The following is a 56,862-nucleotide window of genomic DNA, read 5'->3' on the forward strand; positions in this document are numbered from 1 at the left end:
GGATCCACCGCTCGACCTGGTTCAGCGGCAGGTAGACGCGCCAGTCCCGGCCCTCGCCGAGCGCGCGCCACTCACCGGCCACGAAGGTGCGGGCCGGCAGCCGCTCCTCCAGCGCCGCGATCACCGCGAACTTGCCCCGGTTGAGCTGGTTGTAGGAGCGGACGGTGAACCACCAGGCGGCACACATGCCCAGCAGCACCAGCAGGGCCGCGAGGCCGAGGGCGACGGGCACGTCACGGTGGGGCCCCTGGGTCATCCAGGCGCCGAGGAAGGCGAGCAGAGCGGTGTGGAGGGTCAGGAAGAAGGTGTTGGCGAGGATGCGCCGGGCGCTGACCCGGTCGGCCATCTCCACGCACAGCTTGTACTGCTCGAAGACCGCGGCTCGGTACGTGGCCTTCGCCTCGCCGTACTCCTCCACGCCGATGGCGTCGTTCCACAGCGAGTCACCGATCTCGGCCATGGCGGCATCCCCCCGTAGTCGTCACACGCACCCGAACATACTGAAAAGATTACGTGCGTTGACCGGACGGCAGGGCATAACGCCCTTTGACGGAAGGTGAGTTGCTTGTCTGGGAGCGAACTGCCCGCGGACGACGTGGAGGCCATGCTGTCGGTCCCGCCGGAGAAGTTACGGAGGCATCCCCGGCTGCTGTACGCGCGGCGCGCGAGCGAGGCGGCCGCCAAGGCGCTGGCGTACGCGCGGGGCGGCGGCGCGCGGACGTACGACGACATGGCCTACCGCTACCTGTGCGCCTGCCCGCAGGTCCCGTTCCTCGGCGTGGAGACCCTGGCGGGCCACGCGGTGCGTGAGCGGCGGCGGCAGCGGGTCGGACTGCCCGACGATCTGGCCCGGCTCTCCGGGCAGCACGACTTCCTGGCCCACCGGCACCTCGTCGTTCCCGACGGGAAGGTCCGGGTCGGCATCGGACGGGGGCTGCTGTACGCCATGGCCGAACCCGGCGGCGAGGTCATCGGCAGGTTTCCGCTGGCCGTCCCCCACCGCATCCTGGACGAGGTCGCCGAGCCGCAGGACATACCTCGCCAGCCCACGATGTCGCTCTGGCGGAACCTGACCGAGTCGCGCTGGCTGCCCCTGGACGCGCTCATCGCGTACGGGCGCTTCCCCCTGATGCGCGAGGCGGCGTCCAGGCTGGCGCGCGGAGTCTTCCCCGGCCGGCATCACGTGTTCGTCTCGCACCGCTGGCTGGACGTCGATCAGCCCGACCCGGACGGCACGCAGGCGCGACTGGTCGCGTGGCACCTGTTCGCCTCGCTGTGCGAAGCGGTGCGCGTCGCCCACCGGCGTGGGCTGCACACCCCTCGCCGGGTGGCCTACGCCGCGATGAACATGCCGGTGGGCATGGCCGGTTCGGACCTGGCGGAGTGCCTGCTGGTCGGGGTCCTGAGGGAGACGCTGGACGAGACGTCACTGGTTCCCGTGGCCCAGGAGGTGGACCGGGTCGGCGTGGACCCGGTCGAGACGGGCGCCGCCCAGGCGTCCGACGACATCGGGCTGCGGCGCCTGAGGGCCATGCTCGACGACCTGCCCTCGCTGCGGCCGCTGCTGGAGCGGATCCACCTCTGGTACGACTACACCTGCGTACCGCAGGCCCCGCGCACCCCCGAGGAACAGGCGCTGTTCCGGCGGACCCTCGAATCGCTGGCCCTGCTGCAGTTCGCCGGCCGCACCCTGGTGCTACTGGACGACGTCGCCGACTACCTGGGGCGTGCCTGGTGCAGCCTGGAGGCGGTGACGTCGCTGGTCTCCACGGTGGGCGGGCCCCCCGACGTGCTGCTCACCGGCGGATCGGCACGGCCGTCGGGCCCGACCACGGAGGCCGAGTCGCTGCGCGGCCTGGTGCACGACCGCCAGCTCGTCATCTGGCGCGGGCTGCTGGACACGGAGCTGTTCCGGTCGCAGACCCGCGAGGAGTGCATGAGCCGGCTCGGGCTCTTCATGACGGAGCCGGGCGATCTCCCCTACCTCTACGACCGCATGCTCTCCTTCGCCGTACCGAACGGCCGCACGAGCCGTCAGGCCCTCGTCACGGGCGTGGTTCCGCTGCCCGACATGGGAGAGGGCAAGGTCCTGATTCCGGCGCCGGACTACGAGGGGTCCCAACCCGTCCGGGGCGAGCGGCCGGTCCGGGTGATCGGCTCCCTCGACGGGTGGGGCGGCCTGAACCTCCGGGGTTACGTCGAGGAGGGACACGCCGACGCCGGGCCTCCCGACGTCACGCCGTACTGGGACGTCCCGGCCGCCCCGGGAGCGGCCGCCGCCGGCACCACGCCGACCTGCCATGTGGCGGTCGTCGGCGAGTGCGAGGGAGAGGCCGTGCTCGTCGCGTCCTGGGTGCGACGGCACCACGCGGAGCTGGAGCAACTGCTCGGGGTCACCGTCGTCTCGGGGAGCTGGACCGCGGTGGACCCCGTCCCCGTGGGTCACCTGCCGCACGGCCGCCTGCGGGCGCGGCCCGTCCGGGCGGACGTGTGGGTGGTGGTGGGGAAGTCCGGCCTGGTGGCGAACGACGTGGGACAGGCGCTGTGCCGCGTGGTGTACGAGGCGCGCCTCCCGGCGATCACCGTGTCCCTGGACCTCTCCGCCGAGAACGTGAAGCAGGTCGTCGGTGATGTGGCGCCCGGCGCACCGCACAGCGCCCTGCTGTCCGGGTGGGGCGCCGGGTACGAGCACCCGGCGGGGCTGCTGTACATGCACCTGTACCGCCACCTGCTGCAATGGGGGGCTCCGGTCCGATGAGGGTGCCGCATGTGGGGGAGTTCATCGGAGGCGAGCTGGGACGCGTACTGCGCGCCCTCAGCGTGGCCTACCGGGAGGGGGACCACGCCGCCTTCAGCGCGCTGTGCCGCGAGCACGCCGCCGAGCTCGACGCCCGCCGGGACGAGTGGCTGCGGGTTCCGGAAGAACTGCGGGAGGGCTTCCGCCGGAACATGAACGCCCTCCGGGCCTATCCGCTGACGCTGCAACGGCTCGCGCGGGAGCTCGACTCGCTGGGACGTCCCGCCGCGCTGCGCCAACTGTCGGGCGCCGACCGGCCGGGAAACGCCCTGGAGAAGCTCCACGAGGCGGAGATCCTGGCCGAGGACGGGGAGTTCGAGGCCGCTGACGCACTGCTCCGCGAAGAGCTCGGCGAGGGGCGGGCCGACGACCACTGGGTGGCGGTCATCCACTCCCGCCTGGCCACGCACGCGGCCATGCGGGACGACCTCGACACCGCCATCGAGCACGCCCGCCGCTCGCACGAGCTGGCGGCACGCACGGGGAACCAGGGTGTGGCGAAGGCCGCCGCGGTCCTCGACGACCTGCTCACCGCCCGCGAGCTGCGGCGCGGCACGCCCGAGGGCCGTAGCGTGGGCGCCTGCCGGGACACCCTGACGCACGCGCAACAGCTCAGCGACCGGGCACTGTTCAAGGAGAGCAACCAGGTGCTGCTGGGGCTCCTCGACGAGCTGGACCCCCTCCCCGACGAGGCGCCCGCCCGCCGTCACCTGGGGAAGCTCTGCGGCTTGATGGGCCTGAACCACTTCCACACGGGCGAAACCGGCGAGGCCCGCGCCTGGACGCGCAAGGCCCTCCGGGAGTGCCGCCGACGCGGCGACCGGGTGGGCGAGGACGTCTACGCGGCCAACATGAAGGAGATCGACCGGACGACGTGACACGGCAGGCGCGGGTGCCACGGGCGTCCCGGGTGACGCGGCAGGCGCGGCGCCCGCCTGCCCCCGGCCGCCCCGGCCGCCCCGGGCGCCGGTCCCAGCGCCTGACCGCGGCCATGGTGAGACGCGCCGGGCGCGCACGGACCCGCCCATCTCGCCGGGTGGCGAGCCGGGACGCGCGCGCCGCCGACGGCTCAGGGCTTCGGTCCGCGTGCCACGGCCAGGTCGGTGAGCAGTGCTCCCCCGGGGTCGATCTCCAGCCAGGGCCCCTGCCTGACGAGGACGGCGATCCCGGCCGTGGGGAACTTCTCCCGGACCCGTTCCAGGGCGTCACCGAGCGCCTCCGCGGCCAGCAGCAGGATGAGCTCCTGAACGGCCGGGTTGTGGCCGACCAGCAGCAGCGTCCCCGCGTCGTCGGCGGTCTCGCGTATCACGGTGAGGAGGTCGGCGGCGTGGGCTCCGTAGAGCCGGCGGTCATGGCGTACGGGAGGCTGGGCGGGGAGCCGAGCGGCGGCGAGGTCCCAGGTGTGGCGCGCCCGGGTGGCGGTCGAGCAGAGGACCAGGTCCGGGGCGTAACCGGAGTCCCGCAGCCACTCCCCCGCGGCGGGTGCGTCGCGCAGGCCGCGCTCGGCCAGCGGCCGGTCGTGGTCGTCCACGCCCTGCGGCCGGGCGGACTTCGCATGCCGCAGGACGACCAGTCGGCGCAGTCCCGCCACGGCGCCTCCAGCCCGCGAGCAGTTGTCCCGTTGTTGCCAGCTTCCCACCCTCTACCGGTGCTGGCCAGGCACAATGCACGGGATCCACCTGGAGGCGCACAATTGACCCAGATGTGGCCCACGTCATACGTGAACGCACGGAGGTGGTCATGCATCCCGCAGCCCTCGTCGGTGCCGCCGCCGGCCGCCTCGCCCACCACGCCGTGTCCGGCATCGTCGGCGGTGTGCTCCTCCGGGGCGCCGCCAAGGCCGCTCCCAGGGCGAAGCCCGCCGCCCGCAAGGCGCTGGTCGGCGGCCTCGCGGGCGGGATCGTGGCCGGCCGGTGGCTGGGGTCGGCGGCGGAGGAGGCACGGCTCAAGGCCGGGGACATGCTCGCGGAGGCCCGCTCCTCGCTCGGTGAGGAGGCTCCGCCACCGTCCGCCGTCGACATCGGTGGCCACGAGCACGATCACGATCACGAGCACTGATCATGTCCGGCGTACTGGTGCGTTCGGTCGCCGCCGGGCGTGTGCGGCTGACCATTCCGTGGCTGCGGGCGCGGCCGGGGTGCGCGGGGCTGGTCGACGAGCGGCTCGCGGACCAGCCGGGGTTCCGCGCGCTGCGGATCTTCCCCCGCACCGGGAGCGTCGTCATCTGGGCCGAGCCCGATCGCCTCGACGTCGACCGGCTGGTGGCCGCGCTCGACGAGGCTCCGCCGCCGTCCGTGCCGGCCAAGCGGAGCCGGTCGGTGCCCGACTCGTCCACCGGGGAGCTCGCCCGGCTGGTCGTGGGCGGAGCGGTACTCGCCGTGGTGGCCGTGCACCGGCTGGTGCTGCGCCGGCCACCGTGGGTCAGCGGGGGCCGGTCCGGTTTCCTGGGCGCGGTGACGGTCTTCAGCGGCCTGCCCTTCTTCCGTGGGGCGCTGCGCACCATGACGGGACGGCAGCATCCGGGCACCGACACGCTGGTCACCGCCGCGACGTTCATCTCGCTGCTGCTGCGCGAGAACGTGGTGGCGCTCACCGTGCTGTGGCTGCTGAACATCGGCGAGTTCCTCCAGACGATCACCCTGCGCCGCACCCGCCGCGCCATCGAAGAGCTCCTCAGCATCGGGGAGGAGCGGGTGTGGCTGATGCGCGAAGGCGTCGAGGTGGAGGTGGCCCTGGAGGACGTGGAGGCCGGTGACGTCGTCGCCGTCTACGAGCACCACAAGATCCCGGTGGACGGCGTGGTGACCGGCGGCGAGGCGCTGGTCGACCAGGCCGCCATCACGGGCGAGGCCCTGCCCGTCTACGCCCGCGAGGGTTCCGAGGTGTACGCGGGCACCGTCGTCACCTCCGGCTCCCTGGCGATCCGGGCGGTGTCCGTGGGCAGTGACACGACCGTCGGGCGGATCATCGGCCGGGTCGAGGAGGCCCAGTCCGACCGGGCGCCCATCCAGACCGTCGCCACCCGCTTCACCCGCCGCTTCGTGCCCGTGTCGCTGGCGCTCGCGGCGGGGACGTACGTGCTCACCCGCGACGCCCGGCGCGCGATGACCATGCTGCTCGTGGCTTGCCCGTGCGCCGCCGGCCTCGCCACGCCGACCGCGATCAGCGCCGCCATCGGCAACGGCGCCCGGCACGGCACCCTGATCAAGGGCGGCACGCACCTGGAGGGCGTCGGCCGGGTCACCGCCGTCGTCTTCGACAAGACCGGCACCCTCACCCTCGGCCGCCCGCTGGTCACCAGCGTCGTCGCCTTCCACGAGGACTACACCGCCGACGACGTCCTGCGTCTCGCGGCCTCCGGCGAACGCCACGCCCTCCACCCCGTCGCCCAGGCCATCGTCACCCGCACCGAGGAGCAGCACCTGCACATCCCCATCCACCAGGCGTGCGAGGTGGTCCTGGGCATGGGGATGCGCGCCGAGCTCGACGGCACCCGGCTGCTCGTCGGCAGCCCCGCCCTGCTGCGCCGCCACGGGCTGGAGCTGACACAGGTCGCCCAGGAGTGGACCGAGCAGTTGCGCCGCCAGGGTGAGACGGTCATCTGCCTCGCCCACGATGACGACCTCATCGGCATGCTGGGCGTCTCCGACGCCGTGCGCACCGCCGCCGGCCCGGTGGTCCAGCAGCTCCGTGACCTGGGCGTCCAGCGGATCGTCCTGCTGACGGGCGACGCGCCCGAGACCGCCCAGGCGGTCGCCGACGCCCTGGACATCGCGGAGGTCCACGCCCACGCCCTGCCCGAGGCGAAGCTCCAGCTCATCCGCGACCTCCAGGAGGAGGGGCACATGGTCGCCATGGTGGGCGACGGCACCAACGACGCGCCCGCGCTCGCCCTCGCGGACGTCGGCATCGCCATGGGCGAGCACTCCTCCCACGTGGCCCTGGAGACCGCCGACATCGCCCTCGCCGGCAACGACCTCCGCCAGGTCGCCGCCGTCGTCGAGCTCAGCCGGCACACCCTTCGTGTCGTACGGCAGAACTACGGCCTGGCCATCGGCGTCAACCTCGCCGGCCTCCTCGCCGGCGCGGGCGGCTCCATCAACCCCGTCGTCGCCGCCCTGCTGCACAACACCAGCAGCATCGCCGTCGTCGGCAACTCCGCCCGCCTCGTCAACCACACCCCGCACCTCCCCGGCGAAACGGGGCAACGACTCGCCGCGGCCCCGCTCGCACCGAACCGGGTGCGCTGATCACCGCCACCGGCGGTCAGCGGCGCGCGCCGTCCCGTCAGTCCTCAGTCCTCCTCGGTCAGTTCCTTGAGGGCGATGTTGAGCTTGAGGACGTTGACCCCGGGCTCACCCATGAAGCCGAGGATCCGGCCGTCGGTGTGCTCCTTGACCAGGCGGTCCACCTGCTCGACGGAGAGGTTGTTGCGCTCCGCGACCCGGCGGACCTGGAGCCTGGCGTACTCGGGCGAGATGTGCGGGTCCAGGCCGGACGCGGAGGACGTGACGGCGTCGGCCGGCACCTCCGACGGCTTGACCGGGTGGCCGGCGGTGGAGTTGTCCTTGACGACGGCGGCCTTGGCCTCCTTCACCCAGCGGATGAGCTCGGCGTTGTCGCCGGACCGGTTGGTGGCACCCGAGAGGAGGAGCTGGTACCGGGTGTTGACGGTGTTGGTGCCCAGGCCGTTGGAGGGGCGGGGCTGGAACCACTTCAGGTCCGGCGCGGGGGTCTCCTCGCCCTGCTTCAGCGGGAGGTCGTAGCGCTGGCCGATGAGTTCGGAGCCGACGACCTCGCCGTCGCTGCGGATCTCTGAGCCGTTGGCCTTGTGGGCGAAGAGGCCCTGGGCGACGCCGGTGACGGCGAGCGGGTAGAGCACGCCGCAGACGACGGTGAGGACGAGCAGGGCCCGCAGCCCCGCTCCCAGCAGCCGGGCTGTGTTGTGTACGGAGTTGGTCATGGCAGGTCAGCCGATTCCGGGGAGGAGGAGGGAGAGGAGCAGGTCGATGAGCTTGATGCCGATGAACGGGGCGATCAGGCCGCCGAGGCCGTAGACGGCGAGGTTGCGGCGGAGCATCTTGTCGGCGCTGGTGGGCCGGTAGCGCACGCCCTTGAGGGCGAGCGGCACCAGCGCGACGATGATCAGCGCGTTGAAGATGACGGCGGACAGGATCGCCGACTCGGCGGACGCCAGGCCCATGATGTTGAGCTTGTCCAGGCTCGGGTGAGCGACGGCGAACATCGCGGGGATGATGGCGAAGTACTTCGCCACGTCATTGGCGATCGAGAACGTGGTCAACGCCCCTCGGGTGATGAGGAGTTGCTTGCCGATCTCGACGATCTCGATGAGCTTGGTCGGGTTGGAGTCGAGGTCGACCATGTTCCCGGCCTCCTTGGCGGCCGAGGTGCCGGTGTTCATCGCCACCCCGACGTCGGCCTGGGCGAGCGCCGGAGCGTCGTTCGTACCGTCACCGGTCATCGCCACGAGCTTGCCGCCCGCCTGTTCCCGTTTGATGAGCGCCATCTTGTCCTCGGGCGTGGCCTCGGCGAGGAAGTCGTCGACCCCGGCCTCGTCCGCGATGGCCCTGGCGGTGAGCGGGTTGTCACCCGTGATCATGACGGTTTTGATGCCCATGCGCCGCAGCTCGTCGAACCGCTCGCGCATGCCCTCCTTGACGACGTCCTTGAGGTGGATCACGCCCAGAACGCGCGCGCCCTTGCCGTCCTCCACAGCCACCAGCAGCGGCGTGCCACCAGCCTCGGAAATCCGGTCCGTGAGTGCCTGCGCGTCCTCGGCGACACGTCCGCCCCGCTCCTTCACCCACGCCACGACCGAACCCGTGGCCCCCTTGCGTACCTTGCGCTCCTCGCCGTCCTCGGTGAGGTCCACGCCCGACATACGGGTCTGGGCCGTGAAGGCCACCCACTCGGCGTGGGCGAGTTCTCCCTGGTGGCGCTCGCGCAGCCCGTACTTCTCCTTCGCCAGGACGACGACCGAGCGGCCCTCGGGCGTCTCGTCGGCGAGGGAGGACAACTGGGCGGCATCGGCCACCTCGGCCCCGGTGGCGCCCGCGACGGGGACGAACTCGGCGGCCTGGCGGTTGCCGAGCGTGATGGTGCCGGTCTTGTCGAGCAGCAGGGTGGAGACGTCACCGGCGGCCTCGACCGCCCGGCCCGACATGGCGAGCACGTTGCGCTGCACGAGCCGGTCCATGCCCGCGATGCCGATCGCCGACAGCAGGGCGCCGATCGTCGTGGGGATCAGGCAGACCAGCAGTGCGGTCAGCACGATGAGGGACGTCTGCTCGTCGGCTCCGGCGTAGACCGCGAACGGTTTGAGGGTCACGACCGCGAGCAGGAACACGATGGTCAGCGAGGCCAGCAGGATGTTCAGCGCGATCTCGTTGGGCGTCTTCTGCCGTGCCGCGCCCTCCACCAGGTTGATCATGCGGTCGATGAAGGTCTCACCGGGCTTCGTCGTGATCTTCACGACGATCCGGTCGGACAGCACCTTCGTACCGCCCGTGACCGCCGACCGGTCGCCGCCGGACTCGCGGATGACCGGCGCCGACTCGCCCGTGATCGCGGACTCGTCGACCGAGGCCACGCCCTCGACGACGTCACCGTCGCCGGGGATGACGTCGCCGGCCTCGCAGACCACCAGGTCACCGACGCGCAGTGCGGTGCCGGGCACGGGTTCCTCCCGCTCGCCGACGAGCCGGCGCGCCACGGTGTCCGTCTTGGCCTTGCGCAGCGTGTCCGCCTGTGCCTTGCCCCGGCCCTCGGCGACGGCCTCCGCCAGGTTGGCGAAGACCGTGGTCAGCCACAGCCACACGGCGATCGCCCAACCGAACCAGTCGCCCGGGTCCTCGCAGGCCAGCACGGTGGTGACCACCGAGCCGATCAGCACCACGAACATCACGGGGGACTTGACCATCACCCGGGGGTCGAGCTTGCGGATCGCGTCCGGGAATGACGTGATGAGCTGCTTGGGGTCGAACAGGCCGCCTCCCACGCGGCCGGGGCCGTCGGGCCGGTGGCCGGTGGGCACGTCCTGGTGCGGCGCGCGGGTCGGGGTGGCGGTGGACATGGAGCCCGGCTCCTCTGGCTTCCTTACGTTGGTGGTCATGCCGCCAGCCCTTCGGCGAGCGGTCCCAGCGCGAGCGCCGGGAAGTAGGTCAGCCCGGTGACGATGAGGATCGTTCCGACCAACATCCCCGTGAACAGGGGCTTTTCGGTGCGTAGCGTGCCCGCCGTCTTCGGTACGGGCGTCTGCTCGGCGAGCGAGCCCGCCAGCGCGAGGACGAACACCATCGGGACGAACCGGCCGAGCAGCATCGCCAGCCCGATGGTGGTGTTGAACCACGGCGTGTCGGCGTTGAGCCCCGCGAAGGCGGAACCGTTGTTGTTGGCGCCGGAGGTGTAGGCGTACAGGACCTCCGAGAAGCCGTGCGCACCGGAGTTGGTCATCGAGCCGGTGGTGCTGTCCAGCGTCATCGCGGCGGCGGTGAAGCAGAGCACCAGCGCCGGGGTGACGAGGATGTAGCAGGCGGCGAGCTTGATCTCCCGGGTGGAGATCTTCTTGCCCAGGTACTCGGGTGTACGGCCGACCATCAGGCCCGCGATGAACACCGCGATGACCGCCATGATGAGCATCCCGTACAGACCGGAGCCCACCCCGCCGGGCGCGATCTCGCCCAACTGCATGCCGAGCATGGTGATGCCGCCGCCGAAGCCCGTGTACGAGGAGTGGAAGGAGTCCACCGCGCCCGTCGACGTCAGCGTCGTCGATACGGCGAAGACCGACGAGGCGCCGATCCCGAAGCGGGTCTCCTTGCCCTCCATGGCCCCGCCCGCGGCCTCGAACGCCGGGCCGTGGCCCGCGAACTCGGTCGCCCACATCAGCAGGACGAAGCCGAGCCAGATCGTCGCCATCGTCGCGAGGACCGCGTATCCCTGCCGCAGCGAGCCGACCATCCGGCCGAAGGTACGCGTCAGCGCGAAGGGGATGAGCAGGATCAGGAAGATCTCGAAGAGGTTGGTGAAGCCGTTCGGGTTCTCGAAGGGGTGGGCGGAGTTGGCGTTGAAGTAGCCGCCTCCGTTGGTGCCCAGCTCCTTGATGACCTCCTGCGAGGCGACCGCGCCGCCGTTCCACTGCTGCGAGCCGCCCATGAACCGGCCGACCTCGTGGATGCCGGCGAAGTTCTGGATCACGCCACAGGATACGAGGACGATCGCGCCGATCACCGAGATCGGCAGCAGGACGCGCATGACACCGCGCACCAAGTCGGCCCAGAAGTTGCCCAGTTCACCGGTGCGGGACCGCGCGAAGCCCCGCACGAGAGCGACGGCGACCGAGATGCCGACGGCGGCGGAGACGAAGTTCTGCACCGCCAGGCCGCCGGTCTGCACGACGTGGCCCATGGCCTGTTCGCCGTAGTACGACTGCCAGTTGGTGTTGGACACGAAGGACGCGGCGGTGTTGAACGCCTGGTCCGGGTCGATGGAGGCGAAGCCCAGGGAGCCGGGCAGGCTGCCCTGGACCCGCTGCAGCAGATAGAGGAACAGAACGCCGGCCGCCGAGAATGCCAGGACACCGCGCAGGTAGGCGGGCCAGCGCATCTCGGCGTCGGGGTTGGCGCCGATGGCCTTGTAGACCCACTTCTCGACCCGCAGGTGGCGGTCGGAGGAGTAGACGCGTGCCATGTAGTCGCCCAGGGGGCGGTACGCGAGGGCCAGCGCGGCGACGAGTGCGAGCAACTGGAGGACAGCCGCGAGGAAGGGGCTCATTTCGGTGCTCAGAACCTCTCCGGCCGCACGAGGGCGAGGACGAGGTAACCGAGCAGGGCGACGGCCGCGATCAGACCGATGATGTTCTCGATCGTCACAGCTTCGCCACCCCCTTGGCGATGGACGCCACCAGCGCGAAGACCGCGACCGTGGTGACGACGAAGGCCACGTCGGCCATCAAAAGCTCCTCAAAGAGGTTTGGATGAAAATCGGACCTCTAGAGAAAAACGCCTTTTCGGCCAGACATGTCGTCCGTTGACACTGCCCTTACGGCCGCGCGACCGCCCTTGATGACTTCCTAGCGACGCAGCGGGCGCTGCCCCCGGAGGGCTCGGCCGAGCGGCGGGTCAGAACTTCCCCGGGTACCTGCGGGCGAGGACCAGGTAGCCGACCAGGCATACGGCGACGACCAATCCGACCACGTTCTCGGCGCGCATCAGCGGCTCCACTCTCTTCGGGACAGACGGGGTGCGGGGCCCGGTGGGGCCCGTGCCGTTGATTCTGTGGCGGTGCCCCGGGGGAGGGAGTCCCGCGTTGACACCTCTCTGATGCCGTCCCGTCCCACCTTTCCGGCTTGTTGACGCTCACGGGGTCCGACCAGTCGCACCGAGGGTCGGCTCCCGGCGTCTACCGGCTCTGGCACACTGACCGGACCTCGTGAAGGAGTGAGTGTCGGTATGTCGATGGTCGGAAGCCTGCGCAAAATGGCCCGCCGGGCGCGGCCCCGGCGCCGTGTGGACCTGAGCCACCCGGCCCGCTCACCGCTCGGCAGCACCGTGGTCAACTGCGTGGTCTACCGCGACGGGCACCGGCTGACGGGCGCCGAGGGGCTGGAGGAGTCCCTTCGGCAGGTCCGCAAACGCGGCGGCGGTTTCGTCTGGACCGGGCTGCACGAGCCGTCCGAGGAGGAGTTCGCCGGAGTGGCCGCGCTCTTCGGTCTCCACCCGCTGGCCGTCGAGGACGCCGTACACGCGCACCAGCGGCCCAAGCTGGAGCAGTACGACGACGTGCTCTTCGCCGTCTTCAAGACGGTCACCTACGTCGAGCACGAGCGGCTGACAGCGACCAGTGAGGTCGTCGACACCGGCGAGATCATGGTCTTCACCGGCCCGGACTTCGTCGTGACCGTACGGCATGGCCGGCACGGCTCTCTCGGGCCGGTGCGCGAGGGGCTGGAGGCCGACACCGAGCAGCTCGCCAAGGGCCCGTCGGCCGTTCTGCACGCGATCGCCGACCACGTCGTCGACGAGTACCTGGCCGTCGTCGAGGCGGTGCAGGACGACATCGAGAAGGTCGAGACCGATGTGTTCGTCCCTCGCGGGTCCAAGGCCCCCGACGCCGGCCGCGTCTACCAGCTCAAGCGCGAACTGCTCGAACTGAAGCGCGCCGTGATCCCTCTCGCGCGCCCGCTCACCACCCTCGCCACCCGGCCGACCCCGGCGGTCGACGCCGCAATACAGCCGTACTTCCGCGACGTCGCCGACCATCTCGCCCGCGCCACCGAGCAGATCACCGCCTTCGACACCCTGATCGACTCCATCCTCCAGGCACATCTGGCCCAGGTGACCGTCGCCCAGAACGAGGACATGCGCAAGATCACCGCCTGGGCCGCCGTCATCGCGGTGCCCACCATGGTGTGCGGCGTGTACGGCATGAACTTCGACCACATGCCCGAGCTGCGCTGGACCTTCGGCTATCCGCTGGTACTCGGTGTCATCGCGGTGGCCTGCTTCCTGATCCATCGCGGGTTCAGGCGCAACGGCTGGCTGTGACCCTCCGAGGTCGGCCCCGGGTGAGAATCCCGCCCGATGGGCCGGTCACCGGTGCGCCGCCCCCGCCGACGTGCGGTGTACTGGTGATATGTCCGGCGGATGCCCGCGTGCGGGTACGTCGGAGCGGAGGTGGACCTGCGGTGAGCGAGGACGACAACGGTGAGCAGCCCGCCGCCGCCTCCGCCGATGCGATGGAGCGGCTGGTCCTCATGGAGGGCGCGGTGGAGCAGATCGGCACGGCTCTGGACGAGCGCGTAGTCTGCGGTCAACTCGCCGAGTTCCTGGTCCGACACCTGTGCGAGGCCGCCATCGTCGACCTCGTCCCGCCCGGCGCCACGCGCGGCGAGGGACGGATGAGGGAGCCGTGGCAACGTGTGGCCTCGGTGGGCCGGGAAGCGTTGGTGGACAGCATCGCGCCGGGGCGCGACCTGTCGGTGACGGCGATGGACGAAGGGCACCCGATCACCGAGTCGGTGTCGCTCTCGGGTGGTCCCGTGCACTGCTTGTCCGTGCCGCTGGTGGCACACGGGCACCTGTTCGGAACGGCGGTGGCCATCCGTCCGCGTGTCCCGTTCACGGACGAGGACACCGCGGTCGCCCACTTCGCGGCACGGGTCGCGGCGGTCCACCTGGGTCACGTACGCGAGTTCTCCCAGGTACGGAGCACGGCGCTGAACCTCCAGCGCGCCCTGATGGCCGAGCCCGGCCGGCCGCACCCCAACCTGGACCTCGCCACGCGCTACCTGCCGGCCGGCGGCGGGGCACTCGTGGGCGGCGACTGGTTCGAGACCGTACGGCTCCACTTCGGGCGCACCCTGCTGGTGATGGGTGACGTCATGGGACACGGGCTGGACGCGGCCGTCGACATGAACGCCTACCGCTCCATGCTGCGTTATGTGGCCTCCACCGACCTGCCGCCGCACCGGGTGCTGCGCCAGCTCGACTCCGCCGTCTCGGAGGAAGGCACCCGCCGCCCCGCGACCTGCCTCCTCGTCCGCGTGGACCCGGCCCGCGGCGTGGCCACGTTCTCCAGCGCCGGGCACCCACCGCCCGCCGTATTCGCCGCCGACGGCACCGGCGACCTCATCGACGTCCCCGTCGGCCCTCCGCTCGGCACCGGCTTCGGCGGCTATGAACCGGCCACGCGACGCCTCGCGCACGACGAGACGCTGCTCATGTACACCGACGGCCTGGTGGAGCGCCGCAACGAAGACATCGACGTCTCCATCGCCCGCCTCGCGGCCCTGCGCCTGACTCCCGGTACCACCGTACGCCGGCTCCTCGACGAGGTGCTGCACCACCTCGACGCCCACCACGCCGAGGACGACGTCGCCGCGCTCGCCGCCCGCATCCGCCACCGCCCCGGCCTCCACTGACGATGCGTCAACCACACGGCGCCGGTCCGATGCCGCGACTTGGCCACTGCGCGGGTCACCCGCGCTCGCACGTCAACGCGTGGAGCAGGAACGGCTGTTCGATGTCTGTTCACGGGTGGGGAACGCCAATAGGCTGAGCGGCCTTCGCGTTCTGGGGAGGTCTCGTGAACGGTCTGCGTGCGGTCGTCATGTGCCTTGTGATCGCGTGTGCCGCGGTGGTGTCGCCGGCCGGGGCCGTGACGCCTGCCGCGGCCGTGACGCCTGCTGCGGCTGGCACGCCGCGCTGGTCGGCGCTGCCGGTGCCGGCGGCGGCCCCGCCGGTGACCGTGTCCGGTCTCGCCGCCCGTGGGCCGGCCGAGGCGTGGGCGACCGGGTACGAGCACGCCGCCGATGGACTGCGGCCGGTGCTGTACCGGTGGGACGGCACGGCGTGGAGCCGGGACACCACCTTCCCCGGCGCCGGTGAGCCGGGCCGGCTCGGCAAGGCGCAGTTCGTCGGCGAGGATGTGTGGATCTGCCACAACCGCGTGGGGGCCGGGGAGATCCTGCGCCGGTCGGCGGGAGGGTGGAGCGCCGTCCCGCTGCCGCAGACCCTCTGGACGTACCAGGACTTCACCGCGGTACCGGGCGCCGCGTGGGTGGTCGGTGAGGACGACACCGGGCTGAAGGTGTTGCACTACGACGGTTCCCGCTGGACCACACAGCCCACCCCGGACGGTGTGCTGTTCCTGATGGGGGTCACCGCGCGTACCGCCACCGACGCCTGGGCTTGGGGGGACACGAACACCGGGACCACCGTCCTGCGCTGGGACGGCACGGCGTGGCGGGACGCGAAGGTGCCGCTGCCGCCGAACGGCAACGTTCACACGATCCTGCCCGAACCGTCCGGCCGGGTCACGATCGGCGGCAGCCAGTACACGGACGGCGTGGCCCGCACCTACCTGATGACCCGTAACGGGCACGCCTGGCGCACCACCTACCCACCACTGGGCGACACCTCCACCGAGGCCATGGCGCACGGCCCGGACGGCGCGCTGTGGCTGCCGGTGCGCAGCGACCGCGCGTTCCAGTCCAAGTACGCGCGGGTGGACGGTCCCCGCACCGCCTTCTCCTACGGCCCGGAGCGCGGAGGCGCGATCGACGTCACACCGCGTGCACTGGCGAGGGCCGGGCTCTCACTGCTGTCCTTCGGGACCGCCGAGATCTACGGCTCAAAACCGAACCTGATGAGCGAACGGCTGGGAGGCTGATCATGGTGCGTCGACTTCTCGTCGCGGCGCTCGCTGTCGTCATGTCCCTCACGACCCTCACGACACTTACGACCTCCATGAGCTCGGCAGCGGCGCAGACCCTCTCCTGGCAACACGTTCCGGTCCCGGAGCGGTTACGCCCACAGGCGGGGCTGAACGAGGCCGTGGCGTTCGGGCCGGACCGGGCGTGGGCGGTGGGTGCCGACGCCGTCGGTCGCGAGGCGCCGGGCTTCCCGCTGGTGCTGCGGTGGGACGGGACCGCGTGGCAGCGCCAGAGCCTGCCCGGGATCGGCTGGCAGGGAGAGCTGCTGTCCATCGCCGCGACCTCACCGACCGCGGTCTGGGCGGTCGGCCGCGACTCGGCGGGCGGTGCCCACCTGCTCCGCTTCGACGGCACCGCCTGGTACGAGAGCCGGTCACCGCGCGGTGTCGTGCTGACCAGGGTCGTCGCCGGCGGCGGTGAGACCTGGCTGATCGGTTCGCGGGACGGCGCACAGGCATTGCTGCGCTGGGACGGGCGCGGCTGGCGGGACGTGCCGGTGCCGCCGGGGTCCGTGTACGGCCTGCACATCCTGGCGGCCGACGACGTCTGGGCCGCGGGTGCCACCGACTCGGGTGCGGCCGTCTCGCACTGGAACGGGCAGGCGTGGCAGCAGACGATCGTGCACGGGTTCCCCCGGTCCGCCGTGGGCAGTGTGCTCGCGGTCTCGCCGACGGAGGTGTGGGCGGGCGGCACGGCCGGGTTCGTGGGCGGTCCGGTCGGCCGGCCGATCCCGCCCCTGCTGGTCCGCTGGGACGGGGAGGCGTGGAGCAAGGTGGCCGTGCCCACGGACTTCGGCTCGATCAGCTCACTGGCGTCCACCACGTCCGGCGACCTGGCCTGGGTCTCGGTGGCCAACTCGCAGAAGTGGGGCCCGCCGGGCAGCTATCCGCCGTTCGTCCCCGGGCCGGACTTCCTCGCCTGGAACGGGCAGTCGTTCACCGAGTACAGCGAACCGGCCGTGCCCGGCGAGGGTGACTCCCGGACGCTGCGCCTGGCACCGGTGCCCGGCACGGCGACGGTGTGGTCCGTCGGCCGCGCCGACGGCCCCGAGGGCACCTTCGCCCCGCGCGTCCTGCGGTTCGGCCGGTGAACGGTTGTACCGTTTCGTCCGCCGGGTCGAGGACACGGCGACCGTGCGGGTGCCCCTGCGGCCGTTGGGGCGAGGGTGACCGTGACGCCGTGGGGCCGGGCTCCGACTGCGCGGCCGGGTCCGGGCACCGGCCCCATCACCGCGTCACCCGAGCGGCAGCGTGTGGCGGGCCCTCGGGCGGCTCCACGTGTGAGGCTGGATCTGCTGCCGGAGGTGAGTCGAGGCGTGGACGTCGAACTGACATATCGCAAAGGGCTTCTGCGCGCGATCGGCGGCGTGCCGGTCACCTACGGCAAGCGGGAGTGGCTGGACAGCACACCTCGCGCTCCGGGTCCTTGGCCGCTCGAGTACCAGCGGTTCGGTTCCACGCTGCGCGCCGTCGGCGGCGTCGGGATCACCTACCGCCGGTGGTCCAGCCTGCCGCTCACCGTCGGCGAGTGGAGCTGTGAACACAGCAGGTTCGGCGGGAGCCTGCGGCGCATCGGACCCTACGAACTGCGGTACGACCGACTCGGCAGCCGGGTGTGCGGCGTCGGCCCGCTCGACATCTTCTACGACCGGGGCGGCAGCCGTCCCATTCGCGTACGGCTGCACGGCGAGGGCGACTCGCTCCCCGACGACCTCCTCCTCGCGCTGTTCCTCGTGCTGTTCTGGCAGCAGCAGAGCCGGGAGGCCGCCCGGGCCAGGAGCTGACCGGCGAAGCAGCCGGCCCCGAGCCCGAGGAGCCGACCGCCGGGGAGGGCGTACCGTCGGTTCAGGCGAGGTTCGCCGGAGACGGCCGCGTCGCCCCGGACGCCAGCTCCAGCAGCTCGTCCACCGTCCACTGGTCGTAGGCGTGTTCGCCGTACTTCACGGCCAGGACGGTGCCGTCGGGGGCGAGGAGGACGTCCGCGGGCAGGCCCAGGCGACCGTGGGGCTGACGCCGGGACGGCAGGCCTTCGCGGCCGCGCAGCAACATCGCCGTGCTGCGAAGGAGCGCCCGCAGCACGTGCGGCCACGCCCGGGGGTCCAGCAGGGCTCGTCGCGCCGACTCGACGCCGAACTCCGCGTACAGCCGCTTGGTGGGGTCGGCGATGACGGCGAACGGGAGGTCGGCCGCGTACTGCCGCAGCTCCTTCGCGGGCGAGTGGAAAACCACGACCTCACGGACGCCGGCCGCCTCGATCTCGCCGTACCGCCGCACGATCGACCGCAGGTGGAGATTGCAGACCGGGCAGCCGGCGAAGCGGCGGAACTGAAGGTGGGTCAGCCGGTCGGCGTCCGGGACGCCGACCGGCGGGCCGCAGACCGGGGAGAGGGACCGTGAGCTGACGACAGAGCCGGGGACCAACTGCTTTTCGGACGTGCGCATGACGAACCCCTCTGTAGGTGTACAGCATACGCTAACGAGCGTACGTGTAGGGCGTACGCTGTCAACCGTCATGCCACGTCCCCGTTCCCTCACCCAGGACCAACTGGCCTCGGCCGCCCTCGCCGTCATCGACCGCGAGGGGCTCGCGGGCCTCTCGATGCGCGCCGTCGCCCAGGAACTCGGCCTGAGCACGATGGCGCTCTACCGGTACGTCGACGACCGCGACGAACTCGAAAGGCTGGTCGTCGAGCTGGTGCTCGGCACCGTCGACAGCGCCCCGCCCGCCGCCGACACGCCATGGCGTGAACGGATCGAGGTCATGGTGACGCGCCTGCGCGACGCCGTGAGCGCCCATCCGGCCGTCGTACCGCTGACCCTCACCCACCGGCACCGCTCCCGCGCCGGGCTGCGCTGGTCGGAATCGGTGCTCGCCATCCTCACCGAGGCCGGTTTCGCAGGCGAGCAGCGGGTGATCGCGCTGCGCGGCCTGCTCGGCTACGTCATCGGCGCGATCCAGTTGGAACACCTCGGGCCCCTGTCCGGCGAGGGCACCGTCGCCATCTCCGCCCTGCCTCCGGACGAGTTCCCGTACATGACCGAGACCGCGCGGCACGCCCAAAACGTCAGCCCCGACGAGGAGTTCCTCGGCGGCCTCGCCGTACTGCTGCGCGGCCTCCGCGCCAGGTGACCCGGGCCCGTCACCGCTGCTGACGGAGGGGCGGCTCCGGGGCCGCGTCGCACGTCCGTGAGCGACTGGTGGCAGCAGGCGTCACAGGCGGCGGGCCTCGCCCTCCTCGCCGGTCGCCGTCCCGCGGCGGCCCCGCGTGATCCGAACGGCCGGTCACCTCGTGGGTCGGCCGTTCTGGCGTTCCCGGTACGGCAGGCCCGCGATCGCGGCCGAACGGCCGCCCGCCCAGGGCCGACCGGCCCTGCCCCGTGCCACCCGCCGGACCGATGCTGAGGACACGGGGAACCGGCCCGCATGGCCGTGGCCCCTACCGGACCTACGAGGAAGGCATGCGATGACCCCTGCGATCACCGTAGGAGTGGACGGCTCCCCCGAAAGCCTGGCGGCGGTGGACTGGGCCGCCGACGAGGCCGTGCTCCGTGGAGCGCCGCTGCGCCTGGTACACGCCTGGCTCTGGCAGCCCCTCGACGTGCCCGTCGTACAGGACCGGGAGACACAGGCGAAGTCCGCCCGCGCCATCCTGCGGGAGGCCGAAACCCGGGTCGGAGGCCGGCACCCGCGCTTGGCGTTCGTGTCCGAGGTCGTGTCGGACACCGCCGTGTCCGCCCTGCTGGGTGAGGCGGAGCGCGCCGAGATGCTGGTCCTGGGCTCCCGTGGACATGGGCCCCTCGTCGGGTTCCTGCTGGGCTCGTACGGACAGCAGGTCATCGCCGCGTCTCCCATCCCCGTCGTCTCGGTCCGTGCCGCGAGGGACGGGGCACAGCCCTCCGACGGTGACGTGGTCGTGGGACAACAGGGATCTCCGGAGGAGAGCGCCGAGGTGCTGGGTTTCGCCTTCCGGGCGGCGGCGGCACGGGGTACCGCCGTGCGCGCGGTACGGGCGTGGAGCCTGCCGCCCGTCTACGCCTACAGCCCGGGCTCGCTGCGGCTGGCGGACGAGGCGGGCGGTCTGGTGCCGTTCGAGGAGAAGGCGCTGCGGGAGGCTCTCGCACCCTGGCGCGACCGGTTCCCCGATGTTCCGGTCGTCGAGCACGTGGAGATGGGCAGTGGCGGCCAGGTGCTCCTGGCTGCGGCGGCCGGGGCGCGGCTCCTCGTCGTCGGACGACGCATCCGGCACTCCCCCATCGGTATGCGCATCGGCTCCGTCGCGCACGCCGCCCTGCACCACGCGCCGTGCCCGGTGGCCGTCGTCCCCCATGCCTAGCCGTACGCGTGGACATACGTCAGGGCCCTCCGGCCGTTCCCGGACGCGGTCGGTCGCCACCGGTCCGAACGCGCGTGGGTCGGCAACCCTGTCGAGTACGAGCGACCTCGCCGCCGGCCGTTCCAGGGAGGCAACGGTCCCTGCCACAGGCCCAGCAGTCCTGGCAGACCGCACGGCACGCGGCGGGGCGCCATGAGGGACCTTCGGCCCCCCGTGGAGGGCCTGCGGACCTGCCGCCCTCGCTCCACCGAGTGGTGGGCTTGCGACGTGGGTGGCCTCGCATCACCGCCCCTGACCTCAGGAAGGCAGTCCATGACCATCACCCCCATCACGCTGACGGCGCAGGCACAGGACAGCGGGCCGGCAGCCCTGGCACTCACCGGTGAGCTGGACCTGGACACCGCCGCGCGCATCGAGCCGGAGTTGTTGCTGGCGACATCGCGGGGTTGCGGAGACCTCGTCCTCGACCTGGCCGGCCTCACCTTCTGCGACACCGCCGGGGTCGAGCTGTTCCTGCGCCTGCAACGGCGATGTGCCACGGACGGGGTCCGGCTCAGTCTGCGCCGCATTCCACGCCGGCCGGGCAGGGTGCTTCGTGTCCTCGGCGTGGACCGCGCGATCCCGTGCACGTTCGTCTGAGGAGCGGTGTACCGGCCGTCGAGGGCCCGCCCGAAAGGTCCGTTCGGCCCTGGCCCTTGAGGGTGGACGCGTAAACGCTCGATGTCAGGCCGAGGGCGGATTCGGCACGAAACCGCGGTGAAGGGTGCGCACGATGAACGACTACGCGGGGACCGCGGAGGTTCGCCGTGAGGTGGCACCCCGGCACCTGACGCCGCTGTCCCGCACCGAGGCTCTGCGGCTCCTGGGAACCGTCCCGCTGGGACGGGTCGTCTTCACGCACCAGGCGCTGCCCGCGGTACGCCCCGTCAACCACTGTCTGGACGGCGACGACGTCATCGTGGGCATCCACGACGGTACGACGCTCGCCTCCCTGACGGCTCCCGCCGACGGTCCGGGCCTGGTCGTGGCGTACGAAGCCGATGTGATCGACCCGGACACCCACCTGGGCTGGAGCGTGGTCGTCACCGGATACGCGCGCCTGGTCGCGGACTTGGACCGGCTGCACCACTACAGGTCCATGCTCCGGCCGTGGGTGACAGGGGCCATGGACCACGCCCTTCGTATCCAGGCCGACCTGGTCACCGGGTTCCGACTGACGGTCGCCCCCGGCGGTGACCACATCCGTGCGTGACGGCAGCACCGCCGAAGCCGCCGGTGTGTCACCGTCCTCGTGGTGGGGGGGCGGCACACCGGCCGCGGTCACGCGCCGCCCGAGGCGGCCAGGGGAGCACGCCACACCAGGCGGCTGCCACCGCCTGCCGATCCTTCGATCTCGAACGTGCCGCCGACCGCACGCGCCCGTTCCTCGAGGTTGTGCAGGCCGCTGCGGCGACCGCCCTCGGGGATGCCCCTGCCGTTGTCGGCCACCGTGAGGACGACCTCGTCGGCGGTGGCCCGCACGGTGACCTCCACCCGTGTCGCGTGCGCGTGCCGGGCCGTGTTGCTGAGCGCCTCCGTGAGCGCCGCCATGATGTGATCCGCCACCTGCACCGGCACGTCGGTGTCCAGCAGGCCCTCCATGCTGAGCCTGGGCGGATAGCCGAGTGCCGAGCCGGCTTCGCCGACGGCACGGGCGACCCGCGCGCGCAGGCTGGGACCGGTGTCCCCCTCGCGGGCCCGGAGACCGAAGATGGTCGACCGGATGATCTTGATCGTCTCGTCCAGATCACCGACGGCCCGCTCGACCCGTTCGACCGCGCCCTTGTGCTCAACCAGTCGCGCGGCGCTCTGGAGCGTCATGCCGGTCGCGAAGAGCCGCTGGATGGCCAGGTCGTGCAGGTCCCGGGCGATACGGTCCCGGTCCTCCAGCAGGGCGAGCTGCTCGGCGTCGTGCCGGCGCTCGGCCAGCTCCAGAGCGAGTGCCGCCTGCCCCGCGAAGGCGAGCAGGGGGTCCAGTTCCTCGTCCGTGAAGACCGGCCCGTCCGTCGAGCGTGCCAGCAGCAGGACGCCGCGCGTGTCCTCGGCACCGGTGCCCAGCGGCACGGCGACGGCCGGGCCCAGCCCCTCGAACCGCCGGGGCCCGGCGTGATACCGCGCGTCGTCGGGCAGGGAAGTGGTGGCGACGGGGCTGCCGGACTTGTAGGCGGCGCCGGACAGGGTGCCGTCCACAGGAACGACCAGGCCCCGCCGCGCGTCCTCGTCGGCTCCGATCGCCAGCTCTACCACCAGGTCATCGGTTCCCGCGACCGGCACCGACACGTCCGCGAGCCCGGTTCCGGTGATCTCCTTGGCTCGCCGGGCGATCAGTTCCAGGACTTGGAGCCTGGGGCTCCCGGAGAGCAGGCTGTTGGTGATCTCCGCGTTGGCCTGGAGCCACCGCTGCTGACGCTGCGAGTTCTCGTACAGCCTGGCGTTGTCGATGGCCACGCCCGCGGCCACGGACAGCGTGGAGATCACCGACTCGTCCTCGGCGTCGAAGTCCTGGCCACCCCGCTTGTCGGTCAGATACAGGTTGCCGAAGACCTCGTCCCGGACGCGGATCGGCACACCCAGGAACGTACGCATCGGCGGGTGGTGCGGCGGAAAACCGTACGACGACTCATGAGCGCTGATGTCGCGCAGCCGCAGCGGTTCCGGGTTGTGGATGATCTCCCCGAGCAGCCCGTGCCCGGCAGGGAGGGGACCGATCTTCGCGATCTCCTCCTCTGTGAGACCAGTGGTCAGGAACTGCGACAGCGTGCGACCGTCCGGACCGATGACTCCGAGGGCCCCGTAGCGGGCGTCCACGAGCTGGGCGGCGGCCTCGACGATGCGGCGCAGCACCTGTGCCAAGTCGAGTTCACGACCCACCGAGACCACGGCTTCCAGCAGGCTGTGAACCCGGTCCCTGGTCCCGCGAGCGGCGTTGATGCGCGCCTGCAGCTCCTCCAGCAGCTCGTCCAGCCGCATCTGAGGCATCCGTGACAACGGCTCCTCCGCTCCCACAGGCCCCTCCTCGGAACGTCACGCTCTGTCCTCCCCAGCCTAGCCAGCTCCGCCGGTGCGACCGATGGGATTCCCGCCCGGACGCCGGACCGGGGCGGCGGAGCGCCGCCGCGTGCGGCATCGGGAAGACTGCCGGGGACCACGCCCGTACCAGCGGCGGGACCTCGCGGACCTCGCGGAGCTCACGAGCTGGGCGACCACGAATGGCTGCTCAACCGGGCGTTCGCCCGCAGTCCTTCGTGGTGGTCGTCGTGAGGCGTCAGTGTCGCGGCCGGCCTTCGCGCGGCGGGTGGGAGGTGCCGTCCTGAGGTCGGCCGGTGAGCTGGGTGGCCAGCACGGCGGCCTGGACCCGGCGTTCCACACCGAGCTTGGCCAGCAGCCGGGAGATGTTGTTCTTGACCGTCTTCTCGGCGAGGTAGAGACGTTTGCCGATCTCCCGGTTGGTCAGCCCCTCCCCCACCAGCGCGAGGATGTCGCGCTCCCGCTCCGTCAGTCCGGCGAGTCCCGGCTGCTGCTCCTTCCGCGGGTCGCCGCCCCTCAGCCGGGCCATCACGCGGGCGGTGGCGCCAGGGTCCAGCAGGGACTGCCCCGAAGCCACGGTGCGCACCGCCGAGACGAGGTCCGTACCGGTGATCTGCTTCAGGACATAGCCGGACGCGCCCGCCATGATCGCGTCCAGGAGGGCTTCCTCGTCGTCGAACGAGGTCAGCATCAAGCAGGCGAGGTCCGGCATCCGGGAGCGCAGTTCGCGGCACACGCTCACGCCGTCGCCGTCAGGCAGCCGCACGTCCAGCACGGCCACGTCGGGCCGCAGCGCGGGGATCCGTGCCAGCGCCTGTTCCGCGGTCCCCGCCTCTCCGACCACGGTCAGGTCGGGCTCGGCGTCCAGCAGGTCGTGCACGCCACGGCGCACCACCTCGTGGTCGTCGAGGAGGAAGACCTTGACCGGTCCCGGCGCCGAGGCGTCGGCGGTGTTGTCCGTCATCGAGCAGCTCCGTCATCCCGTTCGGGCCCCCGAGTGGGAACCCGTGTGCAGCATGCGTCCGGCGGGGGCCGGAGGACCAGGGCCGGATGGCCCTCTTTCCACCATGGGTACACCGTGCGGACGGCGCCTACTCCTCGGATGTCCCGTAGTCGGCGGTGCGCACGATCTCCCCGGGGCCCGTCCGGTGGGTCGTTGCCCCACGGCAGCAAGGCGGGTCGTTGCCCACGGCAGCAACCCGTGACGAGCCGAAGGGGGGCCGAGCAGCACCATGATGAGCGGGTCGCGGAGCCGGGCCGGCACGCGCGCGTGCATGGGGACGGGGCGTGCGGTGGCCACCGTGTTGGGGCCCTGCGCGGCGAGGCGCAACTGCCGGCGGGTGCCCATGCGGAGGCGGCTGTGTGGGCGTCGGTCCGGCGCGGGGCGTCGTCATCGGTCCGCCGGCACGGTGATGACGGGGCAGCGTGCGTGGTGCAGCAGTCCGTGGACCACGGACCCGAGACGCATCCCGGTGTAGCCGCCCGGACCGCGGCGGCCGACGACTACGGACAGCGCACGGGCGGAGGCGAGGGACATCCGCTCCACCGGGTCGGCCTGTACGACCTCGGTCGTGACCTCGATGCCGGGGTACTTCCGCAGCCATGGTTCGAGGGAGTCGCCGAGCAGGCGTCGCTGTTTCTCCTCCGCGGCCGCCGCGTCCCGGAGGCCGGGGAACGGCCGGTGCCACACCCCAATGGCCCGTACGGCCGCGTGCCGCAGGTGCGCCTCCTCGAAGGCGAAGGCCAGGGCGGCTGCGGAGCCCTCGCCGCCGTCCACACCCACGACGACGTACGGGTCCTGCTCGGCCATGTGCTCCGGCTCCCTGACCACGACGACGGGGCAGTCGGCTCGCGCGCTCACCGGGACGACCACCGAGCCGGTGCTGAAGATCTCCTCCCAGCGGCCGAGCCAACGCGAACCGACGACGACCATGCGGGCCCGCCGGGATTCGCGGCACAGCACCGGAGCTGGCACGCCGTCGAGCAGTCGCGTCGTCAGGGAGACCTCAGGACGCATCGCGCGCACGGTCGCCGCGGCCGCGGCGAGCGCTTCCGCGCCCCGCCCGCGCAAGGCCGTCCGGTGCGGCTCCGTACCGACGGACAGGGTGCCGTGCGGGGGCGGCACCGCCAGTACCAGCCGCAGGGCCAGCCCTCTGCGTACCGCTTCGTCGGCCGCCCAGGCGAGGGCGGGCAGCGACTGCTGCCTGGGGTCGACACCGACGAGTATCTCGTCGCGTACGGCGGGGCGCGCCTCATGGCCGGGCGCTCGCCCAGGGTCCTTGTCCACCGTTGCTCCTTCTCCGTCACGAACGGTCGCCGCCTGACGCTGTCACCGGGGCGAGGGCAGAGGTAGGGCCGCCGAGGCCGCGGCGGGGGCCGAAGGTCCCGGGCGAGGCAGCCGGGCGAGGATGTGGACGGTCCGTCTCCGTCCCGAGGCAGGGGGCCGAGCGCGCAGGAGGAGTGGCACGTCAGCAGGCCGGCGGTGCCATACGTGACCTCGGGCAGCGTGTTGGGCGAAGCCTTCCGGCAGGCCCACGGCAGCCGACGCGGCCGGCATCACGCGCGAAAAGGCACCGAGCACGCGGGCAGAGCGCCGGTGGCCGACAGCCCCAGCAGCCGGCAGACCGATACCTGACGCACCCCGCCGGCAGTCCGCCCAGTCGGCCTCCATGTCGCCATCCTGCTCGGCCTGGATCTGAGCGCCGAACGCGAACGTGAACGCGCCATCGGCACTGGCCACCCACCGGGCGAAGAGCCCTACGCCGAACCCCCGCGACACCCGCAAGCTCCGACCCCCAGGGGTTACGCGCCCGGGGCGACGCCGGGCGGCGTCCCACCGGGGCCGTTCGGCCCCTGTGGGCGGTGCCCGCTCGGCCCTGTCCCGCCACCCAATGACCGAGGGACCCTGGAAGCGAGACCGGAAGTGTGACCGCACCTGCTGGAGGGTGGCTGCCATGCCTGCTCCCGTTCCCGGCGCGTCGTCCCTGACGTCGTGGGTGACCGATGCCATCAGGGCCCCGTCCATGCACAACGCCCAGCCCTGGCTCTTCCGATACGAGCAGGCGCAGGGCCTCCTGGTGCTGCGGATGGACCCGGCTCGCACCATGCCGAACGCCGACCCCTCCACGCGTGGTCTGCACATCGGATGCGGTGCCGCGCTGTTCAATCTGCGGGTCGCCGCGGCCCATGCGGGGTGGGCCGCCCGGATCAGGCCGACTCCGGAGGGGGCCGCCCCGGAAACGCTCGCCGTCATCGACTTCGTACAGGGGGACGAGGAGGAAGCCGTAGCCGGCCTGTATCCGGCGATCGGGAGGCGGCACACCAGCAGGGAGCCCTTCAGCGACGAGGACGTGCCGGAGGCGCTGCTCGACGGCTTGCGCGGTGCCGCGCGGGCCGAAGGGGCACGCCTGGAGTTCCCGGGCGACTGGCAGGTGCAGTATCTGCTCGACCTGGTGTGGGAGGCCGAACACGTGGAGAAGCTCTCTCCCGCCGTACGGGCCGAGGTCGCGCGCTGGGTGTCCGAGGGCATTCCGCCCACCTCGCTCGGGCCCCGGCCTCACCACGGCCGGGGGCCCGTACGGGACCTCGCGGGCGAGCGCCGGATCGAGGGCCGCGGCTCCGCGGTTTTCGAGAGGTCACCCTGCCTCGCCGTACTCGGGACGCGCGAGGACACCCGGCAGGACTGGCTGCACGCCGGTCAGGCCATGCAAAGGGTGCTGCTCCAGGCGACGCTGGACGGACTGGCGACATCGCTCAACTCCCAGGCCCTCGAATGGCCGGAGCTGCGCTGGCTCCTGCGCGACCCGATGTCGGACACGGGCCATCCTCAGATGCTGATCCGGCTCGGTTACGGCCCGGAGGTACCGGCCACCCCCCGCAGGCCGGTGTCCGAGGTTCTCGTCATCACCTGACGCGGTGCCAGGACCCTTCTGCCCTGGGCTGCCTCCGCCTCCGGCGGCGGCGTGACGTGGATGCGGGCCCCACCCGTCGCCGTCCGCCCTACGGCCGCGGGGCGGCCGCGTCATGCTCACCCCCCCGGCGGGCGGACCGGTGAGGGAGAGCCGATCGGGACACCTGGCCGGGCCGGTCGGCCCTGTCACCCGCAGCGCCGTGGGCGGAGGCTGGGAAGTGAGACGAATGGAGGTGGATGGTGTCCGAAGCCCCTCGGGGCTCGGCCCGCACGGACGGCGCGGTCCGGCCGTCGAGCAGGGCCGTGGAGGTCCGATGGGTCACGTCCGACGGCCGCCAGGCCGCAGGGGTCGCCCGGGTGCCGCTCGGCACGGACCCCGGAGAGCGGACGGAGATCTGGCTCGACCGGCAGGGTCGCGTCACCACCGCCCCGGTGGACGGCGACGACGTGTGGGCCGGGGCCCTCACGTCCGGTCTGCTGGGCGCCGCCGCCACCGCTGCGACCGGAGCACTGGCCGCCGCGTGGGTCGCCACCGCTTGCGACCGACGACGTACCAACGGGTGGCAGCGCGAATGGGACGCGGAACCGGAGTGGAGCCGCCGGCCCCGCTGACGCCCGTCACCGCACACTCACCGCGCCGCACCGCCCCGCGCCCGTGGACCGCCTCCGGAGCGACGGTCAGTTGTGCGGTACGACGGCGACCGGGGCCTGCGCGTGGTGGACCACCGCGTGGACCACACGGCCGACGTGGACGCTGAGTGGGTTCTCGCGGTGCCGGAGGCCGACGACCACGAGCCGGGCCTGCCGGGCGTCCGCCACCAGGTCCGTCTGCGGCCGTCCCTGACGGCACTCGACGGTGAGCGGGACCCGGGGATGCTCCTCGGCCCATGGCGCGACGATGCGATCGAGCGCCTTGCGCCGCTCGGCGTCGAAGTCGGCCACGATCGCGGGCAGCATGCCGCCCATGTCCGGCCCGTGCACCGGCGGCAGGGACCAACTGTGCGAGACGCGGACCGCGCAGCCGTAGCGTTCGGCGGACGCGAAGGCGAAGGCGAGCGCGTGGTCGGCCGCTGCGGATTCCACGTCCACGCCCACCACGACGTCACCCGTCGATCCGCCTTCCCGGTCGTCGGGGGGTTCGGTCGCGCGGACGAGGACGACGGGGTGGCGTGCCCGCGCCAGTACGGCGAGCGAGACGGATCCTGAGAGGAAACCGGTCAGGCCGCCCAAGCCCCGGGAGCCGAGGACCAGGAGATCGGCGCTCTCACCGGCGGAGCACAGCCGCTCCACCGGGTTGCCCCGCACCTGGCGGGTCTCCACCCGCACCGCCGGATGGTCACGTCGGACGTCCTCGGCCGCCGCGTGGAGCAGCGCCTCGGCTCGGCGGCGCAGATCCTCGGGGTCGTCATGGCGAGTCACGGGTTCGGGGTTGTGGCTCCATACGTTCAGCAGAACGAGGAGGCGGTCGCGGAGCAGCGCCTCGCGGGCGGCCCAGCGCGCGGCCGCGGTGCTTTCGCGCGAGCCATCCATGCCGACGGTCACCGTGCGGGACATCACCGGCTCCTTCCTGATCAGGACGTGCGCCTTGCCACGGCTCCGAGGGCCCGCCGCTCGCCGTCCAGGACGGGTACGGCCCTCGCCAGGTGGGGCAGTCGGCGGTTCACAGCTCCTCCTCTCCCGCCGGGCGATACCCCTGCCCGACCGGCCGGGGAACCACGGCGACGGGGCACGCCGCGTGGTGCAGAACGGTGTGTGCCACCCGGCCCAGTTGCATGCCGAGGGCGCTCCGCGGCCGCCGTGCCCCGACCACCAGCAGGTCCGCGGCCGCCGACCGGGCGAGCAGCACCTTGCGTGCCGGCCCTTCGACCGTGGCACGCCGTACGCGTACCTCGGGGTGGTCCCGGGCAGCGGCTTCCACCGCTTCCTCCAGCAGCTCGGTGGCGCACCGCTCGTGGTATCGGGCGGGATCGCCGGCCAGCAGCGGGTGGTCAGTGGTCTCGTGCGCCGGGCGCCGCCAGGCGCGTACGACGTCGAGCGTGCAGCCCCGCGCCGCCGCTTCACGGAAGGCGAACCGGACGGCGGCGGAGTCCGCGTCGGCGTCCCCGACTGCGAGCGTGACGCGTTCGTGGGTGCCGGCCAGGCCGGCCTTGTCGCCGCGTACGACGATGACCGGGCAGGCCGCCCTCGCGGCCACGGCGAGGCTCACCGACCCGAGCAGGAGCCCGGCGATGTCACCGCGCCCGCGCGAGCCGGTGACCAGAGCGAAGGCATGCTGTCCCGCACGCAGCAGCGCGTCGACAGGGTCCTCGGGGAGGATGTCGGTGAGGACCTTCAGGTCCGGGGCCCGGCGACTCACCCGCTCGGCGGCGGTGCCCACGACGTTCTCGGCGTGCACCCGCTCGTCGGGGCGGCCGAGGCTGGTGCCAAGGGTGGCTCCCTCGTACCTCTGCCACAACGACGCGTACACAAGCCGCAGCGGTACGCCGTGGCGCAGTGCCTCGTCAGTGGCCCAGTCGAGTGCGCGCAGACTGGGGTCGGAGCCGTCCACGCCTGCGACCAGGGGCGCTTCCATCGTCCGCACCGCCTCTCCGTCTCGTCAGAGTGTCCGTCCCACTTCCACCGTGGCACCGGGGACAGCCGTGCCCCAGGGCCGGTCGGGCCTCGTGGGTGCCCCAACGGGCCTTGTCTCCGGCCCGTGGTGGCCGGACGGGAGCCGCGATGCCTTCCGCCGAGCCGTCGATGCCGACTGCGAGGGTCCGTGGCAACGTGCACCTCGTACTGGGTCGTTTCGCGGCCGACGGCCGTACGGGCCTCGGCTCCCTCCGTCACTCTCAGCGGAAGACCGCCCGGCCGCACCCTGCCAGGGACCGGTCGGGCCATCACGGGTCCCCCGGAAGGCACTCCCCGGCTCGGAGGCAACCCCCCGGCGTCTGCCGGCCGGCTCGGAAACGCGGGGAAGCGGTCCCTCCGGCCCGGGGCGGGGATCATGGAGGCATCGTTTCCATCGAAGGACTGGGTTCTCACGGATGAGACATCGCACGGTCGCCGACCTGATGACCCCGGACACCGTCACCGTCCAGCGCGGGACGCCGTTCAAGGAGATCGCCCGGCTGCTGGACGAGTACGGCATCACGGCCGTGCCGGTCGTCGAAGCGGACGGGCGGCCCGTCGGCGTCGTATCGGAGGCCGATCTGCTCCACTCCCGTATCTCGCAGAAGACCGCCACCACGGCCGAAGGGCTGATGTCGGCCCCGGCCGTCGTGGCACAGCCGGGTTGGACCGCCGTGGAAGCGGCAAGGGTGATGGAGCGAAAGCGGGTCAAACGCCTGCCGGTGGTCGACGGCGAGGGGCGACTCATCGGCGTCATCAGCCGCAGCGACCTCCTGCAACTCTTCCTGCGGCGCGATCGTGCGATCCAGGAGGAGATCCTGGAGGACATCCTCACCCGAACCCTGGGCCTGTCCCCCGCCGCCCTCACCGTGGACGTGTCGGAGGGTGCCGTCACCCTCAGCGGCACGGTGCCGGAGCGGGACCTGGTTCCGGTCATCGTACGGCTGTGCCAGGGCGTCGACGGCGTCGTCACCGTCATCGACCGGCTCACCACACCACGCCAGGATGAGCCGGAGGAGCACGGACCGTAGCGGGGTGACGCGGGCGCGTCAGGCCGGCACTCGGTGTGTCGGCACTCGGTGTGTCGTGACCGGGCCTCCCGAGGCGACCTTCAGGGCGCCGGTGTCGGCGGCAGCGGCGGTACGAGGGTGTTCTCGTTGGTACGGCCGGCCAGGTAGTCGTCGATGTTGCGGATGGTCGTGCCGACGATCTGGCCCACCGCCGTGCGGGTGAAATACGCCTGGTGGGAGCTGACGATCACCTTGGGGAAGGTCATCAGGCGGGCGAGGGTGTCGTCGGCGATCCCACCGACCGACTTGTCCACGTAGAAGAGCCCGGCCTCCTCCTCGTACACGTCCAGCCCGACGCCTTCGAGCCGCCCCTCCCGCAGCGTCTCGACGAGGGCATGGGCGTCGATCAGCCCACCACGGCTCGTATTGATCAGGATTGCGTCGTCCTTCATCCGTGCCAGTGCGCGCCCATCGATCAGGTGGCGGGTATCGGGCAGGAGCGGCACGTGCAGACTGACCAGGTCGGCTTCGGCGAGCAGTTCTTCCAGGCCGACGTATCGCATGCCAAGGTCCAGGCACTCCGGGTTCTCGACGACGTCCCGGCCGAGCAGGTCGCATCCGAACCCATGAGCGATACGGGCGAAGACGGCGCCGATCTGGCCGGTGCCGATGACGCCGACGGTCATGCCGTGGATGTCGCGCCCCATCAGCCCCGTGAGGCGGAAGTCGAACTCACGGGCGCGGTTGGCCGCCCGGACCACCCTGCGGTTCACGGCCAGGGCGAGAGCCCAGGCGAACTCGGCGACCGCGTGGGGCGAGTAGTGGGCGACTCGGCCCACGGTGAAGCCCAGCTTCTCCGCGGCGGCGAGGTCGATGTTGTTGAACCCCGTGGAGCGCTGCGCGATCATCCGGGTACCGCCGTCGGCCAGGCGGCGCAGGACCGGCTCGTCGAGCCGGGCGTTCACACCGGTGGACACCACCTCGTATCCGGCGGCCAGGGGCGCCGTGTCCGCGTCGAGGAAGATCTCCAGCGAGTGGACCGTATGGCGGCCCTCGACGGCCTGTTCCAGCAGCGGCTGCTCATCATGCTGCACTTCATACGCCAGGATCTTCACGCCACTCCCTCATCTCGATCGACCCGGAGAGCCGGATGCGCCCGAGGACATTGTCGGCGGGTGCCGGCCACCCGGCCTGTCGGCGGCCCTCCCCGCGGGCGTCCGGTGCTCCCGCGCCGTGACAGCACGTGGCCGGCCAGTCGGCCGCCGCCCGCCGCCCGCCGCGGCCACTGGCCCGGCCGCCAGGGCGCCCCTGCCGTGATCCGGGTCCAGCCACGCCACCCCGGCGGTCGCGGACGGGGCGCCGGGTGGTCACGGTGTACCGGGCGGCGCGGTGTGCGGGGCCGCCATGCGCTGCCGGTGCTCCTCCTCGTCGATCTCACCGCGGGCGAACCGCTTCCTGAGGATGTGTTCGGCCGTGGGAGCGGCGGAGACGTGCGTGCGCACCGCGTGCGCCCGCGCCCGCGTGCGCCCGCGCGCCGCGTGCGTCGGTGTGCGGGAGGGGCGGCGGGCGGCGGGCAGCGCGGGGGCGGCGCTCAGCGGCTCGTGATTCGAGGGCCCCGCCTCGCCGTCGCCCGCAGTTCCTCGAGCGTGGCCAGTTTGACGCGGGGGCGGCCGGTGAGGCGGCCCCTGTTCAGCTCGGCCCGGTCGATCGCGGCCAGCCCGCGGGCGTCGACGACGTCCCGGCCCCGGCGGCGCAGCAGCCGGCGGAACTCCTTGGCGGTGCTCGCCGGTTCGGGCAGGTGGCCCGCGACCGCGTCGGCGAGGAGCGTGCCCACCGTCTCGGCGGCGCAGGCGCGGTTGGTTCCGATGCCTCCCGACGGGCCGCGCTTGATCCATCCCACGACGTACGCGCCCGGCCGGCCGGACACGCGGCCGGCCTCGTGCGGAATGGTCGCGGCAGCCTCGTCGAACGGCAGTCCCGGCACCGGCGCACCGCGGTAACCGACCGCGCGGAGCACCATGCCGGCCGGGATCTCCCGGTGCCCGTCCCCCTCCGTGACCCGCACGGCGCGGGCCGCCGTGCCGTCACCCACGACCTCCACGGGCGCGGAGTGGAAGCGGAACACGATCCGGCGCCCCGGCGCCGACGGCCGCGACCAGTCGACCCGCTCGCGTGCCATGCCCCGCAGGAGCCCGGCCTTGTCGGCCGGTCCCGCCCGGTCGATCGCCTCGCCGATGCGCGGGTCGTGGTCGTCGACGACCGTATCGACGCCGTCCAGGTGCCCCAGGGCCCGCAGTTCGGACGCCGTGTACGCCGCGCCCTGTGGCCCGCGCCGCCCGAGCAGCACCACTTCGCGCACCCGCGCCGCGCGCAGCGCGGCCAGTGCGTGGTCCGCGATGTCGGTGGCGGCGAGCGCGTCGGGGTCGGAGACGAGGATGCGGGCGACGTCCAGGGCGACGTTGCCGTTGCCGACCACCACCACTCGCTCGCCGGACAGGCCGACCGCGTCGGGCGCGACTTCGGGGTGGGCGTTGTACCAGGAGACGAACGTGGTGGCGGAGAGGCTGCCGGGCAGGTCCTCCCCCGGTATCCCGAGGCGGCGATCGGTGCGGGCACCCACCGCGTACACGACCGCGTGGTGGTGGGCGGCGAGTTCCTCGGTCGTGATGTCGCGGCCCACCTCGACGCCCAGGTGCAGCCGGACGCGGGGGTGGGAGTGGAACCGTGCGAAGGTGTCGCCGATCCGCTTGGTCGCCGGGTGGTCGGGAGCCACGCCGTACCGTACGAGACCTCCGGCGACCGGGAGCCGGTCGACCAGGGTCACGTCGGCGTTGGTGTGCAGCAGGAGGTCCTCGGCGGCGTACATGCCGGCGGGCCCGGTGCCGACGACCGCGACCCGGATCGGCGCGAAGTCGGCGGGCAGGCTGCGCTCGAAGCGGGGCGCGCCCCAGGCGTGGAAGTTCGGTCCGTGGTCGGCCGGCGGTGGCGGTGCGTCCGCGAAGTACGCCGCGTTGACGGCGGCGAAGTCCCGCTGCGCGTCGGGCAGGCCGTCCACGGGGAAGACGGCGTCCACCGGGCAGGCATCGGCGCAGGCGCCGCAGTCGATGCACGCCTTGGGGTCGACGTACAGCATCTCCGTGGTGCCGAACCCCGGTTCACCGGGGGCGGGATGGATGCAGTTGACGGGGCACACGGCGACGCAGGTGGCGTCGCCGCAGCAGGTCTGGGTGATGGCGAAGGTCATGGCGTCGGCTCGGTCCGGTTCGGGTCGGATCAGGTGCGGGTCGGATCAGGTGCGGGTCAGATCAGGTTCGCGCGCTTGTAGAACACCAGGGCGGGCCTGGTGAGGAGGCGGGCGGAGGCCAGGAACTCCATGAGGCCGGCGCAGCTCGAACGCATCAGGGCCTTGTGGTGTTCGTTGGCCCTGGCCTCGCGGACGGCGCGCTCCGTGTCGAGCCCGGCGTGCCGGTACACGTCCTTGTTCACCATGCTGGTGACGATGACGTAGGACGCGATCGCGATGACGAGGGCGTGAATCCGGCGGCGCAGCGGCCCTGCCTTCTCCAGGCGCTTGCGGGTCTCGTCGCGGGCGAACTTCATGTGCCGCGACTCCTCGACGACATGGATGTTGTTGATGGTGCGGACGAACGGCACGACCCGTTCGTCGCGCATCCAGTCGCGCTGCATGACGTCGAGCACCTCCTCGGCGACGAGGATGGCGGCGTACGCGGCCTCGCCGAAGGCGACGGTCTTGAACGCCCGGCCGAGTTCGACGGCGACGCGGTGCGGCCGGTAGGCCGGGGCTCCCAGCTTCTGCGCCCCGCGGGCGAACATGATGGAGTGCCGGCACTCGTCGGCGATCTCGGTCAGCGCCCACTGGAAACGGGGGTCGGTCGGGTCCTTGGCGTAGATGTCGCGCAGCACCATCTGCTGGAGGATCATCTCGAACCAGATGCCGGTGCTGGCCACCGACGCGGCCTCCTGCCGGGTCAGTTCCTTGCGCTGCGCCTCGGTCATCTCCCGCCAGTACGCCGTGCCGTAGAGGGTGCTCCACTCGGGGCTGGCGCCGTGGAAGTCCTTGTCGAGCGGCGTCTCCCAGTCGACCTCGGTGGCCGGGTCGTACGACAGCGTCGCCGCGGAGTCGAGCAGGCGGCGGGCGACATCGTGTGCGTGGGGCCCGTTGCGGACCTCTGGCCGGACAGTGTTGCTTGCCATGCGGGGGCTCCTCGGGTCGAGCGGTGTGTCCTCGCTCCTGTGGCCGGTCGGACAGCTTGTTAGACGAGCCGTAAACAAGCTGTGGGACGGACCGTATAGCAGGAGGGCCGCCCCGGCCTACCCCCGAGTAGAAAGTCCACGCCAACCACTTCCCGTTCCGCACCGTCGGTGAGCACGCCGGCTCGTACGGGACCGGGCCGAGGCGAAGGCCGGCGAAGCCCCCGACTGCTGGCGCCGGGCGGCGGCACCGGCGCTCGCGGGCACGCGGGTGCACGGCCGCTCCGGTGGCCGCGGTCGGCCCCGGTTGGCCCCGGTGGCCCCGGTGGCCCCGTGCGGGCGGGGCGGGCGGGGGCGTGGGAGCGGCCGGTGGGACCGGGCGGGCGGGGGCGTGGGAGCGCTGGTGGGGCCGGGTATGGCCCGACGAACCGAACAATGAGCCGGGCCCGTGCGGCGGCGGGACGAGGGCCGGGTTGCCCGCGCGCCCACACCCCGCCGAACCTGGTCGCTCGGTGAGCGTGTCCGCGGCGTGAGGCGGGCGGTCCGGTCACTCTCGTAAAGTGGCAGACGAAGCGACCGACACCGGAGCAGGTATGCCCACCCCACAGCCGTTCGGCCACGCGGACGAGCCCCCCGACGGACTGTTCGCTCTCGAGGAGCTGCGGACGGGGGCGCCCGCGGCGCAGCCGGGGCAGCAGCGGTTCCGTGACTCGCCGGAGGCGCGCCGCATGCTGGCGGTGCGGGAGATCCACGCGGAGCCGGGAGCCGCGGCCTCAGCACGCGGCAGGCAGGTCCTCGCGGCTTTCCCGGACGCCCGGGTGATCCCCGTCGACTCGCATTGGCGCATCCCTGACCTGCACGGAAACAAGGGAAACGCCGAGCGCTGGGTCCGGATCAAGAGCACGGTCCTGGTGCTCGGCGAGAGGAAGACGCTGACGGTCAGACCCAACGGACGGTCCGCCGACTGGATCGCGCCCGCGGCGGCGAACGGATGCGCCATGGCCTGCGCCTATTGCTACGTCCCCCGGCACAAGGGCTATGCCAATCCGATCACCGTCTTCACCAACATCGACCGCATCGTCGCGCGACTGCGACGCCACGTCACCGGGCTGGGCCCCAAGCGTGAGCCGAACCAGTGCGACGCGGACGCCTGGGTCTACGACATCGGAGAGAACAACGATTGCTCGGTCGACGCGCTGATCAGCGAGAACACCGCCGATCTGATCCATGCATTCGCTCGCTGGCCGACCGCCAAGGCGTCGTTCGCGACGAAGTTCGTCAATCCCGACCTGCTGCGGCTCGACCCCCGGGGAAGGACGCGCGTCCGGTTCTCCGTCATGCCGCAGGACGACTCCCGGCTCCTGGACATCCGCACCAGTCCGGTCGAGCAGCGGATCGCCGCCGCCGGCGACTTCCTGGCGGCGGGATACGAGGTGCACTTCAACCTGTCTCCCGTCGTCATCAGGCCCGGCTGGGAGCAGGCGTGGGCGGAGCTGTTGCGGCACATGGACGACGTCCTGCCGCGTGAGGTGAAGGAGCAGGCGGCCGCCGAAGTGATCATGTTGACGCACAACAGGGCCCTGCACGACGTCAACATGCAATGGCATCCGCGCGCCGAGGAGGCCATCTGGCGGCCCGATCTCCAGCAGGGGAAACGCTCCGAGAACGGCGACTGGAACATGCGGTACCGCAACCCCACCAAGGCCGCGGCGGTGGAGACCGTACGCAGCCTGGTCGCGGCCCACGCCCCGTGGCTGACCATCCGGTACGCCTTCTGAGTCCCGGCGGGCGCTCACCGGCCGCGCTTCCCTCGGGCTCGACGAACGCGCCTCCCGGTTCTCCGCCGTGCGGCCGTCGAGGACCGGCCGGACGCCGGTGTGTCGGTCGTGTCCCTCGGAGGGTGGGTGGGCGGTTCACGCACCCGTACGGACGGGGGCAGCGCGGATCAGCAGACGCGCCCGAGCGCCTACCGGGCCCGGTGGAGGCACTGTTGTGGTGTGGCGAGGAGGGCTCCGGTCGATGAGCCGACGTGCCATGAGCGGCTGCGTCACCGTGCCTGTGCCGAGCTCCCAGTTGGCAGGCCCACCCCGGGCCCTCCTCACGCAGAGCATTGCACAGTGCAAAGGCTGCGCCAAGGAGGGCGGCGGTCCGAGTCATCGGCCCCCTCGCCACAGCGCCCGCTACTTCGGCTCCACAGCGGCTTCCACCTCGCGCAGAGTGGCGCTGTCCACCAGACCGGTGTCTTCCAGAACCTCCATGTGGTCCAGGACCGTCTGGTTGGCCTGGCGGGCGTGCCGACGGATCAGGTCGTTCTGCGTGGCGGCCCTGACTTCGCCGATGGTCGCGAAGATCTTGCCGTGGGAGGCCCGCAGCAAGTTGGCGAAGAGACGGTCGAACTCGGCCCCGTGCGCGCTTTCCAACTGGCGTACGAAGCCCTGTTGCTCTTCAGTGGCTTCGTCGGGGAGCTGGACGCCGAGGATCGCGGCGTCCTCGCGAACGAGCTGGTCGAGTTTGCTGTGACCGTCCAGCAGGTGCAGGCCGGCTCGTTTGACGGCTTCGCTTGAGGCATGGGTCTGCGCGAGTCGGCCCGCCGGGATCTCCCACAGCCCGGCCTGCCGCACCTTCACCAGAAAGGTCTTGTCGACCTCGGTCACCGGCTGCGGACCAGCAGCAGCCCCTCGCGTCCCATCGTCCGCCGCCCCCGCCTCGCCGGAGTGCGTGGCGCCGTGTGCCGTTTCGGCGCTTGAGCTGGCCGACGCCTCACCAGTGCCCACGCGTAGCGCGACGAACAGCGTGGCGATGGCCGCGCAAGCGGCGACGACGAGGACGGCCAGACGTAGCCGGACGTCGGTTCGTGGGATACGTCGGTTCGGACGCATGTGTACCTCCCGAGTCGGTATGGCTGAGGTTCATGTCATCGGGAGCTCTTGTGGCGGCTGGCACGGCACGCGACCACAAGTACGGACGTGACCGCTGGGATGTTCATTCGCCCGGCGGCGAGGTCCGCCCCGGCACGCTCGGCCCGGCACCTGTGAGGGTCCGCTCCGCTCACTTGCCCCCGGCGACCGGATGCTGCTGTACACAGGCGGAGTCACGCCGCCATGCCCTTCGTGCGCTACCACCCCGAGAGGCCGCACGCCGGAGGCAAGGGCGCTCTCGGGTCGCTGTCGACGCGCGGTACAAAGGAAGCATGACCGGCGAAGAGGACCGACGAGCGACGACGGCGGACGACACCGACACGGTGACCAGAGCCGTACTCACGGCGTCCCGGCTCCTGGTCGCCATCTCCGCCCGCTCACTGGCCGCCGTGGAGGAGCGGGTGACGCTCCCCCAGTTCCGGCTGCTGGTCGTGCTTTCCACACACGGCTCCGCCAAACTCGTGACACTGGCCGAGCACCTGGGAGTCAACCCTTCCACGGCCATGCGCATGGTCGATCGGCTCATCGCCTCGGGACTCGTGGACCGCCGGGTCAACCCGGACAACCGACGCGAAACCATCCTGCGGCTCACGCCCGAGGGCCGAGTGCTGGTGGAGGACGTCACCGCCAAGCGCCGCCGGGAGATCGCGACGGTCGTGGAGCGCCTTGCCCCGCACCAGCGTTCGGCCCTCGTGGACGCCCTGACCACCTTCACCCAAGCGGGCGGAGAACCGACGGTGGACCACGCCGGCACGGACCCGTACCCACTCGGCTGGACCGACAGCGTCGGCCTCTAGGCCGGGTCCGATGGTGATGGGTCAGGGGATCGCGTGGGGTCGACGAAGTAGTGCGGCGATGATGTGCGGGTGTTCTACGAAGATCTCAGCTGAAGGCCGTTCAGGAGACCCAGTGGATGAACCTCTGCCTCGGGGTGCACGAGTGCGGGCTCTGTCCTGAGGGTGAGGCTCCGGAAGGGAATGGTGACGCGCGGCTTCAAGGCGACGCATGCGACCGGCCTTCCCGTATCTCCGTGGTCGTCTCCGTGGTCGTCTCCGTGGTCGTCTCCGTGGTCGTCTCCGTGGTCGGCGGTCCCTCCTCCGGCAGCAGCGTCCGGGTGATACGGGCCAGCTCGCGCGGTGCCGAGTGGTTCGGCGTGTGCCCGGCACCCGGCACCGAGGCGGAGCGTCCGTGCGGAAGTAGCTCGCTCACCTCCTCCGCCCATGCCCTCGGGACGATCGGGGCCCTGGTCCCGCGCGCCACGCCCACAGGGGTGCCCAGGTGAGGGAGCTTGCTTTCCACTGGATCGTGCAGGCAGAGCAGGTACGTCCGCAGGGCGCGGCGCACCCCGCAGTCGGCGTAGCTCGCGGCCAGAGCCGCACCGAGTGACGGGCGCTCCCAACGGGCGTCGCGCAGGAGGCGCCCCGCCTGGGTGCGGGCCGACCGGGCGGTGCGGTCGAACGTCGGTCCGTTGAGCACGACCGGCCCTACGAGTTCAGGTGCGTGGACGGCCAGGTCCACGACGATCTGGCAGCCGGTCGAGTTGGCGACGACAACGGCCGGCCCGCGGTCGGTGGCGCGGAGCCAGTCGGCCAGTGCGAGCGAGAGCCCTCGGACATCGAGGGCGCGCCTCGGCCCGCGGGTGCGACCGAAGCCCGGCAGGTCCACCGCCACGGTCCTGGCGTGGGGAGACAGCGCCCTGGCAAACGGCAGCCAGTAGCGGTACGAGCAGCCCAGGCCGTGGACGCACACCACTTGCGGCACACCGGCCGGCCCCAGCACCGCGGCGTGGACGCGGGTGCCGGCAGCGGCGGTGAACTCGTGCCGCGTCCCAGCCGCTCAATGCGCCCGGGCCCGTCGCGCGACGCCCGCCGCCGCACAGGCCAGTGCGGTCGCGGCGGTCAGCCGGCGCATCGCGGTACGGCGACGTCCGCCCCACCCGCCATGGGCGGCGCCCGTACCCGGCGCCGGCACGTGCAGGTTGCCGTGACCGGCGGGCGCGGGTTCCTTGCGGGACAGGTGGGCCCGGTCCACCTGGCGGGCCATCGTCCGCTCGACCATGCCGGGCATGATCCTGGACTCCAGCACCATGGAACGGCCCGTGGGCCCGACCACGACTTCACGGCGGGGCACGCGCACCAGGTCCACGATGGTCCTTGCCACGCGTTCGGGGCTGTAGACCGGGGGCATCGCCAGCGGCTTGCGTCCGGTGTAGTTGGCGGCGTGCTCGAACAGCGGCGTGTCGATCGTGGCCGGCAGCACCGTGCACACGTGAATGCCCTTCGCCTTGTCCAGCCGCAGTTCCTGGCGCAGGCTCGCGCTCAGGGCCCGGACGGCGTACTTGGACATGCCGTAGGCGTGGGTGTACGGCTGGCTGACGACGCCCACGATGGAGGAGACGTTGATCAGTGTTCCGCTCCCCTGCGCGCGCATGACGCGCAGGGCGGCGCGGGCGCCGTGCACGTACCCCATGACGTTGACATCAAGGACTTTGCGGAAGTCCTCCAGCGGCGTTTCCTCGAAGGGGCCGAACACCGTGACGGCCGCGCAGTTGACCCATACGTCGATGCGGCCGAAGCGCTGCGCCGCCCGCCGGGCGAGATCGTCGACCGCACCCGGGTCGGTGACGTCGGTCGGCACGACGAGCGCCTCCGCACCACGGTGACGTTCGCACTCCTGCCGAACCGCCTCCAGTGCCTCCGCCCGCCGCGCCGCCAGCACCACAGCACACCCCTTGCGGGCGAAGGCAAGGGCTGTGGCCCGGCCGATGCCGCTGGAGGCCCCAGTGATCACCACCACGGAATCACGCACTCGCATGGAGAACCCCTTCTTCGCACCATGTCGGAAGAGTCACTCAATCACCGGATCGCTTGTCCCACCGCTCGGCGGGTGCCCTTCGGGTGCTGCCTTGCGCCACCCGCGGACGCACGGCGCGGGCCCTGCTGGTCCACACGGGTCATTCCTCTTCGTCCATACCGATGACCTTGCGCAGGTCGTCACGCGATCCACGTACCTTCCTCGCCGCCCCCTTGAGGCGGTTCAGCCTTCGACGCCGGTGGCGTCGTGCGACGCGCCGACGGGCTTGGACTCCGGTGATCCGCGTTGCCGCAGGTAGATGGCGAGAACGGCCATGGAGGCGACCGCCAGCAGCTCGGACTGCCAGTTCTGCAGCGTGCGGTTCCAGAAGTCCGCGGAGGACAGGTAGTGGGCCCATGTGGTCGGGGCCTCCAGGCGGCGCAACTGCTCCTCGTTGTAGGCGGCGACGCCGGTGACCGACTGGGTAAGCCAGGAGAGCAGGAAGATGGCGCCCATGACGAGGCCGAGCGAGCGGGAGAAGACGACTCCGCGCCAGTCCTTGTGCGCAGCCCAGCGGGGTGAGTCCTCCGTGGCGTGCTCGCCGGCCATCTGGTCCTTGTCGGACTCGGTTCCCGCCTTGTCGAGTTCCTTGGATTCCGGCGAGCCGCGTTGCAGCAGCCACACGGTGGCGAAGATGTACAGGAAGAATTGCAGGTACTCCGACTGCCAGTTCTCGGTGACGTCGACGGCGAAGTCCGACGACATCACGTAGGCGCCGAAGCCGACCGGTGCCATGCCATCGCTGACGAGCTGGTCGTTGAACTGCGCGTGCCCCGTCACGGCCTGGCCCACGAGGGCCAGCAGGAACGTCGTCATGAAGAACAGCCCCAGGCTGTTGTGCCGCAAAAGGCGCCGTACGCGGTGCTGGGCCGGTGCGGTCTCCTCGCGGTGCTGGGCCGGTGCGGTCTCCTCGCCGGGCTCCGAAGCGCGGCTCATCGGTGCATCAGCCCCAGCGCCATGAAGTACGCCAGACCACCGACGACCACCAGCAGCGTCATGGTGAACAGTGTCCTCACGGCCCCTCACCCGCCCTTGATCTCGCACTCGTACGGCCGCTGGGGACGTGGCAGGCACCCAGCGGCCGTCACCTTCCAGCCCGTGGGGAAACGCGCCAGGAACAGGGTGTCCCGCTCCAGCACCACCCGGGCCTGATCGCCGTACACGTCCACGCCCCGCACGGCACCGGCCGCCGGAAGCTCCTGCTCCTCGATCGCCTGGCCGATCGCGTCCTCGCACCGGCTCTTGGCGGACTGCTCCAGCTCCTCGCGGGTGGCAGGAGCGAGAGCCGCGCACAACCGCTCCCGCTGTCCGGCTCCCAGTGCCTGCTCGAAGCGGGTGACTTCCGTGGTGACCTCGTCACGCCGCTCGGGAAGCGTGCCGCAGCCACTGACCGCGGTGAGGACCGCCAGCAGGCCGATCCCCGCCGCGTACCAGGGTCCTCGCATCCTGCCTCCCGGCGGCCTGGGCGGAAACGGGTCCACCGCTGGGTCGATCAAGTGACATGCGGCTACCCGCTCATGGGGCATTCACGCCCATACCCCCGCAACCCGTGTGCGCGCGTCCCGAGCGGGAAACAGGTGATCATGGCCGACGTAACGGAGTGGAGAGAAGTGGACCGGCGCCTCACGCGGCGTGCGGCGCGTTGGACGTCGCCTCTGGCGCGCCGGATCCTGCCGAAAGCGCGATCCGCGGCCGAGCACACGAAGCTGTGGTGGGCCGCGGCAGCGGTCATGTCCGCCGTCGGTGGCGGTCGGGGCCGGGCGGCGGCAGCAGCAGGGGTCGTTGGCATGGGTGCGGCGGAGCTGGTCTCCAACGGGCTGTGCAAGCCGCTGTACGCACGGCGCCGACCGCCCGAGGACCTCGTCCCCCACGGTGAGTTGCGGGACCGGCCGGACAGCTCCTCCTTCCCCTCCGGGCACACCGCGGCGGCCGTGGGGTTCACCGTGGCGGTCGCGGGCGTCTGGCCGGGTGCGGCGGCGGTCTGCGCGGTGCCGGCCGCCATCGTGGCCGTGGAGCGGGTGCACTCCGGCGCGCACTACCCCAGCGATGTCGCCGGGGGTGCCGCGATCGGCCTGGTGACGGGCTTGCTGGTACGTCGATCGCCCCGCCTGCTACTGCGCCACGCCGCCCGGAAGGCCCGCAGCCGCCTGACCGGATGAGGGAGCGCGCCGCAGGGGAACCGCTGCGTGCCGGGCCACCCCATGCCGGTGAGGCCGGGGCTGCCGGCGGGGCGTCCGGCTCCTCGCACAGGACGACGTCCTACCCGGCGCCCGGGCTGCCCTCACCGGCCGCCGGCCCGACCGGCTGCACCCGGTAGTGCAACATCCACCGGGCCAGTTGACCGGTCGGTTGCGCCCGCAGTGCGGGCTCTCCACCACTTCCGGCACCGCGGGTTCGTTCACGTCGTCCATATCCCCCATCAGCCCTTCCCACCTGCTCAGCGCATCGGGGGGTGACACGTAGGCGGCCGGGCACCCCCTGCCCTTGCATGAGGGCCCGGGCGTCGCGGGCGAGAAACTGACGTCGTCCACTCAGCGAGTCTCGCCCCCTGCTCATCGGCGACGGTGACGTGGCTCCCGTGAACCCTGCGCCGCCTCACTGGCCGGGCGACCGCACATGCACGTGGCCTAGTGCCCGATGAACAGCCCACCGGTCAGCTGAGCTCGGCGAAGGCCTCCACCGCGCGGGTCTTGCCGGTGACGATGAGGACGTCGCCCTTCTCGACCACCGTTTCGGCGGTGGCGTAGGTGAAGTCCTGGCCCGACCGCTTGACGCCGACGATGGTCACTCCGTACGTGCTGCGCACCTTGCTCTCCCCGAGCGGCAGGCCGGTGGCGATGGCCGGTGCGACGGTTTTGATCAGGGCGTAGTCGTCGTCGAACTCGATGAAGTCGAGCATCCGTCCGGTCACCAGGTGGGCCACCCGCTCGCCCATTTCGTGCTCGGGCAGGACGACATGGTGGGCGCCGAGGCGTTCGAGGATCTGGCCGTGCTGGCGGCTGATCGCCTTGGCCCAGATGTTGGGCACGCCCGCTTCGAGCAGGTTGGAGGTGACGAGGATGCTGGCCTCGATGTCGGTGCCGATGCCGACGACCGCGCTCGTGAACTCGTGCACTCCGAGCTGCTGCAGCACTTCCGGATCGGTGCAGTCGGCAACGGCGGAATGGGTGAGAGCGTCACTGTGCCTCTGGACGAGTCTCGCATCGGTGTCGATGCCGAGGACGTCCCAGCCACGCCTGGTCAGCTCGTGGGCCAGCGAGCTGCCGAACCGGCCCAGGCCGATCACGGCGACCCGCTGGTCGCTCAGCTCGCGATGGTGCTTGGTGAGCCGCTCGCGGCGGCGACGGCGCAGTGCGCTCAGGTAGTTACCCAATGACAGGTCGCTCCTCGGGTAGCTGGTAGCGGCGGGTCCGCTCGCGCAGGGCGAGCGCCGAGACCAAGGTGACCGGCCCCAGTCGGCCGACGAACATCAGCAGGATGAGAATCAGCTGCCCGGACACCGGCACGTCCGCCGTGATCCCGGTCGACAGCCCGACGGTCGCGAAGGCGGACACCGCCTCGAACAGCACGGCCTCGAACGGTGCTCGCACGACCGTCAGCAGCACCAACGTGGCCGCCATCACCAGTCCCACACCGAGCAGTGCCACCGTCAGGGCCTGGCGCAGGACGTGCGGTTCCAGACGCCGGCCCAGAATGGCGGAGTTCGGTTCGCCCCGTACCTCGGCGAGCATCGCGGCGGCGAGCACGGCGAAGGTCGTGACCTTGATGCCGCCGGCGGTGCCGGCGCTGCCGCCGCCGATGAACATCAGCACGCACGTCATCAGTAGCGTCGAAGCTTCCAGCGCGCCGATGTCGAGGGAATTGAACCCGGCCGTACGGCTCATCGAGGAGTGGAAGAAGCCGTTCATCAGCTTGTGGCCCCAGTCGAAGGTGCCCAGCGTGCCCGGGTTGCCCCACTCCAGCAGGCAAGTGAGCACCGTGCCCGTCACGAGTAGGACCGCCGTGGTGATCAGCGTCAGCTTGGTGTGCAGTGACCAGCTCCGCCGCCCGGTGGTGAGCCGCCGTCGGCGGTGGCGCAGCAGCTCCAGCAGTACGGGGAAGCCGATGCCTCCCAGGATGACTGCCGCCGCGATGGGGAGCGTCACCCAGGGGTCCTGGGCGTACCGGGTGAGGCTGTCGGCATGCAGGCCGAAGCCGGCGTTGTTGAACGCCGACACGGCGTGGAAGAAGCCGAAATACGCCGCTTGGCCGATGGTTTCTCCGTACCCGTACCGGAATCGCAGGGCGAGGACGGCCCCAACAGCGAGTTCGACGGCGAGCGTCGTGCCCGCGACGCCCAGCAGGACGCGGCGTACCTCTCCGATGCCCAGGCTCTTCGTCTCGGCCGCGGCCGTCAACTCCATCCGCAGCCGGAGCTTTCCGGAGACCAGCAGGCCGAGGAGCGACGCCATCGTCATGATGCCGAATCCGCCGACCTGGATCAGCGCGAGGATGACACCCTCGCCGAAGCCGCTCCAGTACGTACCGGTGTCGACGACCGCGAGCCCGGTGACGCACACGGCCGATGTCGCGGTGAACAGCGAGGTGACGAAGTCGGTCGCGCCGCTCTCCTCGGAGGAGATGGGCAGGGACAGCAGCATGGTCCCGCCGAGGATCACCGTGGCGAAGGCCATCACGACCGTACGGGCCGGGTGAGCGGCGAATACCGACTTCCACACCCGTGTCGCGCGTCCTGCCACCGTGGCCGGCCTTCCCTGTCACCGTCTTGTCCGGTTTACCATCCGATGGCCATTGGCCGCGTCAAAGGCGCGTCAACGGCCCGGAGGGCGTCACCCTACCTCTGAGGACTGCTTTCGACGTGATCCTTATCGCGGCCATGTCACGGTCTTCCGGGGAAACGTGCATGGTCAGCCGGGATCCCGCTGGTTGAAGCGAAGGATGCCCGCACCGACGACAACGGCTGCGCCGGCGGCGAGAACTGTCGCGTCGACCCACTGGGAACCGTTCTCCAGCGGTTCGCCCGCACGGCGCCGGGTCGGTGGCGATCGACTCCGAACAGCTCCGGTTCCTCCCGACGGCTGAACCGCCCACCGAGCGGATGTGGTCCGTGTACGCCCGGGCGGATCACACGGGCCGGAAGGGGGAAGGGCCGCTGCACACCGCTTCGGCCTACGATCACCGCGAAGGGGGTGGTCGCATGGCCGAGGACCGGGGTCTGTGGGCGTGGCTCACGGGCCGGGGCGGGCGGGCGGCGCGGCGGCAGGCGAAGGAGGAACTTGCCGAGGTGGAGTCGCTGATCACCGCGTTCGGCGTGGCACTCGACGAGCACGACTTCTCACCGGGTGATCCCGGTGCCACCGACGCGATGCGCGACGACCTGGGGCACGCGCTGGACGCGTACGAGCAGGCGAAGCGGGCCTTCGTGGGGGACCGCGACCGGGAGGACACCCTCGACGTGCTGCGGGCGCTCGACGACGGCCGGCATGCACTGGCCTGTCTCGACGCCCGCCGAGCGGGGCTGCCGCTGCCCCGGCGGCTGCCGCTGTGCTTCTTCGACACCCGGCACGGCCGGGCTGTGCGCGAACTGCCCTGGGCGCCGGAGGGCGGGGCGGTGCGCGATGTCGCGGTGTGCGGGGCCTGTGGAGTGCGTCTGGAGCAGGGGCCCATGCGCGCTGCGCCCCCTCCCCCGGCGAGTGAGGGGGCGGAAGGGCGGGTGCGTGGAAAGGGCCCTGGATCGGCTCGGGTGCGGCTGCCGGCCGTGGGGCGCCCCGCCGTGCTGGTGGTACGCAGCCACAGCGCCGGGCGGGTGACCGTCGTCCTGCTGCTGCGCGGCAACCAGCGCAAGGGCTGCTCGCTCGGCGACGGCGTCGGGCCGGTGCACGCCCGGGTGCCGCTGCGGCGTATGGGCAACCGTGAAGTGGTGCGCTTCCAGGTGGAGTTGCGGGACGCGGCTGCGGCCGAGTGGGAGGCGCGGGCCGAACCCGTCGACGCCGTACCGGACTTCACCGAGCGGATCGACGGGTGCGGCGGGGACCTCGTACGGTATGCGGGCCCCGGCGGCCCGGCCCTGTTGCGCCACCGCGGGCGTGGCGACGTACGACTGCTGGCCCTGGACGACGACCTCGCCGAATGGGCCGAGGTGGCCCGCGGCAGGGGCGATGCCGACCTACCGCTCCGCCTTCCCGGGCCCGGTGTCTACCAGGTCCAGGCCCGAGGCATCTGGGCCATCGAGGCCGCCCCAGACGATGAGGTCCTGGAGGCGTGAGACGGGGTCAGGGCACGACACGGGTGGCCGGAGCCACGGGCCCGGTTGTCAAGCAGTCGGATGACCATCCCGCTGTCGCCACGCGCATCGTCGTTTCCCCGGCGTGACAGGGAGTACGTCCAGACGTACTGGTTCACCGGGCCCACATCACATCGGTGCCCAGCCATCAGTGGTTGCCGTTTCCGGCGGTGTCCCGGATCCGCGGCCCCAGACCCTGCAGAGGACGTAGTTCGTGCCCGCGTAGGTGGTTTGGGGTGCTCGGAGTGCCGGCGATGAAGCGCTGGATACCGGCCAACAGCAGCTCGTAGGCAGCCTGCCCCCTCCAGCTCCGCAGTTCGTTCGCCGGGAGATCCACCCCGTCGGGAAACCGCTGGACGACGAACGGACGAGTCGGTGTGGCCCAAGGTCGTGGAATGCCGCCATGAGCTGCGCCAGGTACAGGAGAACACCCGTACCTACATACTCGCCTTCGCTCGCCTGGCCGGGGTCCGTGACGCCGTGGCGATGCCGGATTGCGGGTCGGCCTCCGGCAGTGGCACTACGCCGCCGTGCTGAGCAGGTGGACGAAGCGGCCTGGGCGACGCCATGCCCCGCGTCACGGCCGACAGGGGAACTGGCTAGTCAGGCAACGGCAGCACGCGTATGGGTGGGCCAAGGGTCGGGCAGCAGGGGCTGCCCCCAAAGCGTCCTCAGGGCCATGCAGCGGGGCATGGCGGCCCGGCGCAGCCCAACCTCGGGCCGCGTCGCCTGTCTCGTCGCCGCATGGGTGGCTGTCACCGCGGTGACAGCCGTGTGAATCGGAGATCTCGTCCCGCACACCTACGGCGAGCACTAGAGTGGCGCGCATCACATCGCGGTTGGTGGGGGGAATCTATGCCGGATTTACTGAGGGTGCCGTTGGAGACCGGCGGTTCTGTGCTGGTCGAAGTCGACAGCGGGCCGCAGGCCGTGGTCAGGGTGGCCAGAGCCGATGGGGTGATGGCTGAAGCATCGGAGACGCTGGAGCGCGGTCTGGAGAGTGTTCGGGAGGCCGCGCACGCGGTGCTCGGCAGGGTGGCCGACCTGCCGCGGCAGCCGGACAAGATCACTCTTGAGCTGGGGTTGAAGCTGTCGGCGGAGGCGGGTGTCTTTCTCGCCAAGACCGCGGGTGAGGGGTCGCTCACTCTCACTATGGAGTGGGACAAGCAGCCGCCGGAGGCTGTTCCGATCACCCAGACCGTCGCCGCTCGCAACGGCGCCGTGGCGGGATAAGGCACGAGGGGCGTCGCGGTGCCCGAACCCAGTCCCAACCCCGGAATAGTCCGTCTGTGGTCGCGCGGTGCGCGTGCCACGCCACAAGGGGCCGGCTTTCTGGCAGGCCCCAGGATCGTGCTCACGTGCGGGCACGTCGTGTCGGCCGCCGCCGGCCAGCAAGAGCGGAGCCCAGTCGATGTGGGGCTCACCGTCGATCTGGACTTTCCGCTCGCCGGGCCTCCGGTCCGCCGACAGACCGCGCGGCTCGTCACGCACATACCCATCGCGGAAGACGGCTCGGGCGACATTGCCGTCCTCGCTCTCGATGAGGATCCGCCGCTTGGCGCCGAGCCCGTACGGCTGCTGGACGTCGACACCGTACGCGGCCACCCGTTCCGGGCTTTCGGTTTTCCCGCCGGCGACGACGAGGGTGTCTGGTCGTTCGGCACCATCGTCGACGAACGCGGACGGGGCTGGCTGCAGTTCGAGAGCACCGGTGCCTGCGAAATCCGGCAGGGCTTCAGTGGCACGCCACTGTGGGACGAGCAGTTCAAGGTGGTGGTCGGCATGGTTGTCGCCACCGACGGGCGGTTCCTTCAACGGGCGGCCTACGCCATCACCGCCGACGTCCTGTTCGAGGTGCACCCTGAGCTACGTCGCCTTGCCGCGCTGCCGTCGCCGTTCCGTGGGCTGGACTCGTTCCGGGAGGAGGACGCCGGCCACTACTTTGGGCGGGGTGAGCAGATCAAGGCGTTGACCGAGGCTGTCACCACGTCGTCCATCGTCCCGGTGCTCGGGGTGTCCGGGGTGGGCAAGTCGTCGCTCGTCCACGCCGGTCTCGTCCCCGCGCTACGCAAACGTGGGGACTGCAGCATCGCCTCGCTGGTCCCGGAACCCGCGTCGGGGGCGGAATACATGCTCGCTTCCGCCCTGCTGCCCTTACTCGACGCGTCGACCGAGGTCATGGAGCCGCTCGACCGACTCGAACAGGTCGAACGGCTCGCTAGGCGGCTGCGGGAGGGAGTGACCGCTCCGGTTGTCAAGGAGTTGCTCGCCCGCTCCGGGACGGCTCAGCTCGTCCTGATCTTGGATCAGTTCGAGGTGCTGTTCCGTTGCTCGCCGGATGCGGCCGACAACGTGGTTGAGCAATTGGTGGGCATGACCGGATGGCGCGCCGCGGACGGCGGGCCTTTGGTGCGACTGGTCTTCGCCCTGCGGCTGGACTTCCTGAAGGCCATGCGGCGCTTCCCGGTTCTGGAGCGGGTGTGCGAGGCGGCGCCGGTACTCGTCGACCGCCTGGCCGAGGACCGTCTCCGTGACGTGGTGCTCTCCCCCGTGGCCTCGTTCCACGGGGCCGTACGTTTCGAGGAGCGGCTCGCCGAGCGGCTCGTGTCGGACGCGGGCCGCAGCCCTGGTGCGTTGCCCCTGCTCGAGTTCGCCCTCACCATGCTGTGGGAGCGACAGCGCCACGGTGTCCTCTCACACGCCGCCTACGAGGAGATCGGCCGCGTCGCGGGCGCCCTCGCGTCGCATGCCGAGCGGGTGGTCAAGGAGCGGCTGGGCGACGTGCGTGACGAGGTGCGGCGACTGTTCGTACAGCTTGTCCGCCCGGGTGACGGACGCCTCGACAGCCCGGTCGACACCGGGCGCACCGCACGCCGCACCGAGCTGCACCCCGCCTGCTGGGAGGCCGCCCAATACCTGGCCGTCCAGCGATTGGTGCACCTCGATCGCGCGTCCGACGGCGTGGAGACGGTGTCGCTCGCTCACGAGGCGCTGCTCGAACACTGGCCGGTGCTGCGTTCCTGGGTCGACGCCGACCGCGACTTCCGGAGCTGGCAGGAACATGTGCGCGAGCGCATCGCGCGCTGGCAGCACAGCGGCCGCGATCACGCCCTGCTGATGCGCGGCTCCGAACTCAAACAGGCGCGGGATCGGCTGCGCGACCGGCCCGACGACATCTCCGAGGGCGAACGCGCATACCTCCTGGCGAGCCTGGAGTGGCGTCGGCGCCGGCGGTCGCGCAAAGCCGTCGTCGCGACGGCGGTCGCGGCGGCGATGGGAACCGTGGCCGGTATCGGAGTGCATGCGGTACGTGGCAGTAAAGCCGCCGAATTGTCGGCCGGCCTCGTGCAGCAGGCACAGGCGCAGGGTCAGGTGGTGTCCCATCGGGAAAAGGCCGCGCTGCTGTCCGTCGCCGCCTGGCGCACCGCACCCACCCAACAGGCACACGACAACCTGTTCTCCCGCTATCTGGCCGATGCCCCGTTCGACGCCGTCCTGCCCGCCGACGGGGAGGTTGCGGAGACGGCGCTGGACGACTCCGGCCAGGTCGTCGCGGTACGCAACAGTGCGGGCGGGCTGTCGGTGTGGCGCGTCGGGGCCGGCGGACCTTCCCTGATCGTCCGCATGGACGACGTCTCAGCCGTCGCGGTCAGTCCCGACGGCACCCGGCTGGCCCTGGGCGGCGACGACAACCGCATCAGGATCTGGGACCTGCGGGAAGGCAGGACCCTGCTGACCGTGCGAGCCACGAGGAGCACCACCAGCACCACCCAGGCGGTGGACGAACTGCGCTTCGACCGCACGGGACGCCGCCTGCTCGCTCATCCTCCCCAGGACGACACGGCCCAGGTGTGGGACCTCGACCGCCCCACCGCCCAGCCCGTCACCCTGGAACCGCTCCGTGAGGGCTACCCCCATGGGTTCGTCTTCGACGCGCACGGCAAACACGTCGTGTCCTCCGGACCGGGCCGTCAGGGCGCCTGGGACGCGCGCACCGGCCGCCTCGTGGCTGTCCCCGGCTTCGAGCAGCCCGAGTTCGCCCGAGGCCCGCGCCCCGTGGCCGCGAAGTGCGCCGACGACAAGTGGCGGCTGTCCGGCATCTCCGCCGGCAGACCCGACCCCCATCTCTTCCAGGGCCTGCGGTGCAGCTCGAAAAGCGTCTTGATCGGTGAGTTGGTCGGCATCTCGGACCAGGTCGTGCTGACACGCGAGGACAAAGCGGTGACCGTGCATGACGCTGCCACCGGACAACGGCTCCTCGTACTGGCCGAGGACGGCCCCAAGGGCCGCTACACCCGCTACGCCCTGGCCGGAGCGAGCCGCCGCATGGCCTTCGCCCGCGGAACGGAGGTACTGGTCACCACAGCCCCGGCGCCCGGCTCGCTCCCGACCGCCGACATCTCCGTCTGGGGCGACGCGGACACCGGCCAGCACGACGAAGAAGCCGCGCACTTCTCCCCTTCCGGCCGTTACCTGGTCACGGTCGGCGTTGGCGGCGCGATCGCGGTCTGGGACCCGGCGACCGGGCAGCGGATCGCAGCCACCGGTACGGGCGGGTACCAGACAGCGAGGCTTGCCTTCGACGCCGAGGAGAAGACGCTGGCCGTGAACGACACTGCGACGCAGTCGGTCACGCTCCACAAGCTGCCGTCCCTCCAGGTACTGCGGCGGATACAGGTCGAGCCACCCCTCGGGTCTGCTCCGCACGACGCGGGGGTTCGTGACCTGGGATTCACCCGGCACGGCCACCTGGTCGTCCTGACGGGAGGCGCCGTCTCGCAGTGGGACGTCACAACCGGCCGCAAGGTGGGTGAGACGCTGCTGTTCCGGGAGAACTCGGAGGTCGACCGGAGCCGGTACGCGACCACGCTCGCGGCCGACCCGGCGTCCGAGCGGATCGCCGTGACGACCCCGGACCTGCGCGGCGTGGAGGTCTGGGATCTCCGCGAGCGACGGCGGGTCAGCGTGGTCGTACCCGACTTCCGCGCTCCGCTCGCCGATCGGAACGCCGTGCGGTTCAGCAGCGACGGCCGCCGTCTGCTGCTGATCGGCAAGGACGCGAGCGCGGAGGTGTGGGACGCCGGGGGTGGGCGCCGTGAGACCTCCATCCCCTCCGACACCGCCCGCGCCACGGCGTTTCTCTCCGACAGCGAGGAAACCGTCAGCGTAAGGCGGGGCATGGTGGAACGGTGGGGTCCTGGAGGACTCATCAGTCAAACCCGTTTGCCCACGGCCGTTCACATCCGGGCCGTCGTGCCCTCACCTGACGGGAAGCGGCTGCTGCTGAGCGTGCCGGTGAACACCACGCAGGGAACGGAGTCGGACTTCGGGACGAGAGCGGTCTTCCAACTGGCACACGCATCCGCCCATGACTGGGCCGCCGAACTCTGCTCACGCGTCACACGCAACGTCTCCAGGGAGGACCTGAACACTGTGCGCTTCGGAATGCTGGAGCGGCTCTTCCTGGAGGTGGCGTCATGCACCGAGCAATGAGCTTCCCGGCCGTGGCAGCGATGCTCTGCCTGACACTGGTCACGGCCTGCGGGGCGTCGGCGGACAAGGGCCGACCGGCATCGAGCCCGTCCGTTTCACTGTGGGACCCCGCAAGTCCGTCGGCGGGGAAGACCTCGGAGGACGGAACGGAGCCCTTCGACGTGGACCGCGCGGTGCTCCGCATCAAGCGCCTGGGATTCACGGCCGATACCGAGGCCGGCGCTCTGAAGAAGCTCCGAGGGCCCCTTCGTGCGATCCACGCCCACTGCACCGGCAGTGTCGACGGGAAATGCGTTTCGGTGTTCTTCTTCTACGGCAACGAGTACGTCGGCTATGACGCGGCCGGGGTTGCCCAGTCAACGATCAAGAGCCAGGACGGGAAGACGGTCACCCTGTCCTACCCCGTGTACCTGCCGACCGATCCGCAGTGCTGTCATTCCGGCGGCGAGAGCGAGTACAAGGCGCGCTGGAAGGACGGCAAGGTGGTCTTCTCGCCCCCACTGCCCGAACACCCGAACCGCCCGGACCAGTGACCTCAGTCCCACGGATCTGCCCCTTCCAACCCGCTCTTGCGCCCATCGACCGTGGCACCAAGTCGCCAGGGGGACGGCGAGCCACGTAAGCGGCCGCTGTGCCTCGACGCGGAACCGGCCGCCGAGTCACGCACATAGCCGCGAGAGCATCACGGATCCGCTGCCCAGTTGCAGCGCGATCCGCCGCGAACGTCCTGCCCAGCACGTTCAGCCGAGGCAGCACGTGAGGCTGGGGGATCGCACATAACCCTCGCGGTTAGGGCACACCGTCCGGCGCGGTACGCACAGGTGACCGACAGTTTGGCCGCCAGCCGCAGCCGGGGCTCGGTCGACTCGTGCAGAGCTGGCTGGACTACAAGCCGGTCATGACCGACCGACGCGGCTCGGGCTGCGGCTTCAGCAGGCAGAGCGCACCGCGATCCTCCTCGGCGACGCCGTACACCCTGGCATGGGAACCGGCCAAGGGACGCGTCATCCTCCGCCTTGGGACCCGGGTCTGTACTTCCCCGACTGGCCGGACGGCGAAGCCCAGGACACAGCCGACTTCCCACTCCCGCGTACACCTGTCCTGGGAGACCCCCAAGGACCTACGGCGAGGCTACGTAAGCGTCATTCAGCAAAGGCAGCATTGGGTTCACCAAAGCCGCCTGCACACGAACACATCTTGGACTGCCAGACGCTGTTGCCAGAGGCCCCGAAGGGGATCGAGTGCCTCACTCCGCTTCACGCCTCCCCGGGCAGTGGCACTCCCCCGAGGAGACGTCTGGTCGCAGCGTGGCAGTGCAGCTCAGCGCACCCTCCCCCGCGGCTTCAGCGCGACCGGCGGGAGTTCAGGAGCAGGCAGACGACCCCCGGCGTAGCCCTCCACTTCGCCGAAGCGGGAGCCCTTCATCCAGTCTTCCCGCGCCTGGGCGATCTCCTCGTGGGTGCGGCCGACGAAGTTCCACCACATGATGATTTCCTCCTCGAACGGCTCGCCGCCCAGGAGCATCAGGCCCGCGTCGGATTCCGCGCGGAGGGGGAGGGATGTGCGGCCGCAGCCGAGGTAGAGCATGGAGCCGGGGAGGACCGGGACACCGTCGACGTGGGTCTCGCCGGACATGGCGAGCACCGCGTACTCGAAGTCGGGGTCGAGCGGCAGATTCGTTTCCGTGCCGCGGGTGAGGGCGAGGTCGGCGCCGACCAGGGGGGTGTAGGTGGTGCCGGGCGAGCGGGCGCCGTCGAGCTCGCCGAGGATGACCGTGGCGGTCAGGCCCGGGGCCGTGACGTGGGGGAGGTCGGGGTGGTACTGGAAGTCGGGCTCGACGTGGCGGTGGGCGTCGGGCAGGGCCACCCAGAGCTGGGCGCCGTGGAGGAAGCGGGCGTGTGGGCGGGGGCTTTCCTCGGAGTGGGAGATGGCGCGCCCGGAGGTCATCAGGCCGAGCTCGCGCGGGCGTACCGTCCGGAGGCTGCCCGTGCTGTCGCGGTGCAGCACCTCGCCCTCGTGGAGCCAGCTCACGGTCTGGAGGCCCATGTGCGGGTGGGGCGGCACCTGCATGCCGGGTTCGTCGGCGATGTCGTCCGGCCCGTAGTGGTCGACGAAGGCCCAGGCGCCGACCATGCGGCGGCCGAGGTTGGGCAGCAGGCGGCGCACCTCGGTGGATTCACCGAGCTGTACGCGACGGGGGCTGAGGAGCTCTCGTACCGGCTCGGCGACGACGAATCCGCGGCCGCCGCAGACGGAGAGCGCGGCCTGGCGGTCTAGGTTGCTCATGCGCCCCAACCTACCGGCGGGCCCGCGGCCCGGGCTCCGGGCCCGCAAAGCTTACGGGTCGTCAGACCACCCGTATGCCGGGGCAACAACGCCAGCAAACCGGGCATATGACGTGCCATATGAGAACTCACATGCCCGAGCTCCGCGCCGCCGCCCGGCGCGTGGGGCGTCGTCACTTCCTCACCGTGGCCGGTGCCGCGGCCGCTCTGGCGTTCACCACGCACCTGCCGGCCGCCGGTGCGGCGAGCCCTTCCGTGCTGGACGCCAGGAAGATCGGCAAGGATCCGTTCACCCTGGGCGTCGCCTCCGGTGACCCGCTGCCGGATTCCGCCCTGCTGTGGACCCGGCTCGCCCCGAGCCCGTACGAGCCGGACGGCGGTCTCCCGGCGCAGCGGGTGGAGGTGCAGTGGGAGGTCGCCTACGACGAGCACTTCTTCGTGGTCGTCAGGAGGGGGACCGCCACCGCCCATCCGGAGTACGCCCACAGTGTCCATGTGGAGGTGCCGGGCCTGGACGAGGACCGGGTCTATTACTACCGTTTCAAGGCCGGTACCTGGATCAGCCCCGTGGGCCGTGTCCGTACCGCCCCGTCGCCCAACTCCTTCTGGGTGACCAGTCTGAAGTTCGCCGCGGTGGCGTGCGCCGCCTACTTCGACGGCTACTACACGGCGTACAAGCACCTGGCGTCCGAGGACCTGGACATGGTGGTCCACCTCGGCGACTACATCTACGAGTACGGGGTCGACTCGGCCGGCGGCCACCGGGGCTACACCGACCGGCAGCTTCCCGCCCACTTCAACCGGGAGACCGTCACGCTGGAGGACTACCGGCTGCGCTACGCGCTCTACAAGAGCGACGCCGACCTCCAGGCCGCGCACGCGGCGCATCCGTTCGTCGTGACGTGGGACGACCACGAGACGGAGAACAACTACGCGGGGGCGGTTCCGGAGAACGGCGTACCGCCGGAGGAGTTCCTGCTGCGCCGCGCAGCCGCGTACCGGGCGTACTGGGAGCACCAGCCGCTGCGTCCGCCGCAGCGGCCGGTGGGCGCGGACATGCGGCTGTACCGGCGGCTGTCGTTCGGGAGCCTCGCGCAGTTCGACATCCTCGACACCCGCCAGTACCGCTCCAACCAGGCCTACGGCGACGGCTGGCACGCCCCGGGGCCCGAGTCGGAGGACACCTCGCGCACCATGACCGGCGCCGCGCAGGAGCGCTGGCTGCTCGACGGGTGGCAGCAGTCGGACGCGTTGTGGAACGTCGTGCCGCAGCAGGTCACCTTCGCCCAGCGGCGGAGCGTGCCCACGGCGAACTACACGCTCTCCATGGACGCCTGGGACGGCTACCCGGCCTCCCGCAAACGCATCCTGGACGGCGCGGTCGCGGCGGGGCTGGACAATCTGATGGTGCTGTCCGGTGACGCCCACGTCGGCTACGGCTTCGACCTGAAGGCGGACTTCAACAACCCCGCCTCACGCGTCATCGGGACCGAGATCGCCACGACCTCCGTCACCAGCGGCAGGGACGGCGCCCAGAAGCCCGGCAACTGGAACAGCCTCACCCAGGCCAACCCGCACCTGAAGTTCTACGACGGGCGCCGGGGCTACACCGTCATCCGGCTGGGCCACCTGAGCGCCGACATCGCCTTCAAGACCGTCTCCACGGTCACCCGGCCCGGGGGCACGCTCAGCACGGCCGCCACCTTCACCACCGGTACGGGAACGCCCGGCCTCCACCCCGCCTGACGGTGGCCGCGGGACGCGGGGTTCACCCGTTCGGCGCCACCCACGGGCAGAGCGCCCGCTCCCGGCATTGCATGGGGCCATGGGCGACCTCACCTACCGGATACGGCAGCGG

50 protein-coding genes (2 of these 50 running past the window's edge) are annotated in these 56,862 nt (G+C 71.5%); 25 read left to right on the forward strand and 25 right to left on the reverse strand.

The genetic code is table 11. The features are described 5' to 3' along the window. Positions 1-460, reverse strand: the 5' portion of a protein-coding gene (locus ACZ46W_RS00700; RefSeq protein WP_468329129.1) for a RipA family octameric membrane protein. It extends 53 nt beyond the left edge of the window; only the first 460 of its 513 coding nucleotides appear in the window; its start codon is at positions 458-460; its stop codon lies beyond the left edge, outside the window. A gap of 105 nt (positions 461-565) precedes the next feature. On the opposite strand from ACZ46W_RS00700, the gene ACZ46W_RS00705 reads away from it, so the two are divergent. Then, positions 566-2,758: a hypothetical protein gene (locus ACZ46W_RS00705; protein ID WP_468329132.1), complete on the forward strand. Its 2,193-nt coding sequence runs from the start codon at positions 566-568 to the stop codon at positions 2,756-2,758. A gap of 11 nt (positions 2,759-2,769) precedes the next feature. Beyond that, complete coding sequence (locus ACZ46W_RS00710) at positions 2,770-3,675, forward strand: hypothetical protein (protein ID WP_468329135.1); 906 nt, start codon at positions 2,770-2,772, stop codon at positions 3,673-3,675. 191 nt (positions 3,676-3,866) lie between these two features. Here ACZ46W_RS00710 and ACZ46W_RS00715 read toward each other — a convergent pair whose 3' ends face one another. After that, complete coding sequence (locus ACZ46W_RS00715; protein ID WP_468329138.1) at positions 3,867-4,388, reverse strand: SixA phosphatase family protein; 522 nt, start codon at positions 4,386-4,388, stop codon at positions 3,867-3,869. A 149-nt stretch (positions 4,389-4,537) separates the two neighbouring features. On the opposite strand from ACZ46W_RS00715, the gene ACZ46W_RS00720 reads away from it, so the two are divergent. Then, complete coding sequence (locus ACZ46W_RS00720) at positions 4,538-4,855, forward strand: DUF1490 family protein (RefSeq protein WP_468329141.1); 318 nt, start codon at positions 4,538-4,540, stop codon at positions 4,853-4,855. 2 nt (positions 4,856-4,857) lie between these two features. After that, positions 4,858-7,047, forward strand: coding sequence for a heavy metal translocating P-type ATPase (locus ACZ46W_RS00725; RefSeq protein ID WP_468329144.1), 2,190 nt, complete (start codon positions 4,858-4,860; stop codon positions 7,045-7,047). A gap of 44 nt (positions 7,048-7,091) precedes the next feature. Here the strand turns inward: ACZ46W_RS00725 and ACZ46W_RS00730 are convergent, their stop codons facing one another. From ACZ46W_RS00730 to ACZ46W_RS00750, 5 genes are all read right to left on the reverse strand, one after another. Next, positions 7,092-7,760: a potassium-transporting ATPase subunit C gene (locus ACZ46W_RS00730; protein WP_468329147.1), complete on the reverse strand. Its 669-nt coding sequence runs from the start codon at positions 7,758-7,760 to the stop codon at positions 7,092-7,094. A gap of 6 nt (positions 7,761-7,766) precedes the next feature. Beyond that, positions 7,767-9,929, reverse strand: coding sequence for a potassium-transporting ATPase subunit KdpB (gene kdpB, locus ACZ46W_RS00735; protein ID WP_468329149.1), 2,163 nt, complete (start codon positions 9,927-9,929; stop codon positions 7,767-7,769). Further along, positions 9,926-11,590 (reverse strand): potassium-transporting ATPase subunit KdpA, encoded by a 1,665-nt coding sequence (kdpA, locus tag ACZ46W_RS00740; protein WP_468329152.1) that lies wholly within the window; start codon positions 11,588-11,590, stop codon positions 9,926-9,928. The genes kdpB and kdpA overlap by 4 nt, the downstream gene beginning before the upstream one ends. 8 nt (positions 11,591-11,598) lie before the next feature. After that, positions 11,599-11,688, reverse strand: coding sequence for a K(+)-transporting ATPase subunit F (gene kdpF / locus ACZ46W_RS00745; protein ID WP_468329155.1), 90 nt, complete (start codon positions 11,686-11,688; stop codon positions 11,599-11,601). A 249-nt stretch (positions 11,689-11,937) separates the two neighbouring features. After that, positions 11,938-12,027, reverse strand: a complete 90-nt coding sequence (locus ACZ46W_RS00750; protein ID WP_468329158.1) for a K(+)-transporting ATPase subunit F — start codon at positions 12,025-12,027, stop codon at positions 11,938-11,940. A 240-nt stretch (positions 12,028-12,267) separates the two neighbouring features. On the opposite strand from ACZ46W_RS00750, the gene ACZ46W_RS00755 reads away from it, so the two are divergent. The 5 genes from ACZ46W_RS00755 to ACZ46W_RS00775 all read left to right on the forward strand — a co-directional run bounded on the left by ACZ46W_RS00755 (position 12,268) and on the right by ACZ46W_RS00775 (position 17,814). Then, positions 12,268-13,362 carry a magnesium and cobalt transport protein CorA gene (locus tag ACZ46W_RS00755; RefSeq protein WP_468329161.1) on the forward strand — a complete coding sequence of 365 codons (1,095 nt, stop codon included), beginning with the start codon at positions 12,268-12,270 and terminating at the stop codon, positions 13,360-13,362. A 191-nt stretch (positions 13,363-13,553) separates the two neighbouring features. Beyond that, entirely contained in the window at positions 13,554-14,738 is a 1,185-nt protein-coding gene (locus tag ACZ46W_RS00760) for a PP2C family protein-serine/threonine phosphatase (protein ID WP_468332325.1), read from the forward strand. Positions 14,739-14,902: 164 nt separating this feature from the next. After that, positions 14,903-15,988 (forward strand): hypothetical protein, encoded by a 1,086-nt coding sequence (locus ACZ46W_RS00765; RefSeq protein WP_468329164.1) that lies wholly within the window; start codon positions 14,903-14,905, stop codon positions 15,986-15,988. Positions 15,989-15,990: 2 nt separating this feature from the next. Next, positions 15,991-17,121: a beta propeller repeat protein gene (locus ACZ46W_RS00770; RefSeq protein WP_468329167.1), complete on the forward strand. Its 1,131-nt coding sequence runs from the start codon at positions 15,991-15,993 to the stop codon at positions 17,119-17,121. Between the two features lie 225 nt (positions 17,122-17,346). Beyond that, a complete protein-coding gene (locus tag ACZ46W_RS00775) occupies positions 17,347-17,814 on the forward strand; it encodes a hypothetical protein (RefSeq protein WP_468329170.1) in 468 nt (155 codons plus the stop codon). Between the two features lie 61 nt (positions 17,815-17,875). Here ACZ46W_RS00775 and ACZ46W_RS00780 read toward each other — a convergent pair whose 3' ends face one another. Further along, positions 17,876-18,472, reverse strand: a complete 597-nt coding sequence (locus tag ACZ46W_RS00780; RefSeq protein WP_468329173.1) for a peroxiredoxin-like family protein — start codon at positions 18,470-18,472, stop codon at positions 17,876-17,878. Positions 18,473-18,542: 70 nt separating this feature from the next. Between ACZ46W_RS00780 and ACZ46W_RS00785 the strand changes: the two genes are divergently transcribed. The 4 genes from ACZ46W_RS00785 to ACZ46W_RS00800 all read left to right on the forward strand — a co-directional run bounded on the left by ACZ46W_RS00785 (position 18,543) and on the right by ACZ46W_RS00800 (position 21,616). Continuing rightward, positions 18,543-19,160 (forward strand): TetR/AcrR family transcriptional regulator, encoded by a 618-nt coding sequence (locus tag ACZ46W_RS00785; protein WP_468329176.1) that lies wholly within the window; start codon positions 18,543-18,545, stop codon positions 19,158-19,160. Positions 19,161-19,494: 334 nt separating this feature from the next. Continuing rightward, positions 19,495-20,364: a universal stress protein gene (locus tag ACZ46W_RS00790; RefSeq protein ID WP_468329179.1), complete on the forward strand. Its 870-nt coding sequence runs from the start codon at positions 19,495-19,497 to the stop codon at positions 20,362-20,364. A 312-nt stretch (positions 20,365-20,676) separates the two neighbouring features. Further along, the gene (locus ACZ46W_RS00795; protein WP_468329182.1) at positions 20,677-21,003 is read left to right on the forward strand and encodes an STAS domain-containing protein; all 327 of its coding nucleotides are present in this window, start codon (positions 20,677-20,679) and stop codon (positions 21,001-21,003) included. A 133-nt stretch (positions 21,004-21,136) separates the two neighbouring features. Further along, on the forward strand, positions 21,137-21,616 hold the full coding sequence (locus ACZ46W_RS00800; RefSeq protein ID WP_468329185.1) for a pyridoxamine 5'-phosphate oxidase family protein: 480 nt from the start codon (positions 21,137-21,139) through the stop codon (positions 21,614-21,616). A gap of 68 nt (positions 21,617-21,684) precedes the next feature. On the opposite strand, the gene ACZ46W_RS00805 is transcribed toward ACZ46W_RS00800, so the two are convergent. From ACZ46W_RS00805 to ACZ46W_RS00815, 3 genes are all read right to left on the reverse strand, one after another. Next, on the reverse strand, positions 21,685-23,382 hold the full coding sequence (locus ACZ46W_RS00805) for a sensor histidine kinase (protein WP_468329188.1): 1,698 nt from the start codon (positions 23,380-23,382) through the stop codon (positions 21,685-21,687). Positions 23,383-23,668: 286 nt separating this feature from the next. Continuing rightward, positions 23,669-24,394, reverse strand: a complete 726-nt coding sequence (locus ACZ46W_RS00810; protein WP_468329191.1) for a response regulator — start codon at positions 24,392-24,394, stop codon at positions 23,669-23,671. 426 nt (positions 24,395-24,820) lie between these two features. Continuing rightward, entirely contained in the window at positions 24,821-25,717 is an 897-nt protein-coding gene (locus tag ACZ46W_RS00815; RefSeq protein WP_468329194.1) for a universal stress protein, read from the reverse strand. 667 nt (positions 25,718-26,384) lie between these two features. Here ACZ46W_RS00815 and ACZ46W_RS00820 point away from each other — a divergent pair. Together ACZ46W_RS00820 and ACZ46W_RS00825 are read left to right on the forward strand one after the other, a co-directional pair. Further along, the gene (locus ACZ46W_RS00820) at positions 26,385-27,341 is read left to right on the forward strand and encodes an Acg family FMN-binding oxidoreductase (protein WP_468329197.1); all 957 of its coding nucleotides are present in this window, start codon (positions 26,385-26,387) and stop codon (positions 27,339-27,341) included. A 239-nt stretch (positions 27,342-27,580) separates the two neighbouring features. Continuing rightward, positions 27,581-27,952 carry a hypothetical protein gene (locus ACZ46W_RS00825; RefSeq protein ID WP_468329200.1) on the forward strand — a complete coding sequence of 124 codons (372 nt, stop codon included), beginning with the start codon at positions 27,581-27,583 and terminating at the stop codon, positions 27,950-27,952. 66 nt (positions 27,953-28,018) lie between these two features. Here ACZ46W_RS00825 and ACZ46W_RS00830 read toward each other — a convergent pair whose 3' ends face one another. Together ACZ46W_RS00830 and ACZ46W_RS00835 are read right to left on the reverse strand one after the other, a co-directional pair. Next, positions 28,019-28,894 carry a universal stress protein gene (locus tag ACZ46W_RS00830; protein WP_468329203.1) on the reverse strand — a complete coding sequence of 292 codons (876 nt, stop codon included), beginning with the start codon at positions 28,892-28,894 and terminating at the stop codon, positions 28,019-28,021. Between the two features lie 106 nt (positions 28,895-29,000). After that, the gene (locus tag ACZ46W_RS00835; RefSeq protein ID WP_468332328.1) at positions 29,001-29,912 is read right to left on the reverse strand and encodes a universal stress protein; all 912 of its coding nucleotides are present in this window, start codon (positions 29,910-29,912) and stop codon (positions 29,001-29,003) included. Positions 29,913-30,366: 454 nt separating this feature from the next. Here ACZ46W_RS00835 and ACZ46W_RS00840 point away from each other — a divergent pair, with 454 nt between their 5' ends. Continuing rightward, positions 30,367-30,981 carry a CBS domain-containing protein gene (locus ACZ46W_RS00840; RefSeq protein ID WP_468329206.1) on the forward strand — a complete coding sequence of 205 codons (615 nt, stop codon included), beginning with the start codon at positions 30,367-30,369 and terminating at the stop codon, positions 30,979-30,981. 80 nt (positions 30,982-31,061) lie between these two features. On the opposite strand, the gene ACZ46W_RS00845 is transcribed toward ACZ46W_RS00840, so the two are convergent. The 4 genes from ACZ46W_RS00845 to ACZ46W_RS00860 form a co-directional block, all read right to left on the reverse strand. Continuing rightward, on the reverse strand, positions 31,062-32,075 hold the full coding sequence (locus ACZ46W_RS00845) for a 2-hydroxyacid dehydrogenase (protein ID WP_468329209.1): 1,014 nt from the start codon (positions 32,073-32,075) through the stop codon (positions 31,062-31,064). 252 nt (positions 32,076-32,327) lie between these two features. Further along, complete coding sequence (locus ACZ46W_RS00850) at positions 32,328-32,462, reverse strand: SHOCT domain-containing protein (RefSeq protein WP_468329212.1); 135 nt, start codon at positions 32,460-32,462, stop codon at positions 32,328-32,330. Between the two features lie 89 nt (positions 32,463-32,551). Further along, positions 32,552-34,204, reverse strand: coding sequence for an FAD-dependent oxidoreductase (locus ACZ46W_RS00855; protein ID WP_468329215.1), 1,653 nt, complete (start codon positions 34,202-34,204; stop codon positions 32,552-32,554). Positions 34,205-34,260: 56 nt separating this feature from the next. Further along, positions 34,261-35,175, reverse strand: a complete 915-nt coding sequence (locus ACZ46W_RS00860; protein WP_468329218.1) for an AurF N-oxygenase family protein — start codon at positions 35,173-35,175, stop codon at positions 34,261-34,263. Positions 35,176-35,765: 590 nt separating this feature from the next. Here ACZ46W_RS00860 and ACZ46W_RS00865 point away from each other — a divergent pair. After that, complete coding sequence (locus ACZ46W_RS00865; protein ID WP_468332331.1) at positions 35,766-36,950, forward strand: spore photoproduct lyase family protein; 1,185 nt, start codon at positions 35,766-35,768, stop codon at positions 36,948-36,950. Between the two features lie 402 nt (positions 36,951-37,352). On the opposite strand, the gene ACZ46W_RS00870 is transcribed toward ACZ46W_RS00865, so the two are convergent. After that, positions 37,353-38,051: a DUF4142 domain-containing protein gene (locus ACZ46W_RS00870; RefSeq protein WP_468329221.1), complete on the reverse strand. Its 699-nt coding sequence runs from the start codon at positions 38,049-38,051 to the stop codon at positions 37,353-37,355. Between the two features lie 311 nt (positions 38,052-38,362). Here ACZ46W_RS00870 and ACZ46W_RS00875 point away from each other — a divergent pair, with 311 nt between their 5' ends. Beyond that, positions 38,363-38,887: a MarR family winged helix-turn-helix transcriptional regulator gene (locus ACZ46W_RS00875; RefSeq protein ID WP_468329224.1), complete on the forward strand. Its 525-nt coding sequence runs from the start codon at positions 38,363-38,365 to the stop codon at positions 38,885-38,887. 196 nt (positions 38,888-39,083) lie between these two features. Here ACZ46W_RS00875 and ACZ46W_RS00880 read toward each other — a convergent pair whose 3' ends face one another. From ACZ46W_RS00880 to ACZ46W_RS00895, 4 genes are all read right to left on the reverse strand, one after another. After that, positions 39,084-39,851 carry an alpha/beta fold hydrolase gene (locus ACZ46W_RS00880; protein ID WP_468329227.1) on the reverse strand — a complete coding sequence of 256 codons (768 nt, stop codon included), beginning with the start codon at positions 39,849-39,851 and terminating at the stop codon, positions 39,084-39,086. Positions 39,852-39,926: 75 nt separating this feature from the next. Next, positions 39,927-40,904 carry an SDR family oxidoreductase gene (locus tag ACZ46W_RS00885; protein WP_468329230.1) on the reverse strand — a complete coding sequence of 326 codons (978 nt, stop codon included), beginning with the start codon at positions 40,902-40,904 and terminating at the stop codon, positions 39,927-39,929. Positions 40,905-41,126: 222 nt separating this feature from the next. Continuing rightward, a complete protein-coding gene (locus ACZ46W_RS00890; protein WP_468329233.1) occupies positions 41,127-41,879 on the reverse strand; it encodes a DUF6766 family protein in 753 nt (250 codons plus the stop codon). Positions 41,880-41,965: 86 nt separating this feature from the next. Beyond that, positions 41,966-42,388, reverse strand: coding sequence for a hypothetical protein (locus ACZ46W_RS00895; protein ID WP_468329236.1), 423 nt, complete (start codon positions 42,386-42,388; stop codon positions 41,966-41,968). 342 nt (positions 42,389-42,730) lie between these two features. Here ACZ46W_RS00895 and ACZ46W_RS00900 point away from each other — a divergent pair, with 342 nt between their 5' ends. Further along, on the forward strand, positions 42,731-43,102 hold the full coding sequence (locus ACZ46W_RS00900) for a phosphatase PAP2 family protein (RefSeq protein ID WP_468329239.1): 372 nt from the start codon (positions 42,731-42,733) through the stop codon (positions 43,100-43,102). A gap of 494 nt (positions 43,103-43,596) precedes the next feature. Here ACZ46W_RS00900 and ACZ46W_RS00905 read toward each other — a convergent pair whose 3' ends face one another. Together ACZ46W_RS00905 and ACZ46W_RS00910 are read right to left on the reverse strand one after the other, a co-directional pair. Further along, the gene (locus tag ACZ46W_RS00905; protein WP_468329242.1) at positions 43,597-44,316 is read right to left on the reverse strand and encodes a potassium channel family protein; all 720 of its coding nucleotides are present in this window, start codon (positions 44,314-44,316) and stop codon (positions 43,597-43,599) included. Further along, the gene (locus tag ACZ46W_RS00910) at positions 44,309-45,682 is read right to left on the reverse strand and encodes a TrkH family potassium uptake protein (protein WP_468329245.1); all 1,374 of its coding nucleotides are present in this window, start codon (positions 45,680-45,682) and stop codon (positions 44,309-44,311) included. Before ACZ46W_RS00910 ends, ACZ46W_RS00905 begins: the two co-directional genes overlap by 8 nt. A gap of 458 nt (positions 45,683-46,140) precedes the next feature. Between ACZ46W_RS00910 and ACZ46W_RS00915 the strand changes: the two genes are divergently transcribed. The 4 genes from ACZ46W_RS00915 to ACZ46W_RS00930 all read left to right on the forward strand — a co-directional run bounded on the left by ACZ46W_RS00915 (position 46,141) and on the right by ACZ46W_RS00930 (position 53,252). Next, on the forward strand, positions 46,141-47,208 hold the full coding sequence (locus ACZ46W_RS00915) for a hypothetical protein (RefSeq protein ID WP_468329248.1): 1,068 nt from the start codon (positions 46,141-46,143) through the stop codon (positions 47,206-47,208). A gap of 915 nt (positions 47,209-48,123) precedes the next feature. Then, positions 48,124-48,459: a CU044_2847 family protein gene (locus ACZ46W_RS00920; protein ID WP_468329251.1), complete on the forward strand. Its 336-nt coding sequence runs from the start codon at positions 48,124-48,126 to the stop codon at positions 48,457-48,459. A gap of 18 nt (positions 48,460-48,477) precedes the next feature. Beyond that, on the forward strand, positions 48,478-52,719 hold the full coding sequence (locus tag ACZ46W_RS00925) for an nSTAND1 domain-containing NTPase (protein WP_468329254.1): 4,242 nt from the start codon (positions 48,478-48,480) through the stop codon (positions 52,717-52,719). A gap of 20 nt (positions 52,720-52,739) precedes the next feature. Continuing rightward, positions 52,740-53,252: an LppP/LprE family lipoprotein gene (locus ACZ46W_RS00930; RefSeq protein ID WP_468332334.1), complete on the forward strand. Its 513-nt coding sequence runs from the start codon at positions 52,740-52,742 to the stop codon at positions 53,250-53,252. A 787-nt stretch (positions 53,253-54,039) separates the two neighbouring features. Here ACZ46W_RS00930 and ACZ46W_RS00935 read toward each other — a convergent pair. Beyond that, entirely contained in the window at positions 54,040-55,005 is a 966-nt protein-coding gene (locus ACZ46W_RS00935) for a pirin family protein (RefSeq protein WP_468329257.1), read from the reverse strand. 131 nt (positions 55,006-55,136) lie between these two features. Here ACZ46W_RS00935 and ACZ46W_RS00940 point away from each other — a divergent pair, with 131 nt between their 5' ends. Together ACZ46W_RS00940 and ACZ46W_RS00945 are read left to right on the forward strand one after the other, a co-directional pair. Continuing rightward, a complete protein-coding gene (locus ACZ46W_RS00940; RefSeq protein WP_468329260.1) occupies positions 55,137-56,750 on the forward strand; it encodes an alkaline phosphatase D family protein in 1,614 nt (537 codons plus the stop codon). Between the two features lie 79 nt (positions 56,751-56,829). Then, on the forward strand, positions 56,830-56,862 hold the beginning of the coding sequence (locus ACZ46W_RS00945; protein ID WP_468329263.1) for a hypothetical protein. It continues 447 nt past the right edge of the window; only the first 33 of its 480 coding nucleotides appear in the window; it begins with the start codon at positions 56,830-56,832; its stop codon lies off the right edge, out of view.

The sequence above is a fragment of the Streptomyces sp. NPDC031064 genome, from assembly GCF_055570965.1.

Coding starts and splice junctions, on each gene's coding strand:
- kdpA (WP_468329152.1), bottom strand. CDS start 11,590: ATGAGCCCCTTCCTCGCGGCTGTCCTCCAGTTGCTCGCACTCGTCGCC.
- ACZ46W_RS00750 (WP_468329158.1), bottom strand. CDS start 12,027: ATGCGCGCCGAGAACGTGGTCGGATTGGTCGTCGCCGTATGCCTGGTC.
- ACZ46W_RS00855 (WP_468329215.1), bottom strand. CDS start 34,204: ATGACCTTCGCCATCACCCAGACCTGCTGCGGCGACGCCACCTGCGTC.
- ACZ46W_RS00730 (WP_468329147.1), bottom strand. CDS start 7,760: ATGACCAACTCCGTACACAACACAGCCCGGCTGCTGGGAGCGGGGCTG.
- ACZ46W_RS00860 (WP_468329218.1), bottom strand. CDS start 35,175: ATGGCAAGCAACACTGTCCGGCCAGAGGTCCGCAACGGGCCCCACGCA.
- ACZ46W_RS00900 (WP_468329239.1), top strand. CDS start 42,731: ATGGGTGCGGCGGAGCTGGTCTCCAACGGGCTGTGCAAGCCGCTGTAC.
- ACZ46W_RS00790 (WP_468329179.1), top strand. CDS start 19,495: ATGACCCCTGCGATCACCGTAGGAGTGGACGGCTCCCCCGAAAGCCTG.
- ACZ46W_RS00785 (WP_468329176.1), top strand. CDS start 18,543: ATGCCACGTCCCCGTTCCCTCACCCAGGACCAACTGGCCTCGGCCGCC.
- ACZ46W_RS00810 (WP_468329191.1), bottom strand. CDS start 24,394: ATGACGGACAACACCGCCGACGCCTCGGCGCCGGGACCGGTCAAGGTC.
- ACZ46W_RS00795 (WP_468329182.1), top strand. CDS start 20,677: ATGACCATCACCCCCATCACGCTGACGGCGCAGGCACAGGACAGCGGG.
- ACZ46W_RS00725 (WP_468329144.1), top strand. CDS start 4,858: ATGTCCGGCGTACTGGTGCGTTCGGTCGCCGCCGGGCGTGTGCGGCTG.
- ACZ46W_RS00755 (WP_468329161.1), top strand. CDS start 12,268: ATGTCGATGGTCGGAAGCCTGCGCAAAATGGCCCGCCGGGCGCGGCCC.
- ACZ46W_RS00720 (WP_468329141.1), top strand. CDS start 4,538: ATGCATCCCGCAGCCCTCGTCGGTGCCGCCGCCGGCCGCCTCGCCCAC.
- ACZ46W_RS00940 (WP_468329260.1), top strand. CDS start 55,137: ATGCCCGAGCTCCGCGCCGCCGCCCGGCGCGTGGGGCGTCGTCACTTC.
- ACZ46W_RS00830 (WP_468329203.1), bottom strand. CDS start 28,894: ATGTCCCGCACGGTGACCGTCGGCATGGATGGCTCGCGCGAAAGCACC.
- ACZ46W_RS00930 (WP_468332334.1), top strand. CDS start 52,740: ATGCTCTGCCTGACACTGGTCACGGCCTGCGGGGCGTCGGCGGACAAG.
- ACZ46W_RS00840 (WP_468329206.1), top strand. CDS start 30,367: ATGAGACATCGCACGGTCGCCGACCTGATGACCCCGGACACCGTCACC.
- ACZ46W_RS00805 (WP_468329188.1), bottom strand. CDS start 23,382: ATGCCTCAGATGCGGCTGGACGAGCTGCTGGAGGAGCTGCAGGCGCGC.
- ACZ46W_RS00870 (WP_468329221.1), bottom strand. CDS start 38,051: ATGCGTCCGAACCGACGTATCCCACGAACCGACGTCCGGCTACGTCTG.
- ACZ46W_RS00820 (WP_468329197.1), top strand. CDS start 26,385: ATGCCTGCTCCCGTTCCCGGCGCGTCGTCCCTGACGTCGTGGGTGACC.
- ACZ46W_RS00915 (WP_468329248.1), top strand. CDS start 46,141: ATGGCCGAGGACCGGGGTCTGTGGGCGTGGCTCACGGGCCGGGGCGGG.
- kdpB (WP_468329149.1), bottom strand. CDS start 9,929: ATGACCACCAACGTAAGGAAGCCAGAGGAGCCGGGCTCCATGTCCACC.
- ACZ46W_RS00770 (WP_468329167.1), top strand. CDS start 15,991: ATGGTGCGTCGACTTCTCGTCGCGGCGCTCGCTGTCGTCATGTCCCTC.
- ACZ46W_RS00890 (WP_468329233.1), bottom strand. CDS start 41,879: ATGAGCCGCGCTTCGGAGCCCGGCGAGGAGACCGCACCGGCCCAGCAC.
- ACZ46W_RS00865 (WP_468332331.1), top strand. CDS start 35,766: ATGCCCACCCCACAGCCGTTCGGCCACGCGGACGAGCCCCCCGACGGA.
- ACZ46W_RS00780 (WP_468329173.1), bottom strand. CDS start 18,472: ATGCGCACGTCCGAAAAGCAGTTGGTCCCCGGCTCTGTCGTCAGCTCA.
- ACZ46W_RS00800 (WP_468329185.1), top strand. CDS start 21,137: ATGAACGACTACGCGGGGACCGCGGAGGTTCGCCGTGAGGTGGCACCC.
- ACZ46W_RS00885 (WP_468329230.1), bottom strand. CDS start 40,904: ATGCGAGTGCGTGATTCCGTGGTGGTGATCACTGGGGCCTCCAGCGGC.
- ACZ46W_RS00875 (WP_468329224.1), top strand. CDS start 38,363: ATGACCGGCGAAGAGGACCGACGAGCGACGACGGCGGACGACACCGAC.
- ACZ46W_RS00760 (WP_468332325.1), top strand. CDS start 13,554: ATGGAGCGGCTGGTCCTCATGGAGGGCGCGGTGGAGCAGATCGGCACG.
- ACZ46W_RS00935 (WP_468329257.1), bottom strand. CDS start 55,005: ATGAGCAACCTAGACCGCCAGGCCGCGCTCTCCGTCTGCGGCGGCCGC.
- ACZ46W_RS00895 (WP_468329236.1), bottom strand. CDS start 42,388: ATGCGAGGACCCTGGTACGCGGCGGGGATCGGCCTGCTGGCGGTCCTC.
- ACZ46W_RS00835 (WP_468332328.1), bottom strand. CDS start 29,912: ATGGAAGCGCCCCTGGTCGCAGGCGTGGACGGCTCCGACCCCAGTCTG.